Source organism: Microbacterium candidum, from assembly GCF_030315975.1.
Classification (GTDB): domain Bacteria; phylum Actinomycetota; class Actinomycetes; order Actinomycetales; family Microbacteriaceae; genus Microbacterium; species Microbacterium candidum.
In genome coordinates this window covers 55,873-112,669 of sequence record NZ_JASXSZ010000003.1, presented here as the reverse complement: position 1 = coordinate 112,669, position 56,797 = coordinate 55,873, and the positions used below count along the sequence as shown (strand labels likewise).

Annotated in this window: 53 protein-coding genes and 1 tRNA gene (2 of these 54 running past the window's edge); 19 read left to right on the top strand and 35 right to left on the bottom strand. The window is 70.3% G+C overall.

Annotated elements, in window-relative coordinates; genetic code table 11:
• The 8 genes in view from era to hrcA are tightly spaced (at most 55 nt apart) and all read right to left on the bottom strand, a layout consistent with a single transcriptional unit that may run on beyond the window.
• A protein-coding gene (gene era, locus QSV35_RS09945; RefSeq protein ID WP_286288588.1) for a GTPase Era crosses the window boundary here: on the bottom strand, positions 1-598 show its 5' portion. 299 nt of this gene lie to the left of the window's left edge; only the first 598 of its 897 coding nucleotides appear in the window; the start codon lies at positions 596-598; the stop codon falls past the left edge of the window.
• A complete protein-coding gene (locus QSV35_RS09940) occupies positions 591-1,886 on the bottom strand; it encodes a hemolysin family protein (RefSeq protein ID WP_286288587.1) in 1,296 nt (431 codons plus the stop codon). Before QSV35_RS09940 ends, era begins: the two co-directional genes overlap by 8 nt.
• The gene (gene ybeY, locus QSV35_RS09935) at positions 1,883-2,353 is read right to left on the bottom strand and encodes an rRNA maturation RNase YbeY (RefSeq protein ID WP_286288586.1); all 471 of its coding nucleotides are present in this window, start codon (positions 2,351-2,353) and stop codon (positions 1,883-1,885) included. Before ybeY ends, QSV35_RS09940 begins: the two co-directional genes overlap by 4 nt.
• Positions 2,350-3,378: a PhoH family protein gene (locus QSV35_RS09930; protein ID WP_286289090.1), complete on the bottom strand. Its 1,029-nt coding sequence runs from the start codon at positions 3,376-3,378 to the stop codon at positions 2,350-2,352. Before QSV35_RS09930 ends, ybeY begins: the two co-directional genes overlap by 4 nt.
• 55 nt (positions 3,379-3,433) lie before the next feature.
• Positions 3,434-3,781, bottom strand: coding sequence for an HIT domain-containing protein (locus QSV35_RS09925; RefSeq protein ID WP_286288585.1), 348 nt, complete (start codon positions 3,779-3,781; stop codon positions 3,434-3,436).
• A gap of 23 nt (positions 3,782-3,804) precedes the next feature.
• Entirely contained in the window at positions 3,805-4,539 is a 735-nt protein-coding gene (locus QSV35_RS09920; protein ID WP_286288584.1) for a 16S rRNA (uracil(1498)-N(3))-methyltransferase, read from the bottom strand.
• 3 nt (positions 4,540-4,542) lie between these two features.
• Positions 4,543-5,655, bottom strand: coding sequence for a molecular chaperone DnaJ (gene dnaJ / locus QSV35_RS09915; RefSeq protein WP_286288583.1), 1,113 nt, complete (start codon positions 5,653-5,655; stop codon positions 4,543-4,545).
• Positions 5,656-5,703: 48 nt separating this feature from the next.
• Positions 5,704-6,744, bottom strand: coding sequence for a heat-inducible transcriptional repressor HrcA (hrcA, locus tag QSV35_RS09910; RefSeq protein ID WP_286288582.1), 1,041 nt, complete (start codon positions 6,742-6,744; stop codon positions 5,704-5,706).
• A 108-nt stretch (positions 6,745-6,852) separates the two neighbouring features.
• Between hrcA and QSV35_RS09905 the strand changes: the two genes are divergently transcribed.
• On the top strand, positions 6,853-8,289 hold the full coding sequence (locus QSV35_RS09905; RefSeq protein WP_286288581.1) for a carboxylesterase/lipase family protein: 1,437 nt from the start codon (positions 6,853-6,855) through the stop codon (positions 8,287-8,289).
• Positions 8,290-8,389: 100 nt separating this feature from the next.
• On the opposite strand, the gene hemW is transcribed toward QSV35_RS09905, so the two are convergent.
• Complete coding sequence (gene hemW / locus QSV35_RS09900) at positions 8,390-9,607, bottom strand: radical SAM family heme chaperone HemW (RefSeq protein ID WP_286288580.1); 1,218 nt, start codon at positions 9,605-9,607, stop codon at positions 8,390-8,392.
• Positions 9,607-10,260 (bottom strand): DUF1990 family protein, encoded by a 654-nt coding sequence (locus tag QSV35_RS09895; RefSeq protein ID WP_286288579.1) that lies wholly within the window; start codon positions 10,258-10,260, stop codon positions 9,607-9,609. The genes hemW and QSV35_RS09895 overlap by 1 nt, the downstream gene beginning before the upstream one ends.
• 116 nt (positions 10,261-10,376) lie before the next feature.
• Here QSV35_RS09895 and QSV35_RS09890 point away from each other — a divergent pair, with 116 nt between their 5' ends.
• Positions 10,377-10,958, top strand: coding sequence for a DUF1269 domain-containing protein (locus QSV35_RS09890; RefSeq protein WP_286288578.1), 582 nt, complete (start codon positions 10,377-10,379; stop codon positions 10,956-10,958).
• A 46-nt stretch (positions 10,959-11,004) separates the two neighbouring features.
• On the opposite strand, the gene lepA is transcribed toward QSV35_RS09890, so the two are convergent.
• Positions 11,005-12,870, bottom strand: coding sequence for a translation elongation factor 4 (gene lepA / locus QSV35_RS09885; protein WP_286288577.1), 1,866 nt, complete (start codon positions 12,868-12,870; stop codon positions 11,005-11,007).
• A gap of 218 nt (positions 12,871-13,088) precedes the next feature.
• On the opposite strand from lepA, the gene QSV35_RS09880 reads away from it, so the two are divergent.
• The 3 genes from QSV35_RS09880 to rpsT all read left to right on the top strand — a co-directional run bounded on the left by QSV35_RS09880 (position 13,089) and on the right by rpsT (position 17,206).
• Entirely contained in the window at positions 13,089-15,932 is a 2,844-nt protein-coding gene (locus QSV35_RS09880; RefSeq protein WP_286288576.1) for an ExeM/NucH family extracellular endonuclease, read from the top strand.
• Between the two features lie 97 nt (positions 15,933-16,029).
• A complete protein-coding gene (locus QSV35_RS09875) occupies positions 16,030-16,830 on the top strand; it encodes an alpha/beta fold hydrolase (RefSeq protein WP_286288575.1) in 801 nt (266 codons plus the stop codon).
• A 115-nt stretch (positions 16,831-16,945) separates the two neighbouring features.
• Entirely contained in the window at positions 16,946-17,206 is a 261-nt protein-coding gene (gene rpsT / locus QSV35_RS09870) for a 30S ribosomal protein S20 (RefSeq protein ID WP_286288574.1), read from the top strand.
• Between the two features lie 63 nt (positions 17,207-17,269).
• Here rpsT and holA read toward each other — a convergent pair whose 3' ends face one another.
• The 5 genes from holA to QSV35_RS09845 all read right to left on the bottom strand — a co-directional run bounded on the left by holA (position 17,270) and on the right by QSV35_RS09845 (position 25,393).
• Entirely contained in the window at positions 17,270-18,328 is a 1,059-nt protein-coding gene (gene holA, locus QSV35_RS09865; protein WP_286288573.1) for a DNA polymerase III subunit delta, read from the bottom strand.
• Positions 18,329-18,377: 49 nt separating this feature from the next.
• Entirely contained in the window at positions 18,378-20,795 is a 2,418-nt protein-coding gene (locus QSV35_RS09860) for a ComEC/Rec2 family competence protein (RefSeq protein ID WP_286288572.1), read from the bottom strand.
• Position 20,796: 1 nt separating this feature from the next.
• Positions 20,797-21,402, bottom strand: a complete 606-nt coding sequence (locus QSV35_RS09855) for a ComEA family DNA-binding protein (protein ID WP_286288571.1) — start codon at positions 21,400-21,402, stop codon at positions 20,797-20,799.
• Positions 21,403-21,491: 89 nt separating this feature from the next.
• Positions 21,492-24,047 (bottom strand): leucine--tRNA ligase, encoded by a 2,556-nt coding sequence (leuS, locus tag QSV35_RS09850; RefSeq protein ID WP_286288570.1) that lies wholly within the window; start codon positions 24,045-24,047, stop codon positions 21,492-21,494.
• A gap of 71 nt (positions 24,048-24,118) precedes the next feature.
• The gene (locus QSV35_RS09845; RefSeq protein ID WP_419956832.1) at positions 24,119-25,393 is read right to left on the bottom strand and encodes an anthranilate synthase component I family protein; all 1,275 of its coding nucleotides are present in this window, start codon (positions 25,391-25,393) and stop codon (positions 24,119-24,121) included.
• A 74-nt stretch (positions 25,394-25,467) separates the two neighbouring features.
• Here QSV35_RS09845 and QSV35_RS09840 point away from each other — a divergent pair, with 74 nt between their 5' ends.
• Genes QSV35_RS09840 through QSV35_RS09830 form a run of 3 tightly spaced genes read left to right on the top strand, consistent with a single transcriptional unit; the run spans position 25,468 to position 28,115 of the window.
• Positions 25,468-26,526: an App1 family protein gene (locus tag QSV35_RS09840; RefSeq protein ID WP_286288569.1), complete on the top strand. Its 1,059-nt coding sequence runs from the start codon at positions 25,468-25,470 to the stop codon at positions 26,524-26,526.
• A 9-nt stretch (positions 26,527-26,535) separates the two neighbouring features.
• Positions 26,536-27,252, top strand: coding sequence for an SOS response-associated peptidase (locus QSV35_RS09835; protein WP_286288568.1), 717 nt, complete (start codon positions 26,536-26,538; stop codon positions 27,250-27,252).
• Positions 27,253-27,263: 11 nt separating this feature from the next.
• Positions 27,264-28,115: a 3-methyladenine DNA glycosylase gene (locus QSV35_RS09830; protein WP_353618973.1), complete on the top strand. Its 852-nt coding sequence runs from the start codon at positions 27,264-27,266 to the stop codon at positions 28,113-28,115.
• On the opposite strand, the gene QSV35_RS09825 is transcribed toward QSV35_RS09830, so the two are convergent.
• Positions 28,116-28,718 (bottom strand): TetR/AcrR family transcriptional regulator, encoded by a 603-nt coding sequence (locus tag QSV35_RS09825; protein WP_286288566.1) that lies wholly within the window; start codon positions 28,716-28,718, stop codon positions 28,116-28,118.
• An 80-nt stretch (positions 28,719-28,798) separates the two neighbouring features.
• Between QSV35_RS09825 and QSV35_RS09820 the strand changes: the two genes are divergently transcribed.
• On the top strand, positions 28,799-30,514 hold the full coding sequence (locus QSV35_RS09820; RefSeq protein WP_286288565.1) for an amidohydrolase: 1,716 nt from the start codon (positions 28,799-28,801) through the stop codon (positions 30,512-30,514).
• Positions 30,515-30,577: 63 nt separating this feature from the next.
• Here QSV35_RS09820 and QSV35_RS09815 read toward each other — a convergent pair whose 3' ends face one another.
• Complete coding sequence (locus QSV35_RS09815; protein ID WP_286289088.1) at positions 30,578-31,660, bottom strand: zinc-binding metallopeptidase family protein; 1,083 nt, start codon at positions 31,658-31,660, stop codon at positions 30,578-30,580.
• Positions 31,661-31,999: 339 nt separating this feature from the next.
• Between QSV35_RS09815 and QSV35_RS09810 the strand changes: the two genes are divergently transcribed.
• Positions 32,000-32,260: a DUF6458 family protein gene (locus QSV35_RS09810; RefSeq protein ID WP_286288563.1), complete on the top strand. Its 261-nt coding sequence runs from the start codon at positions 32,000-32,002 to the stop codon at positions 32,258-32,260.
• Positions 32,261-32,299: 39 nt separating this feature from the next.
• Here QSV35_RS09810 and proS read toward each other — a convergent pair whose 3' ends face one another.
• From proS to QSV35_RS09785, 5 genes are all read right to left on the bottom strand, one after another.
• Entirely contained in the window at positions 32,300-33,718 is a 1,419-nt protein-coding gene (gene proS / locus QSV35_RS09805; RefSeq protein WP_286288562.1) for a proline--tRNA ligase, read from the bottom strand.
• A gap of 22 nt (positions 33,719-33,740) precedes the next feature.
• Complete coding sequence (locus tag QSV35_RS09800) at positions 33,741-35,387, bottom strand: acyl-CoA dehydrogenase family protein (RefSeq protein WP_286288561.1); 1,647 nt, start codon at positions 35,385-35,387, stop codon at positions 33,741-33,743.
• Positions 35,388-35,421: 34 nt separating this feature from the next.
• Positions 35,422-37,590, bottom strand: a complete 2,169-nt coding sequence (locus QSV35_RS09795; protein ID WP_286288560.1) for a bifunctional polysaccharide deacetylase/glycosyltransferase family 2 protein — start codon at positions 37,588-37,590, stop codon at positions 35,422-35,424.
• The gene (locus tag QSV35_RS09790; RefSeq protein WP_286288559.1) at positions 37,587-38,081 is read right to left on the bottom strand and encodes a hypothetical protein; all 495 of its coding nucleotides are present in this window, start codon (positions 38,079-38,081) and stop codon (positions 37,587-37,589) included. Before QSV35_RS09790 ends, QSV35_RS09795 begins: the two co-directional genes overlap by 4 nt.
• Positions 38,082-38,198: 117 nt before the next feature.
• Positions 38,199-38,801, bottom strand: coding sequence for a dihydrofolate reductase family protein (locus QSV35_RS09785; protein ID WP_286288558.1), 603 nt, complete (start codon positions 38,799-38,801; stop codon positions 38,199-38,201).
• Between the two features lie 153 nt (positions 38,802-38,954).
• Between QSV35_RS09785 and QSV35_RS09780 the strand changes: the two genes are divergently transcribed.
• The 6 genes from QSV35_RS09780 to QSV35_RS09755 all read left to right on the top strand — a co-directional run bounded on the left by QSV35_RS09780 (position 38,955) and on the right by QSV35_RS09755 (position 45,407).
• Entirely contained in the window at positions 38,955-39,710 is a 756-nt protein-coding gene (locus QSV35_RS09780) for a metal-dependent hydrolase (protein WP_286288557.1), read from the top strand.
• Between the two features lie 66 nt (positions 39,711-39,776).
• Positions 39,777-40,418 (top strand): response regulator, encoded by a 642-nt coding sequence (locus QSV35_RS09775; RefSeq protein ID WP_286288556.1) that lies wholly within the window; start codon positions 39,777-39,779, stop codon positions 40,416-40,418.
• The gene (locus tag QSV35_RS09770) at positions 40,415-42,148 is read left to right on the top strand and encodes a hypothetical protein (RefSeq protein WP_286288555.1); all 1,734 of its coding nucleotides are present in this window, start codon (positions 40,415-40,417) and stop codon (positions 42,146-42,148) included. The genes QSV35_RS09775 and QSV35_RS09770 overlap by 4 nt, the downstream gene beginning before the upstream one ends.
• Positions 42,149-42,210: 62 nt before the next feature.
• Positions 42,211-42,879: a GAP family protein gene (locus QSV35_RS09765; protein WP_286288554.1), complete on the top strand. Its 669-nt coding sequence runs from the start codon at positions 42,211-42,213 to the stop codon at positions 42,877-42,879.
• A gap of 29 nt (positions 42,880-42,908) precedes the next feature.
• Positions 42,909-44,495: a carboxylesterase/lipase family protein gene (locus tag QSV35_RS09760; RefSeq protein ID WP_286288553.1), complete on the top strand. Its 1,587-nt coding sequence runs from the start codon at positions 42,909-42,911 to the stop codon at positions 44,493-44,495.
• A 48-nt stretch (positions 44,496-44,543) separates the two neighbouring features.
• Positions 44,544-45,407, top strand: coding sequence for a PhzF family phenazine biosynthesis protein (locus QSV35_RS09755; protein ID WP_286288552.1), 864 nt, complete (start codon positions 44,544-44,546; stop codon positions 45,405-45,407).
• Between the two features lie 147 nt (positions 45,408-45,554).
• Here the strand turns inward: QSV35_RS09755 and QSV35_RS09750 are convergent.
• Positions 45,555-45,627: transfer RNA gene (locus QSV35_RS09750), tRNA-Ala, on the bottom strand.
• Positions 45,628-45,749: 122 nt separating this feature from the next.
• Between QSV35_RS09750 and QSV35_RS09745 the strand changes: the two genes are divergently transcribed.
• The gene (locus QSV35_RS09745; protein ID WP_286288551.1) at positions 45,750-46,175 is read left to right on the top strand and encodes a VOC family protein; all 426 of its coding nucleotides are present in this window, start codon (positions 45,750-45,752) and stop codon (positions 46,173-46,175) included.
• 20 nt (positions 46,176-46,195) lie between these two features.
• Here QSV35_RS09745 and rsfS read toward each other — a convergent pair whose 3' ends face one another.
• From rsfS to rplU, 9 genes are all read right to left on the bottom strand, one after another.
• Positions 46,196-46,555 (bottom strand): ribosome silencing factor, encoded by a 360-nt coding sequence (rsfS, locus tag QSV35_RS09740; protein WP_419956839.1) that lies wholly within the window; start codon positions 46,553-46,555, stop codon positions 46,196-46,198.
• Positions 46,556-46,578: 23 nt separating this feature from the next.
• Entirely contained in the window at positions 46,579-47,772 is a 1,194-nt protein-coding gene (locus tag QSV35_RS09735; RefSeq protein ID WP_286288549.1) for a hypothetical protein, read from the bottom strand.
• Complete coding sequence (gene nadD, locus QSV35_RS09730) at positions 47,769-48,365, bottom strand: nicotinate-nucleotide adenylyltransferase (RefSeq protein WP_286288548.1); 597 nt, start codon at positions 48,363-48,365, stop codon at positions 47,769-47,771. The genes QSV35_RS09735 and nadD overlap by 4 nt, the downstream gene beginning before the upstream one ends.
• A gap of 9 nt (positions 48,366-48,374) precedes the next feature.
• A complete protein-coding gene (locus QSV35_RS09725; RefSeq protein ID WP_286288547.1) occupies positions 48,375-48,599 on the bottom strand; it encodes a hypothetical protein in 225 nt (74 codons plus the stop codon).
• Between the two features lie 53 nt (positions 48,600-48,652).
• On the bottom strand, positions 48,653-49,918 hold the full coding sequence (locus tag QSV35_RS09720; protein ID WP_286288546.1) for a glutamate-5-semialdehyde dehydrogenase: 1,266 nt from the start codon (positions 49,916-49,918) through the stop codon (positions 48,653-48,655).
• Positions 49,915-50,754, bottom strand: coding sequence for a glutamate 5-kinase (proB, locus tag QSV35_RS09715; RefSeq protein WP_286288545.1), 840 nt, complete (start codon positions 50,752-50,754; stop codon positions 49,915-49,917). The genes QSV35_RS09720 and proB overlap by 4 nt, the downstream gene beginning before the upstream one ends.
• A complete protein-coding gene (obgE, locus tag QSV35_RS09710) occupies positions 50,751-52,283 on the bottom strand; it encodes a GTPase ObgE (protein ID WP_286288544.1) in 1,533 nt (510 codons plus the stop codon). The genes proB and obgE overlap by 4 nt, the downstream gene beginning before the upstream one ends.
• 123 nt (positions 52,284-52,406) lie before the next feature.
• Entirely contained in the window at positions 52,407-52,664 is a 258-nt protein-coding gene (gene rpmA, locus QSV35_RS09705) for a 50S ribosomal protein L27 (RefSeq protein WP_286288542.1), read from the bottom strand.
• A gap of 19 nt (positions 52,665-52,683) precedes the next feature.
• A complete protein-coding gene (gene rplU, locus QSV35_RS09700; RefSeq protein ID WP_286288541.1) occupies positions 52,684-52,992 on the bottom strand; it encodes a 50S ribosomal protein L21 in 309 nt (102 codons plus the stop codon).
• A 250-nt stretch (positions 52,993-53,242) separates the two neighbouring features.
• On the opposite strand from rplU, the gene QSV35_RS09695 reads away from it, so the two are divergent.
• Together QSV35_RS09695 and QSV35_RS09690 are read left to right on the top strand one after the other, a co-directional pair.
• Complete coding sequence (locus tag QSV35_RS09695; protein ID WP_286288540.1) at positions 53,243-53,524, top strand: DUF4031 domain-containing protein; 282 nt, start codon at positions 53,243-53,245, stop codon at positions 53,522-53,524.
• Positions 53,521-54,120, top strand: a complete 600-nt coding sequence (locus tag QSV35_RS09690) for a TMEM175 family protein (RefSeq protein WP_286288539.1) — start codon at positions 53,521-53,523, stop codon at positions 54,118-54,120. The genes QSV35_RS09695 and QSV35_RS09690 overlap by 4 nt, the downstream gene beginning before the upstream one ends.
• 3 nt (positions 54,121-54,123) lie before the next feature.
• Here QSV35_RS09690 and QSV35_RS09685 read toward each other — a convergent pair whose 3' ends face one another.
• Positions 54,124-55,215, bottom strand: coding sequence for a glycosyltransferase (locus QSV35_RS09685; protein WP_286288538.1), 1,092 nt, complete (start codon positions 55,213-55,215; stop codon positions 54,124-54,126).
• A gap of 56 nt (positions 55,216-55,271) precedes the next feature.
• On the bottom strand, positions 55,272-56,797 hold the 3' portion of the coding sequence (locus QSV35_RS09680; RefSeq protein WP_286288537.1) for an Rne/Rng family ribonuclease. Its footprint extends 934 nt past the window's final position; 1,526 of the gene's 2,460 nt are visible here — the last part of the coding sequence; its start codon lies off the right edge, out of view; its stop codon occupies positions 55,272-55,274.

Here is a 56,797-nt window from a genome sequence, read left to right as displayed (position 1 = left end):
CGCGGATGATCTCGGCGATGCGGTCTTCGATGGACTCGTCGGTGACGATGCCCTCCGGATACAGCGCGGGGCCTTCGGGCATGAGCGAGAGCAGCTCGTCGGTGAGGACGTCGAGCTGATCGTTCGTGAGCGCAGAGAGCGGGATGACGGCCGCCCAGTCGTCGCGAAGCTGGTCGACCTCGATGAGTCTCTCCGTGATCTGGTCGCGGGCCGCGGCATCCGTCTTCGTCACGATCGCGACCTTCTTCCCCCGGTAGCCGTCGAGCGACTCGGCGATCCGCCGGTCGCCGGGACCGACCTTCTCGGTCGCCGGCGCGCAGAACGCGATGACGTCGACATCGCCGAGCACCTGTTCGACGAGGTCGTTGAGGCGCTGGCCGAGGAGCGTGCGCGGGCGATGCAGCCCGGGTGTGTCCACGATCACGAGCTGGCCGGTCGGGCGATTCAGGATGCCGCGGATGGCACGGCGCGTCGTCTGGGGCTTGTCGCTCGTGATGGCGACCTTCTCCCCCACGAGGGCGTTGGTGAGCGTCGACTTGCCCACGTTCGGGCGCCCCACGAACGTCACGAATCCGGATCGGAAGCTCTCGTCAGTCATGTGAGTCCACTTTCTTGATCTCCCCGGTCCGGGGGTGTGCGTCCGGTGCGCGTTCGACGAACACGGTGGCGATGCCGCGCCCGCGGCCGCGTGACGCGCCGCCGGTCAGCAGCAGTCCGTCTGCGCGCGCGGTCGCTCCCGGCTGCGGGACGGCGCCGAGCGCCTTGCCGAGGAGTCCGCCGATCGAGTCGACGTCCTCGTCCTCCAGGTCGAGGCCGAACAGCTCCCCGACCTCGTCGAGCGGAAGCCGCGCGCTCACCCGGTAGCGGCCGGGTTCGAGCTCGACGACCTCGCGCGCCCGCGCGTCGTACTCGTCCTCGATCTCGCCCACCAGCTCCTCGATGAGGTCCTCCAGCGTGACGAGGCCGGCGATCCCGCCGTACTCGTCCACGACGATGCACACGTGGACGGCTTCGCGCTTCATCTGCTGCAGCAGCGTCTCCGCGCGCATCGACTCCGGGACGAACAGCGGCGGCCGGGCGATCGGGGCGATGGAGGCATCACGCCACCCCGTCTCGTCGCGGAACCCGAACTGCACGAGGTCCTTCAGATACAGCACGCCCACGATGTCGTCGCCGTCGACGACGGGCATGCGCGAGACGCCGCGTTCGAGGAACTGCTCCATCGCCTGACGCGTGCGGGCCGAGGCATCCACTGTCACCATGTCGGTGCGCGGCACCATCACGGCGCGGACGTACGTATCGGTGAAGTCGAAGACCGAGTGGATGAGCTCGCGGTCGTCCTCCTCGATGAGGTCGTGCGACGCGGCCTCGTCGACCATGCTGAGCAGCTGCTCCTCCGACGCGAAGGACGCGGCACGCCCGTTCCCCGGCGACACCCGCGATCCGAGCGCGACGAGCGCGCCGGCGAGGGGGCCGAGGATGACGCGGACTGCGCGGATGACGGGTGCCGTCGCGCGCAGGAGGCCCTTCGCGTGCGTGCGGCCCGTCGCGCGGGGGCTCGCCCCGACGACGACGAACGACGTGCCGGTCATCAGGATGACGGCGGCGAGCATCGCCCACCAGATGCTGTCGAACAGCAGCGTGAACGCGACGGTGACGAGTACTGCCGCGGCCGTCTCCACGAAGACACGGATGAAGACGACGGCGTTGACGTGCTCGTCGGTGTCCTCCGCGATGCGCCGCAGCGCATCGGCGTTGCGGCCCTCGTCGGCGAGGTCGAGCAGGTCCTGGCGCGACGTGACCCCGAGGGCCGCGTCATCCGCCGCCATCAGGCCGCCGAAGGCGACCAGGATGAGCGCGGCGACGAGGAGGAGGACTGCGGTCATGCGCGCGGTCGATGGTGTTCCGCCGCCTGGAAGCCCGAGATGAGCTCCCCCTGCAGCGCGAACATCTCGCGCTTCTCCTCCGGCTCGGCGTGGTCGTAGCCGAGAAGGTGGAGAAGCCCGTGGGTCGTGAGGAGCACGAGCTCGTCGAGAGTCGTGTGCTTCGCCGCCGCGGCCTGGGTCTCGGCGACCTGCGGGCACAGCACGATGTCGCCCAGGAGTCCGGGCGGGGTCGGCATGTCCTCGGTCCCTGGGCGCAGCTCGTCCATCGGGAAGCTCAGGACATCGGTCGGGCCGGGCTCGTCCATCCACTGCACGTGCAGGGCCTCCATCGCGCCCTCGTCGACGAGGAGGATCGCGAGGTCGGCGTCGGCGCTCACGTGGAGCTGCGCGAGGTCGTACTCCATGAGGCGCAGCAGCACCGTCTCGTCGACGGCGTATCCCGACTCGTTGGTGATCTCGATCGTCATCGGCGTGGCCTTCCGGGGAGGTGATCGCGCGGACCCGCGCCGCGCTGGGCACCGCGCCGCTCGGCGCGGTTGGCGAACTCGCTGGCCTCGTCGCGTTCGCGGCGGGCGGCCAACCGGGTCTCGTCGTATTCGGTGTACGCGTCGACGATGCGGCCGACGAGGTTGTGCCGGACGACGTCCTGGCTCGTGAGGTACGAGAAGTGGATGTCGTCGATGTCCTTCAGCACGCGCGTCACGAGCCGCAGGCCCGACGCGCCCTGCGGGAGATCGATCTGTGTGATGTCGCCCGTGACGACCATGCGCGTGCCGAACCCGAGGCGCGTGAGGAACATCTTCATCTGCTCGGGCGTCGTGTTCTGCGCCTCGTCGAGCACGACGAAGGAATCGTTGAGCGTCCTTCCACGCATATACGCCAGAGGCGCGACCTCGATCGTGCCGGTCGCCATGAGCTTCGGGACGAGTTCGGGGTCCATCATCTCGTTGAGCGCGTCGTACAGCGGTCGCAGGTACGGGTCGATCTTGTCGGAGAGGGTGCCGGGCAGGAACCCGAGCCGCTCCCCCGCCTCGATCGCCGGACGACTGAGGATGATGCGGCTGACCTCCTTGCGCTGCAGCGCCTGGACAGCTTTCGCCATCGCGAGGTACGTCTTGCCGGTGCCGGCGGGGCCGATGCCGAAGACGATCGTGTTCTCCTCGATCGCGTCGACATAGGACTTCTGGCCCAGGGTCTTCGGCCGGATCACCTTGCCGCGGGAGGACAGGATCGCTTCGCCGAGGACGTCCGACGGGCGCGATCCGGTCTCGGACTGCAGGATGCGGCCCGCGGAGACGACGTCGACCGGATCGAGGCCCTGGCCCGCCCGCGTCATGGAGATGAGCTCCTCGACGAGGTTGCGCGCCGCGGCGACCGCCGGGGCCTCCCCGGTCAGCGTGATCTCGTTGCCGCGCACATGCACGTCGACATCCGGGTGCTCACGCTCCACCACCCGCAGCAGACGATCCTGCGGACCGAGCAGCTGCACCATGGCGATGCCGTCGGCATACACCTGCGCGGTCGTGCGGGTCGATTCGTCGGGGGTGTCAGGCACCGAGGCTCGCTTCGTCGAGGTCGCCCGCGAGGACGTGGGCGTGCACGTGGTAGATGGTCTGGCCGGCGCCGGCGCCCGTGTTGAAGACGAGTCGGAAGTCGCCGCGCGCGTGCTCCGCGGCTGCCTTGTTCGCCACGGAGACGACCTCCGCGAGCAGCGCCGGGTCTCCCGCGGCGAGCTCGACGACATCGCGGTACCGCGGGGTCTTCGGGATCACGAGGAGGTGCACCGGCGCTTTGGGTGCGATGTCGCGGATGACGAACACGTTGTCGGTCTGCGCGAGGATCTCCGACGGGATCTCGCCGGTGAGGATGCGCGTGAAGATCGACGGTTCGGTCATTCTGAAAGTCTATCGACGGCTCGTCACCAGCGGCCGAGGCGGGCGCTGACGACCGAGACCGCCGCCGGTCCCGCGGTGGAGGTGCGGAGCACGGTCGATCCGAGTCGCACGATGCGCGCCCCGGCATCCTCGAACGCCTCGAGCTCCTTGCCGGAGATCCCGCCCTCGGGGCCGACGACCAGGATGACGTCGGCGTCCGCCGGGAGTTCGGCGGCGGTGAGCGCGGAGTCGCCCGTCGGTTCGAGCACCAGCACCGTCGCGCCCGCACGCGCGAGCGCCGCGACGTCGGCGGTGGAGGCGATGGATGCCACGGTCGGCAGCCACGCGCGGTGCGCCTGCTTCGACGCCTCGCGCACGATCGTCTCCCAGCGCGCGCGCCCCTTGGCGGCCTTGGCCGCATCCCATCGCGACACGGAGCGCTCCGCCTGCCACGGCACGATCTCGTCGACGCCGAGCTCCGTGGCCGCTTGGATCGCGAGCTCGTCGCGATCGCCCTTCGCGAGCGCTTGGACGAGCAGGATGCGGGGTGCCGCGGCCAGCTCGTCACGACGTGCCATCACGGTCACCTCGACCGCCTTCGGCTGCACCGACGAGACGACACACGTGAGCCACATCCCCCGGCCGTCGCCGATCGTGACGTCCTCGCCGATCCGCACGCGGCGGACGGTGGCCGCATGGTGCGCCTCCGCGCCGATCAGCGTGACGGTGTCGCCGGAGCGCGCATCCGGGGCGTCCTCGAGCAGGAAGTGCAGCGCCACGGATCAGCCGTTCCGGAACCGGTCGCGCAGCTTCGCGAACAGCCCCTGGTGGAACTGGGCGAGCTGGGGACCAGGCGCCTTGGTGCGCTTCTTGAAGTCCTCGATGAGCGCGCGCTCCTTGGCGTCGAGGCGCGTCGGCGTGACGACGTGCACGCCGACCCGCAGGTCGCCGCGCTGCGAGCCGCGCAGCGGCGTGATGCCACGGCCCTTGATCGTCAGGACGTCGCCGCTCTGCACACCGGGGCGGATCTCGAGGTCGACCTTGCCGTCGAGGGAGTCGATCGTGGTCTGCGCGCCCAGGATCGCGTCGGGCATCGACACCTCGAGGGTGGCGAGCAGATCGTCGCCCTCGCGGCTGAACACCTCGTGGTTCGCGACGGAGACCTCGATGTAGAGGTCGCCGTTGGGTCCACCGCCGGGGCCGACCTCGCCGGAGCCGGGCAGCTGCAGACGCAGGCCCGTCTCGACGCCGGCGGGGATGTCGACCGAAACGGTGCGACGGGCGCGCACGCGACCCTGGCCCTGGCACGTCGCACACGGGTACGGGATGGTGGTGCCGTAGCCCTGGCACACCGAGCACGGCTGCGTCGTGACGACGTTGCCGAGGAGGCTCCGCACGGTCTGGCGGACGTGGCCGGTGCCCTGGCAGATGTCGCATGTGACGGGCGAGGTGCCGGGCTGGCAGCACGAGCCCTCACACGTGTCGCACAGGACCGCCGTGTCGACCTCGAGGTCGCGATGCGCACCGAAGACGACGTCGTCGAGCTGCAGCGTCACGCGCACGAGGGCGTCCTGTCCGCGCTCGCGCCGCGACCGCGGCCGCCCGCCGCGCCCGCCGCCTGCCGCCGCGCCGAAGAAGGTCTCGAAGATGTCGCCGAACCCGCCGAAGCCGCCCTGACCCCCGAACGGCTGGTCGCCGCCCATGTCGTAGCGGCGGCGCTGCTCGGGGTCGCTCAGCACGTCGTAGGCGTGCGTGACGAGCTTGAACCGCTCCTCCGCCTCCGCCCCGGGGTTGACGTCCGGGTGCAGCTCGCGCGCGAGCCTGCGGTACGCCTTCTTGATCTCCTCGGGCGTCGCATCGCGCGAGACGCCGAGGACCTCGTAGTGGTCAGCCACAATCGCCTTCCTGCCGCGCCGGGGCGCGGTTCGTTCGGTGGAGCGTGTTCAGCGGGCAAGCTCGTCGTCTTCGAGCAGCCGGCTGAGATAGCGCGCGACGGCGCGAACCGCCGCGAGGTTGGTGGGATAGTCCATGCGGGTGGGGCCGAGGAGTCCGACACGGGCGATTCCGGCCGCGTCGTACTCGCCGGGCGTGTAGTCGCTCGCGACGACGGATGCCTCGGCCAGCCCGAACGCCGCGTTCTCCCGGCCGATGCTCGCCGACAGTCCGTGCTCGTCGGCGACCATCTCGCTCATGAGACGCAGCAGGGTCACCTGTTCTTCGATGGCCTCGAGCAGCGGATAGATGCTGCCGCGGAAGTCCTCCTCGCGGCGGGCGAGGTTGGCGGCGCCGGCCATCACGAGCCTGTCCTGGCGGAACTCCTCGAGCTCTTCGCCGACGATGCGCAGGAGTGCTGCCGTCGTCGCGTCGACATCGGGAGCCGCCAGCGCATCTGCCACGCGCTGCGCCCCCTCCCGCACACCGCGGCCGGTGACGAGGGTGGCGAGGTGCGTGCGCAGGCGCGCCGCATCCGTCTCGGAGAGATCCGCTCGGAAGGCGGCCATGCGCTGCGACACGCGGCCGGTGTCCGTGACGAGGATGACCACGAGCCGCCCCCCGCCGAGTGCGACGAGCTCGACGTGCGAGACGCTGGCGCGAGCGAACGACGGATATTGCACGAGCGCGACCTGTCCGGTGAGTCGCGTCAGCGCACGCACGGTGCGCACGAGCACGTCGTCGAGGTCGTCGCCTGGACCGTCGAGGAAGTCGGCGATCGCGGAGCGCTGGGCCTGCGACAGCGGACGGAGCTCCGCCAGGTGGTCGACGAAGACGCGATAGCCCTTGTCCGTCGGCACGCGCCCGGACGATGTGTGCGGAGCCGCGATCAGCTCCTCGTCCTCCAGCAGGGCCATGTCGTTGCGGATGGTCGCCGCCGACACGCCGAAGGCATGCCGGTCGACGATGGTCTTGCTGCCCACCGGCTCACGCGTCTCGACGTAGTCCTCCACGATGGCGCGGAGCACCTGCAGCCCTCGCTCTGAGACCATGACACCTCCCGTCACGTCGGCCCACGGCTGGCACTCGGATCCGTCGAGTGCCAATTCTACCCCGGCCGCCTCCCCGCACGTCGTGCGGCGCGCTCTACGCTGGTGACCGTGAGCGACACACTGCCACAGGCGACGACGATCACGATCAGCACCGGAACGCTCCGCGGCACCGAGGCCGACGGCATCATGCGATTCCTCGGTGTCCCGTTCGCGCGCCCGCCGTTCGGCGACCTGCGATTCTCGAAACCCGTTCCCGTCGAACCGTGGGACGGCGAGCGGGATGCCACGGCCTTCGGCCCCACGGCCCCACAGGATCCGTACCGCGGACCGATCGGCGAGCTCCTCTCGACCGTGGAGATCCCCGGCGAGGACATCCTGACGGCGAACGTGTGGGCGCCCTCCGACGGGATCGGAATGGGGCTCCCGGTCATGGTGTGGTTCCACGGTGGAGCGCTCGAGCATGGGTCGCCTGCGCTTGCCGTCTACGACGGGACGTCGTTCGCACGCGAGGGCCTCGTCTTCGTCTCGCTCGCCTATCGCGTCGGCTCCGAGGGCTTCTCGATGCTCGAGGACGCCCCCCTCAACCTCGGACTGGAGGATGCGGCCGCCGGCCTCGCCTGGGTGCATCGCGAGATCGCCGCGTTCGGAGGGGATCCCGATCGCATCACGATCGCCGGCCAATCCGCGGGCGGATCGGTCGTCGCCGCGCTGCTCATGCGCAGCGAGAGTCGTGCAGTGGTCCGCGGCGCGATCGTGCAGTCCGGACCTCTGCGGGCGGAGACGCCGGAGCGCGCCGGGCGCGCCACGCGGGCGATCGCCCAGCGTCTCGGCGTGGAGCCGACGCGCGCCGCCTTCACCCGACTCACTCCGCGCGACCTCCTGGCTGCGCGCGCGGAGGTGTCGGCCGGATCGACCGCGATCTCGGGCGCACCGGGATTCGCGCTCGCCGTCGATCCGGATTCGCTCCCCGTGTCACCCGACATCGGCCTCGGCCGGATCGATACGCCCCTGCTCATCGGCAGCACGGCCGACGAGTACCGCCTGTGGTTCACACCCGAAGAGCTCGCGAAGATCGGGCGCTTCAAGGTCTTCGCCGCTCGCCTCGCGACACGCACGCCCGCATCCGTCGTCGCAGCATACCGACGCGCCTACCCCGGGGCACTGCCCGGCGAGATCCTCGGGCAGATCATCGGCGACCGCCTCGTGCGCGCACCCGCGATCCGGGCGGCGGAGACGCGGTCCGCGAGGACGTACGTGTACGAGTTCGCCTGGTCGAGCCCCGTGCGCGACCTCCGAGCGGCGCACGCGATGGACATCGGATTCGTGTTCCGGATCGGCTACACGCCGGACGCGCTCGCGATGGCGGGGCCGAACCCTCCTGCGGTGCTCGCGGACCGCATGCACACCGACTGGGCCCGGTTCGTCGAGACGCAGGATGCGGGCTGGCCGGTCTTCGACGAGAAGCGCGTGATCCGTCGATACGACACCGAGACGACGGAGGTCGTTCTTCCCCGCGCGGAAGCGCTCGACTCGCTGCCCCTCTGAGCGGTCGGCGGTGTCGAGAGGCGGGTGGTTTCGTGCGACACGCCGGGGAACGGATGTCGCCAGCGGCGTGTCACCAGTCTTTTGAATCCCGAGGGACGCGCTACGCGGTCAGGGCGCGCACGACGGCGTCGGCGAGGAGGCGTCCGCGCAGCGTGAGCACGATCGTGCCGCGCACCGCCGCGCCGCCGTCGATGAGGCCGTCGGCGATGAGCGAGGCCACCGCCTTCCGACCCTCCCCCTGGACCTCGGCGACCGGGAGTCCGTCGCTGATGCGGGAGCGCAGAAGCACCGATTCGAGCCTGCGGGCCGCCTCATCCGGTCGCTCCCTCCCCGCCGCCGGCGACTCGCCCGCCGCGAGGCGCTGCGCGTAGGCCGCAGGATGCTTGACGTTCCACCAGCGCAGGCCCGCGACGTGGCTGTGCGCGCCCGGGCCGAATCCCCACCAGTCGGTTCCCCGCCAATATGCGAGGTTGTGCCGGGACCGCGTGTCGACGGTGCGCGCCCAGTTCGACACCTCGTACCAGTCGAATCCTGCGCCTTCGAGCAGCTCGTCGGCGAGCTCGTACATGTCGGCCTGCAGATCGTCGTCAGGCGCGGCGACCTCGCCGCGCCGGATCTGGCGCGCGAGCTTCGTGCCGTCCTCGATGATGAGGGCGTACGCCGAGACGTGATCGGACTCGAGCGCGATCGCCGTCTCGAGCGAGGTGCGCCAGTCGTCCAGCGACTCCCCCGGTGTCCCGTAGATGAGGTCGACGCTGACCTGGAGACCTGCGCCCCGTGCGGCGGCCACGGCCGTGCGGACGTTCGCCGGATCATGGGTGCGATCGAGCGCGGCGAGGACATCCGGGACGGCGGACTGCATACCCACCGACAGCCGCGTGACGCCGGCCGCGGCGAGCTCGCGGGCGACCGCGTCCGTCACCGTGTCGGGGTTCGCCTCGACGGTCACCTCGGCACCTTCGGTCAGCCCGAACGTGTCGCGCACACCCGCGAGCATGCGGGCGAGATCGCCCGGCGGCAAGAGCGTCGGCGTTCCGCCGCCGAAGAAGACCGTGGATGCGGGGCGCAGGGGTCCGGCATCCGTCAGCACCCCGCGCGCGAGCGCCACCTCGCCGAGCAGGGTGTCGGCGTACTGATCCTGCCGCGCTCCGCGCAGCTCGTCCGACGTGTACGTGTTGAAATCGCAGTACCCGCACCGCACGCGGCAGAACGGGACGTGCAGATAGACGCCGAAGTCCGTCGCCGCATCGATCCGCAGGTCGTCGGGCAGCGCCCCGTCGGCCGGAGCCGGGTCGCCGATCGGCAGGGCGGAGCCCATCAGGTCGCGGACGTGTACAGCGGCGAGATCGCGCGCAGGTACCGCTGGAACAGAGCGCGGCGGCGCTTCTTCACGAGCCCGGGAAACACCTTGTAGAAGAAGGACGCGGGTGCGTCGAACGCGCGCACCGTGAACCACACCTCGTCGGTGTCGCTGCGCCAGTCCAGCATGAACGACTCCTCGCCGCTGACGACCGAGCCGTCGACGGTGCCGAGCGCGAAGCCGACGCGCCGCGGCTCCTCGACGACGAAGATGACGCGCAGCTCGCCGTCTGCCTTGAGCCCGTTCACGCGGCCGCGCACGTGGATCGTCTCCCCCGCGCTGACGTACGGCGTGCCGTCCGCGTCGAAGCGCTGATCCGCCTCGAATTTGGAGGCGCCGATCGGGTGACCCTCCGCGTCGAAGCTGACACCGGTGTACATGGGGCCGGACGCCGGCCGCACGTCCGAGACGGTCAGCCCGCCGTCACGCAGGGCCTTCCAGGACAGCAGTGCCTCACCCGCGCTGTGGAAGCGCGCTTCGCCGCTGCCGATGCGCCACGACTCCGCTGCCGGGACGCTCCGCTCCGGCGGATACTGCAGCAGGTCCGACGCCTGCGTCGCGCCCACCGCCGCATAGTCGACAGTCTCGTCTCGGAAAGTCCCGCGCCGCATGACCTCCACCCTACCCGGGCCCACTGAGCAGCACCTGGATCCGGAATGTCAGCCGGACACCCGCGGTCCCTATACTGACGACCGTCAGGCATTCGAAAAACGAAGGGGAACCCGACATGACAGATGAGACAACTGCTCCCGCGGACGACAACTCCGCAGACGACGCGGTCGCCGTTGAGGCCGCGGCCATCAGCGACGGCGCGTACACGCTGATCGCCGCCGACTTCGCCGACGCCGACGTCGCCATGGAGGCCTACGAGGCTCTCAAGCAGGTCGAAGACGGCGCAACCGTCAAGATCGAAGGTGTTCTCGTCGTCAAGCGCGGCGAGGATGGCAAGCTCGACGTGCAGAAGGTGACCGACCACAGCACCCGCGAGGGTCTCGGCTGGGGCGCCGTCGGCGGCGCCGTCGTCGGCATCCTGTTCCCGCCCTCGATCCTCGGCAGCGTCCTCGTCGTCGGCGCCGGTGGTGGCATCATCGGCAAGCTGCGCGAGCACCACCACAAGAAGGAGCTGGCGGAGGAGCTGCAGGATGCGATCGAGCCCGGCCACTCCGGCATCATCGCTCTGGTCTCCGACCCGGGCGAGGTGAAGATCCGCGAGGCGCTCGTGAAGGCCGACAAGATCGTCGAGAAGGCCGTCGACCAGGCCGTCGCCGCGGACGCCAAGGCCGCCGCGAAGGACGACGACAAGAAGTAATCCAGCGGTATCGAGAACGGCACGGTGCGACGCACCGTGCCGTTCTCTACTTCTTGCCCGTCTCGACGTCTCCGGAGAGCGCGGCGATGAACGCCTCCTGAGGGACCTCCACGCGACCGACCATCTTCATGCGCTTCTTGCCCTCCTTCTGCTTCTCGAGGAGCTTGCGCTTGCGGGTGATGTCGCCGCCGTAGCACTTGGCGAGGACGTCCTTGCGCATCGCGCGGATGTTCTCGCGCGCGATGATGCGGGCGCCGATCGCTGCCTGGATCGGGACCTCGAACTGCTGGCGCGGGATGAGCTTGCGCAGGCGCTCGGTCATCATCGTGCCGTAGCCGTACGCCTTGTCGCGGTGCACGATCGAGCTGAAGGCATCCACCTTGTCGCCCTGCAGCAGGATGTCGACCTTGACGAGGTCGGCCTCCTGCGAGCCGGCGGGCTCGTAGTCGAGGCTCGCGTAGCCCTGCGTGCGGCTCTTCAGCTGGTCGAAGAAGTCGAAGACGATCTCGCCGAGCGGCATGTTGTAGCGGAGCTCGACGCGCTCCTCGCTGAAGTACTCCATGCCGAGCAGCTGCCCGCGCCGCCCCTGACACAGCTCCATCACGGTGCCCACGTAGTCCTTCGGCAGAAGGATCGCGGCCTTCACGACCGGCTCGCTCACGGACGCGACGCGGCCGTCGGGATACTCGCTCGGGTTCGTCACCGTGACGTGCTCGCCCGTGTCGGTCGTGACTTCGTAGATGACGCTCGGCGCGGTGGTGATGAGGTCGAGACCGAACTCGCGCGACAGCCGCTCGGTGATGATCTCGAGGTGCAGGAGTCCGAGGAATCCGCAGCGGAAGCCGAAACCGAGCGCGACCGATGTCTCCGGCTCGTACTGGAGCGAAGCGTCCGAGAGCTTGAGCTTGTCGAGCGCTTCGCGGAGGTCGGCGTAGTCGCTGCCGTCGATCGGGTAGATGCCGGAGAAGACCATCGGCTTCGGGTCCGTGTAGCCGGGAAGCGGCTCCGTGGCGGGCTTGCGGAGATTCGTGATCGTGTCGCCGACCTTCGACTGGCGCACGTCCTTCACGCCCGTGATCAGGTATCCGACCTCGCCGACGCCCAGACCCTTGGTGGGGACCGGCTCGGGGCTCGACACGCCGATCTCGAGCAGCTCGTGCGTCGCCTTCGTGGACATCATCTGCACGCGCTCGCGCGGCGAGAGGTGCCCGTCGACCATCCGGACATAGGTGACGACACCGCGATACGCGTCGTACACGGAGTCGAAGATCATCGCGCGCGCGGGCGCGTCCGCATCCCCCTTCGGGGCGGGGATGTCGCGCACGATCCGGTCGAGGAGCTCTTCGACGCCCTGACCGGTCTTGCCCGACACGCGCAGCACATCGTCCGGGTCGCCCCCGATGAGATTCGCGAGCTCGAGCGCGAACTTCTCCGGGTCGGCGGCGGGCAGGTCGATCTTGTTCAGGACCGGGATGATCGTGAGGTCGTTCTCGAGCGCCAGATACAGGTTCGCGAGCGTCTGCGCCTCGATGCCCTGAGCGGCATCCACCAGGAGGATCGCTCCCTCGCACGCGGCGAGGCTGCGGCTCACCTCGTACGTGAAGTCGACGTGCCCGGGGGTGTCGATCATGTTCAGCGCGAACGCGGTCCCCGAGCCTGTCGAGGGGTCGGCGGAGGACCACGGCATGCGCACGGCCTGCGACTTGATCGTGATGCCGCGCTCGCGCTCGATGTCCATGCGGTCGAGGTACTGCGCGCGCATGTCGCGGTCGGAGACCACGCCGGTGATCTGCAGCATCCGGTCGGCCAGGGTCGACTTGCCGTGGTCGATGTGGGCGATGATGCAGAAATTGCGGATCAGCTCGGGCGGGGTGGCGGACGGCTCGAGGGGCTTCAGGGCGCGCGGTGACATGTCCAGAAGATTCTACGGGGCATCCGTGCCGTCGTCGGATGCGGCGCCCTGGAGGCGGTCGACCGCCCGATCCGGGGCGCCGGCCGTCGATTACAGAGAATTCATCAACTTTTCCCAGCAGATCCTTTTGATTGTCGGCTGTGCACGGCAGGGTAGGTCCATCGCCGCGTACTGCGCGGCCGTCCAACCGATCCCCAGAATCATGGAGGTGGGCCTCGATGCCCTCGATCCACAAGCGACGCGTCGCCGTCGCGGCAGCAGCCGCGACCGCGGCGTGTCTCCTCGGCGCCGGGCTGTCGGCGCCCGCATTCGCGAACACGGCGGGCACGGATCTCGTCATCAGCGAGGTGTACCTCAACGGCGGCTCTGCCAGCGCGTCCTACACGAACAAGTTCGTCGAGCTCTACAACCCGACGTCCTCCGCCATCAGCCTCGCCGGCGACACGCTCCAGTACCGCTCCGCCGGGAACACCGCTCCCCCGAACGCCGCCCAGATCTTCGGCCTGAGCGGGAGCGTGCCCGCCCACGGGCACTTCCTGATCCAGCTCACGAGCAACGGCACCAACGGGCTCCCCCTGCCCGCTCCCGATCTGACCGCGAGCGGCGGGGTGAACCCGTCGGGTACGAGCGGCACGTTCTACCTCGCCGCGAGCACCACACCCGTCGCACCGACGGATGCATCGATCATCGACAAGGTCGGCTGGGGCACCGGCGCGTCGCCCGAGGGGACGGCCGTGACCGGCAACTCGGTGACCCTGAGCTACCAGCGCACGGCTGCGGGACTCGACACCGACAACAACGCGGCCGACTTCACGAAGCTCGCCCCGACGCCCGAGGGCTCCGGCAGCAGCACCACGCCCCCGGACGGCGGCGACCCCATTCCGCTGACGATCGCCCAGATCCAGGGGGCGACCGACACATCGCCGTATGCCGGCAAGACGGTCACGACCGAAGGCGTCGTCACCGCCGATTACCGCACGGGCGGCTACAACGGCTTCTATCTCGAGACCGGCGGGGCCGGTGGCGCGGTCGACGCGACCCCCGGCGAGTCCGACGCCGTGTTCGTCTACGGCTCGATCTCGGCCGGCCAGGTGGAGATCGGCGACAGCGTCACCGTGACGGGCAAGGTCGAGGAATACCAGGGCACGACGGAGATCACGTCGCCGAAGGTCGCGAAGCTCGCGACGCCGCTTCCCGCGGTGACGCCTGCGGCGCTCACGTGGGACGACCTCAAGAGCGAGGCCCAGAAGGAGGCCCACGAAGGGGAGCTGATCGCACCGCTGGGCGACTTCACGGTCGCCGACAACTACAACGCGAACTTCTACGGTTCGTTCACGCTCGCGGCCGGTACCACGCCCCTGCGTCAGCCGACGGATGCCGGCACTCCCGGCTCCGCGGAGGCCAAGGCCGTCGTCGCCGACAACGCCGCGCGCATGATCACGCTCGATGACGGCGCCAACGTGAACTACTCCCAGGGCGCGAACACCGCGACCGCGCTGCCGTGGCTGAGCGACGCCAACCCGGTGCGCATCGGCTCGTCGGTCACCTTCCGCGGTCCGGTCGTGCTCGAGTACCGCAACAGCGTGTGGAACTTCCAGCCGACCGCGCAGGTGCAGGACGACGGTGCTGCCGTCGTCGCCTTCGGCGACACGCGCGCGCCGAACGAGCGGCCCGCCACGACGGGCGGCGACGCCCGTCTGGCGACGTTCAACGTCCAGAACTACTTCCCGACCACCGGTGAGAAGTTCGTCGGCGCCGGACTCGGCACCTGCACGTGGTACACCGACCGCGCAGGCGTCCGGATCACCGTCAAGTCCTGCACCACGAAGGACGGCAAGCCGGGCCCGCGCGGAGCGGCCGACGATGCGAGCTTCCAGCGCCAGCAGGAGAAGATCGTCACCGGCATCAACCGCCTCGGCGCGAGCATCGTCTCCCTCGAGGAGGTCGAGAACTCCGTCAAGTTCGGTCATGATCGCGACACCGCGCTCGCAGGTCTGGTCGACGCGCTGAACAAGGCGGCGGGGTCGCCGACGTGGGCCTACGCGCCGTCCCCTGCCGAGAGCGCGCTCCCGCCGCTCACCCAGCAGGATGTCATCCGCACGGCGTTCATCTACAAGCCCGCCGAGGTCGCACTCGTCGGCGCCTCGAAGGTGCTCGCCGACCAGTCCGGTCCCGGCCAGCCGTTCTCGATCGCTCGTCAGCCTCTGGCGCAGGGGTTCAAGCGGGCGAACGCCACGGATGCCGACGTCTTCGTCGTCGTCGCCAACCACTGGAAGTCGAAGGGAAGCGGCAACCCGCTGTATCCCGGTGATGAACAGGACACCTCCTCGCCGGCCCTCGACCAGGGGGCGTTCAACATGACCCGCGTCAAGGAGGCGCAGGCGACGGTCGCCTTCGCCGACTCGGTCGCCGCGGGGCTCCACACCGAGCGGATCGTTCTGCTCGGCGACTTCAACGCCTACACGCACGAGGATCCGATGACCGAGCTCTACAAGGCCGGTTACACGGACCTCGCGACCGCATTCGACGAGGGCGAGCACACCTACTCCTACAACGGCCTCCAGGGATCGCTCGACCACGTGCTGGCGAACCCGGCCGCGCTGAAGATGGTGACCGGTGCCGACATCTGGCAGATCAACGCCCAGGAGTCGGTCGCCTTCAACTACAGCCGCTTCAACTACAACGTGACCCGGCTGTTCGACGGCGGCGAGCCGTTCGCCGCCTCCGACCACAACCCGGAGGTCGTCGGCCTCAACCTGCCTGCACCGGCGGCGTGGGCGGCGGGCACCGCGTATGTCGCGGGCGACCTGGTCACCTACAAGGGGTCCATCTGGCGGGCGCAGTTCTACACGAAGGGCGAGGTGCCCGGCGCCTCCAAGAAGGTCGTGTGGGCGCAGCTGGCGACCGCGGGTGACGGCTCGGTGGAGTGGACCGCGACGCGGATCTTCAACACGGGTGACGTCGTCGACTACAACGGCGTGAAGTACGTCGCCCAGTGGTGGACGCAGGGCGATGTGCCGGGTGCGGCTGCCAAGAAGCAGCCCTGGAAGCCCATCAGCTGATCGGTTCCATCAGCGAGGGCCTCCGGATTCCTGCTCGGAATCCGGGGGCCTTCGCGCGCCAGGGATCCGGTGCGGCACGCGGCGATAGCCTGGTGAGGTGGTGATCCAGGTCGTGTTCGTGCACGGCATCCGCACGTCCGCAACCATGTGGCGACCGCAGGAGGAGCATCTCGCCGCACGCGGCAACCCCTTCACGACGGTCGACCTTCCCGGACACGGCACCCGCCGCGACGAGCAGTTCACTCTCGACGAGGCGTTCGCCACCATCGACCGCGCCGTCCGCGCCTCCGCGGCGCACGGACCCGTCCTGCTCGTCGCGCATTCGATGGGCGGACTCCTCTCCCTCGAGTACGCGGGCCGCGTCGATGCGCCGCCGATCGCGGGCCTCATCGCCGCAGGGTGCACCTCGCTCCCACGAGGACGTGCGCTCTTGACGTATCGGGCCCTGGTTCGCGGCCTCGACCGGTTCCCCGGGCGCGGCGAATGGATCTCCGACCGCTACCTGGAGCTGACTCTGCCGCTCGAGACCCGCGATGACTTCGCGGCGGGCGGCTACGCCTTCGACGCACAGGACCCGGCGCTGGAGAGCCTCGAGCACCTGGATCTGGAGGCGGCGCTCCCCCGCATCCATGTGCCGCTCTGGTTCATCAATGGGCAGTTCGACCAGCTGCGTCTCCATGAGCGGCTCTTCACGACGCTTCGACCCGATGCGGAACTCATCATCGTGCCGCGCACGACCCATCTGGTGACGGCCATGCGTCCGCGCGTCTTCAACGCGCTCCTGGATGTCGCGCTGGCGACCCTCGAGCGCGGCGACGGACCGGGTGAGCGCGATGTCGAAGGGGATGCCGAATCCGACACTCCCGCGTCCGCGGACGTGGCTGACAGCCCGACCTGATAGACTCTGCCTTTGGCTTGCGTGTGGGGTGTCCCAAACCCTCGCGACCGCCGTGCGACGCCCCTCTCGTGTTCGCCGGCAACAACCGATCAAATCCGAACGAAAGAGCGTCCACGTGGCGAACATCAAGTCGCAGATCAAGCGCAACAAGACCAACGAGAAGGCGCGCGAGCGCAACAAGTCCGTCAAGAGCGAGCTGAAGACCGAGGTGCGCCGCACCCGCGAGGCCGTCGCCGCGGGCGACAAGGCTGCCGCTGAGAAGGCGCTGCGCAAGGCGTCGAAGAAGCTCGACAAGGCCGTGAGCAAGGGCGTCATCCACGCCAACCAGGCCGCGAACCGCAAGTCGGCGATCGCGAAGCAGGTCAACGCTCTCTGAGCCGAGAACGTCCGAAGGCCCGTCCCGTGAGGGGCGGGCCTTCTGCATTCCGGTCGCGCGAAGTCAGCCGCCGTACGGCGCGCGTGTCGCGATGATCGTGATGAGGCGCTCGAGTGCGTAGACGGCATCTCGAGATGCTCCTTTCACGTCGGCGTCCGCCTGCGCCGTCGCCATGATCGCGAGCCCCAGGCTCTGCTCGTTCCAGCCCGAGAGGTCGCGCCGCGCATTGTTGACCTGCCAGTCCTTCATACCGAGGCGGGACGCGAGGACTCCGGCGGGCTCTCGGCTCCCGGCGACGCGCGCCATCGTCCGCAGCTTCATCGCGATCGCGGCGACGAGGGGAACCGGGTCGACTCCGGAGTCGAGCGACTGGCGCAGTGCGACGAGCGCGTCGCCGTAGCGGCCCGCGATGGCGGTGTCGGCGACGGTGAAGGCGGAGGTCTCGACGCGACCGCCGTAGTACCGCTCCACGATCTCGGGGGTGATGTCGCCGGGGACGTCGGAGATCAGCTGCTGGCAGGCCGCGGCGAGCTCGGTGAGATCGTCGGTGAAGGCCGAGACGAGGTTGCGCAGCGCGGCCGGGGCGATCCGCCGCCCGACGGAGGAGAACTCCGCGGCGGCGAAGTCGAACCGGTCGGAGTCGCGCTTGATCGCGGGACACGCGACCTCCACGCCGTGACCGGTGCCTGCGCGGATGGCGTCCAACAGCTTCTTGCCGCGCACGCTCGCCCCTGTATGCCGCAGGATGACGGTCGCACCCTCCTGCGGAGTCTCGAGGTACGCGAGCGCCTCGGTGAGGAACGCGTCGGACATCTTCTCGCCACCGGAGATGCGCACGAGCCGCGGCTCGCCGAAGAGGGAGGGCGCGGTCACGCCGAGCAGGGACCCGGATGCGTAGTCGTCGGCGCGCAGATCGGAGATCTCGAGGCTGTCGTCCTCGGCGCGCAGATAGTCGCGCACGGACGCGATCGCCCGTTCGGCGCAGACCTCCTCGGGGCCGGACACGAGCACGATCGGTGCCGGCTGCGGGCTGCGCCAGGACAGCTGCGGGATCACGGATCGCACGGTGCCGGCTCGCGCCCCCGACTTCGCTGCGGGAGTGCGTCGGGGTGCCGGGGCCATGCATCCAGCCTATCCGGCACCACCGACAGGGCCTCGGCCGGGACGCCCTTCAACGCCCGGGCGTCGGCGCCCCGGCACCGGACGGCGGAGCACGCTCGTGCCACACCCGCACCCCGCCGTCGGTGACGGAGACGAGGAGCATCCCTTCCTGGTCCGTGCGGTGGATGCGGGCACCCAGCGCCATGAGGAATGCGAGCGTCGGCGCGCGCGGATGGCCGTAGTCGTTGCCCGCTCCGACGGAGATGAGTGCGACCGGACCCCGCAGGGCCGCGTACAAGGCCTTCTCCTGGTCGGCGCTGCCGTGGTGCGCCACCTTCACGACCGCATACGGCGGCAGGACCGCTCGCGACGACAGCAGCGCGCGCTGCGCGACCGCGTCCGTGTCGCACAGGAAGATCGAGGGCGGGACCTCGCCCCCACGCACATCGAGCACGACGCACGCCTGGTTGCCCGACGTGAACGCCTTGCTGCGCGGTGGCGGCCATAGCACCGTCCACATGGCGGCGCCGAGCGAGCCGCTCATACCCGCGGACGCCGCCACCACGTGCGCGCCCGTGCGCTCGAGGCGGTCGAGGACACGTTGGTTCGCCGCCGTTGCGGGCGGGCCGTGCAGAACCGTGTCGACTCGGCCCGCCACGGCTTCCAGGCCGCCCGCGTGGTCCTTGTCGTAGTGGGTCACCACCAGCAGGTCGACCCGATCGATGCCCAGCTTCGCAAGACACGCGGCCACCGGAGCGGGATCCGGTCCCGTGTCGATCAACGCCGTTCGTCCGGCAGAACGCACGAGCAGCGCATCCCCTTGCCCGACGTCGCACGCTCCCACCGCCCACGCGGAGGGAACGCTCACTCCCGCGACCGCGGTCTGCGAGATCCCGATCCCGGAGACGATGCCGACGACGGCCGCAAGGAGCGCTGCGGCCGGAACCACCGCGCGTCGCACGCGAGCAGGGCGGATGACGACGAGCGCGACGGCGATGGATACCGTCCCGAAGGCCGCGACGCCTGCCAGCCCGGGAAGCCAGGGCACCAGGCGGGCCGGAAGGGATGCCACGGTCTCCGCCGTGCCCGCGATCCATGCGGCAGGGATCCAGGCGAGCGCGGCCAGCCCCGACTGCAGGGGCGGGACGGGCGCTGCGAGGCAGGCCGCGAGACCCAGGATCGTCGCAGGCCCGGCGGCCGGGTCGGCGAGGAGGTTCGCGACGATCCCGTACAGCGGCACGGCGGGATTGATCGTCATGAGCAACGGCCCGCAGACGAGCTCGGCGGAGAGGGGAACCGCCAATGCGAGCGCGAGGGCCCGCGGCATCCATCGCGACAGACCTCGTGCCAGCGGCCGAGCAAGGATGAGGAGAGCGCCCGTGGCTCCCGCGGACAGGGCGAAACCGAGGGAGAGCGCGAGGTGCGGGTCTGCGACGAGTGCGACGACGATCGCCGTTGCGAGGAGCGACACGCCGGCTCCCGTGCGACCGAGCAGAACTCCGAGCATCGCGATCGCCGCCATGACCGCTGCACGCACGACGCTCGGCTCCGGCGTCACGATGCCGACGAACAGCGCGAGCGCCGCGAGTCCTGCCGCGACGCGCACGCCGCGACGCGCACCGCACAGGGCGGCCACAGCGAATGCGATGCCGACCACGAGGGCGCAGTTCGCACCGGAGACGGCGGTCAGATGCGTCAAGGAGGTCATCTTCATCGCCGCCGCGAGCTCGGGATCGACGGTCGACGTGTCGCCGACGGCGAGTCCGGGCATGAGGCCGGCGCCCGGCTGCGGAAGTCCGCGCGCGGAGGCCACGAGCCCCCGGCGCAGATCCGACGCCGTCGCGAGAAGACCCTGCGGCGGCTCCTCGACCCGCACGCCGCGCGACGCCCGGACGACGAGCACCGCGCGCTCCCCCGCATCCGCGCGGAACGCCGTCCCTGACGCGGTGATGGTCGATCCGACATCGAATCGGGAGCCGGAGACGTCGCGGGGCGCGACCGCGATGCTCACCGGGATGTCAACGGCATGCCGGTCGCGTCCGCGGTCGATCCGGTCGGCTTGGGCGTCGAGCCGCAGCGTTCCGGTGGCATCCGGCTGCACTTTGCCGACGACGACCGCGTGGACCTCGATCGCGCGGCCGCCGTCGATCGCGAGAGCGGACGCCGCAGCGCGCGCCGGCTCGGCGAGCGCCACATGCGAGGCCGCCGCTGCGCCGAGCGCGCCCGCCGCGATCGCCAGCGCAGCCGCGGTCGAACGCCACCGCCTCGCATGACGGGCGCGCGCCACGGGGAGCGCCAGGTCGGAGACGACCGCAGCACGGGTCGAGCGCCGCGCCCTCATCGCTCGCACGATCAGCGGCGCCGCTGTGAGCGGGACGGCCGCCCACAGCCCGAGCGCGATCGTCCAGGCTTGCGTGGGCACGAGCAGTGCGGACAACGCTGCACCCCACACGATGGCGACGATCGGCACGAGCCTCAGATCGCGCACGTCACACCGTCACCAGGTCGCGGAGGCTCTCGAGCATCTTCTCGCCGATGCCCGGTACCGCCAGGAGGTCGTCGACGCTCGTGAACCGCCCGTTCTGGTCGCGCCATGCGACGATGCGGGCGGCGAGCGCCGGCCCGATGCGCGGAAGCGTGTCGAGGGCGGCCGCGTCTGCGGTGTTGAGGTTGACGCGGGAATCGCCGGCAGACGCGGCACCCGAGGCAGCCCCTCCTCCAGCCGGGGGCTCGGCGCCCACCACCGGCACGACGAGCTGCTCGCCGTCTGAGAGCGGGCGGGCGAGGTTCACCGCATCCTTCGCCGCACCGTCCGCGAACCCTCCGGCCGCGGCGATGCCGTCCATCACCCGCGCCCCGTCGTCGAGTCTGTACAGCCCGGGAGCCCGCACCGCACCCGAGACGTGGACGAAGAGCGCCGCGGCGCGGACGGCCGCACCCGTCGTCGACACGGCGAGCGGGACCTCGTCGACAGGCGCCGTCGCACCACGCAGGATGCCGATGCCGACGGTGACGGCGAGGGCCGCGAGGGCGACGACGATCGCGGCGCCGACCCCGAGTCGTCGCCGAGCACGGGGCGGTTCCTCGGTCGTCACGGCCCCACGCTAGAGACGGCCCGCATCCGACGCCCGCCGATTCGGCGAATGCGTGGATACGGGCCGTCCAAGCCCTCCTGTGGAGGGAACTACTTCGTGCTGAAGCTCACGACCTTCGGCGCGCGCACGACGGCGCGGACGATCTCCCGATCGCCGAGAGCGCGTCGCACACGCTCATCGGCCCGAGCGAGTCGCTCGAGCTCCGCCTGGTCGATGCGCGTCGCCACCTCGAGCGTCGCGCGAACCTTGCCGTCGATCTGGACGACCGCCGTCACCGACTCCTCCACGAGCAGTGTGGGGTCGGCGCTGCGCCACCCCACGAGACCGATGAACGGCTCGTAGCCGAGCATCTCCCACATCTCTTCGGCGGTGTGCGGCGCGAAGAGGTCGAGGATCATCGCGGTGACCTCGGCGGCCTCGCGGACGGCCGGGTCGGCGGGGCCGGCGCCGGTGTCGATCGCCTTGCGGGTCGCGTTCACGAGCTCCATGAGGCGTGCGACGACGACGTTGAACTTCGTCTGCTCGACAAGGCCCGGGGCGTCGGCGAGGAGGCGATGCGTCACACGTCGGAGGGATGCATCCCCCTCCGCCCACACGGCGTCCTTCGTGCTCGTGACGTCCTGCGCGACGCGCAGCGCGCGCGCCAGGAACTTCTGCGCGCCGGTGGTCGAGACGTCCTCCCAGTGGATGTCGTCCTCGACCGGCCCGGCGAACGCCATCGCGATGCGCACGACGTCGGCGCCCGGGTCGACCATGCTGGCGGCGAACTCGACGAGGTTGCCCTTCGACTTCGACATCTTCGATCCGCCCAGCAGCACCATGCCCTGGTTGATGAGGGTCGAGAAGGGCTCGGTGAAGTCGATCAGCCCCATGTCGTACAGCACCTTCGTGATGAAGCGCGCGTACAGCAGGTGCAGGATCGCGTGCTCGACGCCGCCGATGTAGGAGTCGACGGGCGCCCACCGGTCGGCCTCGCTCGTCGAGAAGGCCTCGTTCGGGTCACCGGGCGACAGGAAGCGGAGGAAGTACCACGAGCTGTCGACGAAGGTGTCCATCGTGTCCGCGTCGCGGAGCGCCGGCTCGCCTGTCTCGGGATCGGTCGTCTCCACCCACATGGTCGCGCCGCCGAGCGGCGACGTGCCCTTCGGCTTGAGGTCGAGCCCCTCGGCGTCCGGCAGACGGAGCGGCAGCTGGTCGTCCGGAACGGGAACGATGCGACCGTCCTGCGTGTGGATCATCGGGATGGGAGTGCCCCAGAACCGCTGACGCGAGATCAGCCAGTCGCGCAGTCGGAAGTTCTTCGCGGCACGGCCACGGCCGGCCTTCTCGAGCTCTTCGATGGCGCGCGCGATCGCGTTGCGCTTGGACAGCCCGTCGAGCGGACCGGAATTGATCATGCGGCCGTCGCCGGTGAGGGCGACGCCGGTCTTCGCCGGGTCCAGGTCGTCGAGGTCGATGCCGACGGGCACGCCGTCCTCATCCACCTCGATCACGGGGATGGCACCCGTGATGGGCGCGGTCGTGTCGACGACGACCTTCACGGGCAGGTCGAACGCGCGAGCGAAGTCGAGGTCGCGCTGGTCATGCGCAGGCACGGCCATGACTGCGCCGTGGCCGTAATCGGCCAGCACGTAGTCGGCCGCCCAGATCGGCAGACGGTCGCCGTTCACCGGGTTGATCGCGTACCGCTCGAGGAAGACGCCGGTCTTCGGCCGGTCGGTCGACTGCCGCTCGATCTCGGTCTCGCGCTGGACGCGCTCGAGGTAGTCCTGGAAGCGCATGCGCACGTCGGCTCCGGACTCCACGACGAGCTCCGCAGCGAGGTCGGAGTCCGGCGCCACGACGAAGAACGTCGCGCCGTGCAGCGTGTCGGGGCGCGTCGAGAAGACGGTCACCTTCTCGGCGCGTCCCTCGATCTCGAAGTCGATGTCGGCGCCGATCGAGCGGCCGATCCAGTTGCGCTGCATCTGGATGACCTTCTGCGGCCAGAAGCCCTCGAGCTGGTTCAGGTCGTCGAGCAGGCGATCGGCGTAGTCGGTGATGCGGAAGTACCACTGCGTCAGCTTCTTCTTGACGACGACGGCGCCGCAGCGCTCGCAGTGCCCGTCGACGACCTGCTCGTTGGCGAGCACCGTCTGGTCGTTCGGGCACCAGTTGACCGGGCTGTCCTTGCGGTATGCGAGGCCGCGCTCGTACAGGCGCTGGAACAGCCACTGGTTCCAGCGGTAGTACTCCGGGTCGCTCGTGTGGAGGATGCGGCTCCAGTCGTACGACGAGCCGTACTCGCGGAAGCTCTTCTTGTGCTGGGCGATGTTCGCGTAGGTCCACTCGCGCGGGTCCGCGCCACGCTGGATCGCCGCGTTCTCCGCGGGCAGGCCGAAGGAATCCCAGCCGATCGGGTTCAGGACGTTGTACCCGCGGTGGCGCCAGAAGCGGGCCACGATGTCGACGTAGAGGTAGCTCTCCGCGTGCCCCATGTGCAGGTCGCCGGACGGATACGGGAACATGCCGAGCACGTACTTGCGCGGACGCGTGTCCTCGTTCCCGCCGGCACGGAACGGGTTGTGCTCCGTCCAGAGCGCCTGCCACTTCTGCTGGATGGCATACGTGTCGAAACGGTCGTCGGACGGAGAAGTGTGGGACACGGAGGAGGCGCCAATCCTGTTCTGCGGGTTCACACGCGAAAGCGTGCCCTCCAGATTACCGGACGGCAGGTTCACCAGCCGGGCGGCAGGCTCGCCCCGAGCGCTGCGAGCGGCGCCCGCGCCTTCACACCGACCTCGGCGACCTCGTCCGCAGGGATCGACCCCCACGTGATGCCGCCGCCCGCGCCGACGTAGGCGCCGCGCCGGTGGACCACGATCGAGCGGATCACCATCGCGAGATCCATCCCCCCGTCGTCGCCGACCCATCCGAAGCAGCCGGCGAACACCCCGCGGGGCGCGCCTTCGAGTCTGTGCAGGATCGTCATGGCGGAGAGCTTGGGAGCGCCCGTCATGCTTCCCGCGGGGAACGCGGCATCCCAGAGCCGTCCGACGGTCGTCCCCGGCGCGATGCGCGCCGCCACCGCGCTCACGAGCTGATGCACGGCGGGGTACGACTCCACCTCGAGGAGATTCTCGACCACGACCGTCCCGGTGTCCGCCACACGTGCGAGGTCGTTGCGCATGAGGTCGACGATCATGACGTTCTCGGCGCGCTCCTTCGGGCTCGCGCGCAATTCGGCCTTCAGTGCCGCATCGGACGCCGCATCCGTCCCCCGCGGGCGCGTTCCCTTGATGGGGTGTGTGCGCACGACGCCGTCCTGGACCTCGAGGAACCGTTCGGGGCTGGCGCTTGCGAGCGCGACCCCGTCGATGCGGATGAAGCCGCCGTGGTGCGCCGGGGTCGCGCGACGGAGGTTCAGATAGGCGGAGACGTCGTCCACCACGCCGTCGACCTCGAACCGTGTCGTCAGGCACAGCTGATACGCATCGCCCTCGCGGATCGCGGCGCGGCATGCCGTGACGAGCTCGGCGTACTCCGCGGGCTCGTGACGGGCGCGCACCGCGCGCGACGGCGGGAGGGTCGCCGCCGGGTCGCGGTCCCACAGGTCGAGTTCGCGCGCGAAGGCCTCGGCGTCCTCGGCGAACACCCACGCGGTCCGGGTGGCGTGGTCGAACCCGACGAATCGGTCGGCCCGCAGCCACGCGCTCGAGGGGATGCCGGCATCCGGTTCCGCGATCGGCGCGCCGGCGCGCTCCGCGCCGTCCTCATAGCCGAGCCAGCCGACGTAGCCGCCGTGGAACGGCCCGGCCTCAGCGGCCGCACCACCGCACCGCACGGCGCGGACATCGTCGGTCGCGGCCGGGGAGCCGACGCCCAGCCAGCTCCAGCCCGACACGGCGGCTGGTCCGGCATCCAGCCAGAAGAGATCCGGATGCAGCGTCGCCGCGCCCGCGAACAGCCGTTCGGGGTCGCGCCACGGCGCACGCACCGGCCTCGGATCCACACGTTCAGGCTAGGGCCAGCGCACCTCCAGGCAGAGACCAGGGATCACCGGGCTGGCATGGGAGACTGGAGGGGATGCCCCGAGACGCCGCAGAGCACACGCGCGCCCGCGTGCTGTGGCTGGCGCGCCTCGAATACCGCTTCCATGCGTGGCGAGAACGCCGTGCGCGGCACCGCGGGCTGACCCCGACGGTGATGACCTTCCCCGGCTACGGCGGCGAGGGATGGGTGCGCGTGCTCGGGCGGGTCATGATCGTGCCGCTGCTGCCCGCCCGCAAACGTCGCGAGGTCACGGCCTCGGTACGCGGCTGGCGCAGCTTCGCGGCCGTGCCGATCGGATTCGCGCAGGTGCGCGTGACGATCGCCGGCGTCGACCACGACGTCGTCGCCGACCGCGGCGGCGTGGTCGACGTCACTCTGCCCGCCGATCTGGAGCCGGGCTGGCACTCCTTCACCGTCTCCGTCGAGGGTGGGGAGCCCGTGGAGTCGCGGTGCCTCGTCGTCGCCCCGGACACGAGGTTCGGCATCGTGTCCGACGTGGACGACACGGTCATGGTGACCGCCCTCCCGCGCCCCTTCGTCGCCGCCTGGAACACGTTCGTCGTCGACGAGCACGCACGGCAGCCGGTTCCGGGCATGTCCGTGCTGCTGGAGCGGATCGTGCGGGAGAAGCCCGGTGCGCCGGTCGTCTATCTCTCCACCGGTGCGTGGAACACCGCACCGACGCTCATGCGGTTCCTCACGCGGCACCTCTTCCCTTCGGGCGCGCTCCTCCTCACCGACTGGGGCCCGACGCACGACCGCTGGTTCCGCAGCGGCCGCACCCACAAGCTCCAGAATCTGCGGCGGCTCGCGACGGAGTTCCCGCACATCCGCTGGCTGCTGATCGGAGACGACGGCCAGCACGACGACGACATCTACACGACGTTCGCCGGCGAGAGCCCGGACAGCGTGGCGGCCGTCGCGATCCGCCGCCTGTCCCCCGCGGAGGCCGTCCTCGCCGGCGGCCGCACGGTCGTGGACGACCACTCCGCCGCCGACGTCCCCTGGGTCAGCGGCCCGGACGGCGCGGCCCTTCTCGACCGTCTCTCCGAGGTCGGGATCCTCGACAGCGACGTCCGACCCTCCGCGTAGGCTGACGGCATGTGCGGTCGATTCGTGGTTGCCAACGTCGGTTCCGAGCTCGTCGGCGTGCTCCGCGTCGACGTCGAGGGCGACGATCTGCCCGCGCCCTCCTACAATGTGGCGCCGACCGCGCGCGTGGCGATCGTGCTCGACTCCGCGAAGACCGAGCCGCCGACGCGGCGGCTGGAGCCTGCGCGCTGGGGGCTCGTGCCGGCGTGGGCGAAAGACCCGTCGATCGGCGTCAAGGCGTTCAACGCGCGCGCCGAAGAGGTCGAAGACAAGCCGATGTTCCGCAACGCCCTCATCAAGCGGCGCGCGGTTGTGCCGGCATCCGGTTATTACGAGTGGAAGACGACGGATACGGGCAAGGTTCCGCACTACATCCACCCCGCCGGCGACGAGCCGCTGTTCTTCGCCGGTCTCTACGAGTGGTGGCGCAACCCGGCGGCCGCCGACGACGACCCGAACCGATGGCTGCTGAGCTTCACGATCCTCACGCGCGACTCCATCGGAGCGCTCGGGTCGATCCATGACCGCATGCCGCTGTTCCTCGACGCCGACTTCGCCGATGCCTGGCTCGACCCCACCGTCGACAACGTCGGCGACGTCCTCGATGCGGCGATCGATGCGGCCCCGGCCCTGGCCGACACGCTCGACAACCACGTCGTGTCGAAGGCCGTCGGCAACGTGCGCAACGACTCCCCCGAGCTGATCGATCCGGTCGAGGCCGCGTGACGGTTCTCGCCGTGGCCGACTGGCGCGCGCGGGAGGCCCGCCACGCCGAGCGCGCCGACGCCCTCACGGCCGATCATCGCGGCCGCGCAGCCCGGGGCGAGAAGCATCCGATCGACGACTTCCTGTTCAGCTACTACTCGTACAAGCCCGCGGTGCTCCGGCGGTGGCACCCGGGTGCCGGAGTCGAGCTCGAGGATGCGGCGGACCGCGCCGCATGGCGGTGGTACGAGCTGTGCGGCGACATGGTTCGGGTGGATGCAGCCGCCTTCCTCGCCGAGAAGGCCGTGCTCGTCGACGCCGTGGAGCGGATCGTGCGCGGCGCCCTCAACCGGCCGGCGGGGTTCGGATGCTTCGGCCTCCACGAGTGGGCGATGGTGTATCGCCAGGACGAACACCGGCACACGGCTCCCCTTCGGCTCGGGCAGACGGGAACCGATGCGGTCGTAGAAGGGCATGATCTCCGCTGCACGCACTTCGACGCGTTCCGTTTCTTCACACCGGACGCGGTGCCGCGCAACCGCGTCCCGCTGACTCGCGACGACCAGCCGGCGCTCGAACAGCCCGGGTGCCTGCACGCCGGCATGGACGTCTACAAGTGGTCGATCAAGCTCGGCCCGCTCGTGCCGGGCGAGCTGCTGCTCGATGCGTTCACGCTGGCGCGCGACATCCGACGACTCGACATGGAGGCCTCTCCGTACGACCTGCGCGCGTGGGGCGCCGAGCCCGTCGCGATCGAGACGCCGGAGGGCAAGGCCGAATACGTGCGCCGTCAGCGCGGGTTCACCGATCGCGGGCAGGCACTGCGACAGCGCCTCCTCGATGCGATCGAGACCGCGCGCGCGGTCGCATCCGTCGCCGCCTGATCAGTCCGCGGGACGGCAGCCGAGATCACCTGCCACCGCCCGCATCGCGTCGCGGGCCGCATCGACCGTCATGAGCGCGTTGCCGCCGACGATATGAAGGCCGTACGCATCCTCGAGCGCGACGAACGTCATCGCGAGCTGCTCGTCGTCCAGGCGCGGCGAGAACGCTCCCGACTCCCGGCCGGCGGCGATCACGCGGCGGTAGGTGTCCAGCTGGCGGAGGTACAGCTTCTGCACGAGCTCGTCGTGGAGCGCAGAGCCGCCGGCGAGGACGTCGAACTCGTAGAGCAGGCTCATCAGCGCGTCGTCCGGGCCCGAGGGAAGCCCTGCGTCGATCGCCACCCCCAGCTGCTCCCGAGGATCGTCGAGCTGTGCGATCCGCGCGTCGCGCTCGTCGCAGAAGCGGGCGACGCCGGCGGAATGCGCTTCGACAAGGAGCGCGTCGAGGTCCTCGTAGTAGTACAGGATCGCCCCGCGTGTGAGCCCCGCCTTCTCGGCGACGTCGGTGAGCGACAGCGCGCGCAGGCCGCGCTCCGCGCCGGCGAGATAGGTCGCTTCGATGAGCGCTGCGCGGCGCTCCTCCTGACGCTTCGGACGGGCCATCCGTTGACACTAGCTGAGGATCGTGCAACCCTGGAAGCATTCTTTGACACTTGAGTCAAAGAATTTTCCCCGAGGACGACATGCCCGCTATCGACACACTCATCACCGGCGCCCGCGTGCGCACGTTCGACCCGGCCGAGCCGTGGGCGGAGGCCGTCGGCGTCGACGGCGACCGCATCGTCTACGTCGGACCGGCCGCCGACGCACCCGCCGCCCGCCGTACCGTCGAGGCCGACGGGCGCCTCGTCACCCCGGGCATGATCGACAGCCACAACCACCTCCTCCTCGGCTTCGACGAGGACGCGGTGAGCCTGGAGGGCGCGCACGACCTGGACGAGGTGCGCCGCCGCATCGGCGGGTTCGCCGCATCCCGCCCCGATCTCGACTGGATCTGTGCGGAGAACGCCGTCTACTCGATCGTCGAGAACCGGCGCCCGGACGCCTCGGACCTTGCCGGGCTCACCGATCGCCCGATCTTCGTCACGACGTACGACCAGCACTCGGTGTGGCTGAGCCGTGCGGCGCTGCAGGCCCTCGGGATCCTGGACGGCGGCGACATCGCGTGGGGACGTCCGGAACGCGACGCGGTCACCGGCGAGCCGACCGGCTGGGTCACCGACTTCTACACGAGCGCGATGACGGAGGCCGGGCTCGCGCAGCTGCAGCGCGACATCCCGATGTACTCCCCCGCTCAACGGTATCGGAAGCTGCAGTCGAGCATGCGGATGGCGACGGCCCTGGGCGTCACGACGGTCGTCGAGCCGCAGGTCCCCCTCGCCGAGCTGCCGCTGTTCGAGCGCGCGCTCGCCGAGGGCGTGCTCACATCCCGCGTGATCGCGGCCCTCTTCCACCCGGTCGGCGCGGACGGCGGATTCCGCCGCCGCCTGCGCGACACGATCGACGGCTTCACGACCGATCCGCTCCTGCAGGTCGGTCCGGTGAAGCTCTACTCCGACGATGTCATCGAGCCGCACACCGCGCTCATGCTCGAGGACTACGCGAACCGTCCCGGACGGCGCGGGCGACCGAGCTACGCCGGGAACGGCGGCCGCGAGCTCGTCGACGTCATCACCGAGCTCGACCGGCTGGGCCTGCAGACCCACACCCACGCGACCGGCGACGCCGGCATCCGTCTCGCCCTCGACGCCATCGAGAACGCGCAGCGCGTGAACGGCACCGTCGACCGTCGTCACGGCATCGTGCACGTCGAGTGCCTGCATCCCGACGACCTGTCCCGCTTCCGGGAGCTCGGAGTGACGGCGGCGATGCAGCCGCGCCACTGCTCACCCGACCTCGTCGCGGGGACCTGGATGGAGAACGTCGGCGAAGAGCGCTGGGACCGCGCGTGGCGGTTCAAGAGCCTTCTGGATTCCGGCGCCACCGTCGCCTTCTCGAGCGACTGGCAGGTCGGCGAGATGGATCCGCTCGTCGGGGTGTACTCCGCGGCCACCCGCGCAGCCCTGGACGGAACGGATGCCTGGACCGAGGCGGAACGCGTCGGCATCGACCGCTCGCTCGAGGCGTACACGGTTCACGGTGCGCGCGCCTGGCACGCCGAAGCCGATCGTGGCACACTGCGTGCCGGAATGCTCGCGGACCTCGTCGTGTGGTCCGGAGACCTCTACACGCATGAAGGCGACCCGGCGGGCCTGCTCGCCGAGCACGCCGAGGTCACGATGGTGGGTGGCCGGGTCGCGCACTCGCGCGGCGCGGTGACGGATGCCGTCGGCACGGCGCCCGCCACCGATCCTGCGGCCGGGGCCGGAGCCGAAGACCCGCACGGCCACGAGCACTGAGGGACTCGCCGTGGGCGGGTCGCCGCAGCCTCGCCCGCGACGATGGCGTCCCCGAATGAGGCGCTAAGCGCTCCCTGCCGCGGGCGCCGTCACGAGCGCCTCCTGTTCGTCCTCGTTGATCGGCGCGCGCGTGACGATGTCATGCATGAAGGCGAGCTTGTGGCGCACGGGGGCGACGATCGTGAACGGATAGAGGTCGCCGAACCCCATCGAGCGGTTGATGCGGTTGAAGGCCTGCGACATCCATTCCCAGTCGGTGAGGAGGCGCTGGATCGGCTCGTAGCGGTACGACGCGAGCGGCACGACGTCCGTGTCGCGCAGGTTGGTCACCGACGCGTCGAGATGGATGCCGATGACAGCCGCCGTCTGGAGGGTGCCGGTGATGTGCAGATAGTGCGCGAAGGTCTCCGCGAAGTCCTCCCACGGGTGCATCGTCGCGTACTCGGAGATGAATGACTCGTGCCAGCCGGTCGGCGCGCCGAACTTGTAGTGGCGCTTGATGGCGTCGCGGTAACTCGTACGCTCATCGCCGAAGAGTTCGCGGCAGCGATCCCACAGTGCGTCGTCGCCGAGAAGGACGTTCTGGTAGTAGTGACCGATTTCGTGACGGAGGTGCCCGAGCATCGTGCGGTACGGCTCGCCGAGCTTCACGCGCAGCGCCTCGCGGCGGTCGTCGAGGTTCTCCGCGAGGTCGATCGTGATGATCCCGTTGGCGTGACCGATCGTGACGTGCTTGCCTTCGGACAAGCTGGAGATGAGGTCGAACCCGAGTCCGCCCTTCCTCTGTTCCCACCCGACGATCGGGAGGCCGAGATCGGCGAGCTGGAGGAGGAGCCGGCGCTTCGCCTCCTCCGTCTTCGCGAGCTTCTCGAGCGCGACCGTGTCGTTCAGCTCCGGCCGTCTGCGCGTCAGGCGGCACGAGAAGCAGCGGCCGGCGGACGCGTTCTCCCAGACGAGCCAGTTGCAGCCCCAGTCACGGTTCGAGCACGTGTACCAGTTCTCGCCGTCGACGACCGCCTGGCCCTTGCGGATGCCGACGAACGCACGCGTGGGCACGTGGTACGCGAGCTCGGCCTCGCAGCCCGGGCAGACGAGGGTGTCGAGGTAGACGAAGCTCCGGCAGTGCGGGCAGCGCGCTTGGGACATCACGCTCTCACGGTAGCGCGGCGGCGGCGTGCTCCCGACGTCGGTGACGCTCCGTCGGGGTTCCAGCAGCAACGCGTGCCGCCCTCGAGGGGACGGTCAGTCGGGGCCGGCTCCGGCACCGGGGAGCCGACATCCACGAGCTCGCCTGAACGGGCGCTGTACGCCTACGCCGGGCCGTACGCCGAGCCTGACACTCCGCTCCGAGGTCCGGGGAACCACCTGTATTCCGCCCACCGCATCCGCCTCGCGTGACAGCGTGGAATGCGTCGGCTCGCGATCCCGACGGGGATTGCATGGCCACGGACGCGCGAACCGCTCGCGCGCATCAGGAGGTGCACCATGAGCATCGGAACAGGAATCGTCCTCTTCGTCATCGGCGCGATCCTCGAATTCGCCCTCAACATCTCGGTCTCGTGGATCGACCTGCATCTGGTGGGTTACATCCTGATGATCGCGGGCGCGGTCGTCTTCGTGCTCGGTCTGATCTTCTCGCTGCGGCGGAAGCGGACCGTGACGACGAATCGCACGATGGTCGACCCCGAGTCGCAGGTCCAGACCACCCGGCGGAGCACGTCCGCCAGTGGTGACGAGCAGATCTGACCCATCCGGGTCTCCGCGAACGCGGAGACCCGGATGCGCTCAATAGCTGCGGCCCACGATCGCCACGAGTTCGCCGGCATCGCTTCCGGACGGGATGCGGCCGTCCGGAGTCTGCAGGCAGCGCACGGTGACGGCGCCCTCGTTGAGCTCCCGCTCCCCGTCTTCGCCGAGCACGCTCCAGGGGATGCGGGCGAAGCCCGTGGCCGCGGCGGCTCGCGCGTCGGACAGCGTCTCGACGTCGACGATCCGTTCGTCGAGGCGCCTGCGGGCGCTCGCCGCGAACTCCACCTGCAGGGCCGAGAGGGTCTCGACGATCGCGGCGACCACCCCGTCCGCGGCCACCACCGCCTTCTCGCGGCGGTCCCGGCGCACGACGGTGACGGTGCCCGCGGCGACGTCGCGCGGCCCGACCTCGATCCGCACCGGAACGCCCTTCAGCTCCCAGTCGGTCGCGCGGCGGCCGAAGCCCTGGTTCGTGCGCTCGTCGACCCGCACCCGGACACCCGCCTCCGTGAGCGCCGCCGCGATGCGGGCGGTGGCCGCTGCCACATCCGGATCGTCCTTGACGGCCAGCACGACCACCTGGATCGGCGCGATGCGCGGGGGCACCTGCAGGCCGCGGTCGTCGCCGTGCGACATGATGAGTCCGCCCATCATCCGGGTGCTGGAGCCCCACGACGTCGTCCAGCAGGTCTGCTCGACGCCGTCGGCATCCGAATAGGTGATGCCGAAGGCACGCGCGAAGTTCTGTCCGAGCTCGTGGCTCGTCGCCATCTGCAGGGCCTTGCCGTCGCCCATCATCGCCTCGCACGTCAGGGTGTCGATCGCGCCGGCGAAGCGCTCCCGTCGCGTCTTGACGCCGACGAGGGCCGGGATCGCGAGGACCTCCTGCAGGAAGTCGCGATAGACGCCGAGATGGATGCGCCGGGCGTAGGCCGCCGCATCCTCCCTGCTCGCGTGCGCCGTGTGCCCCTCTTGCCACAGGAACTCGCTCGTGCGGAGGAACAGGCGGGGCCGCAGCTCCCAGCGGACGACGTTCGCCCATTGGTTGAGCAGCAGCGGCAGATCGCGGTGCGACTGGACCCACTTCGCCATGACCTCGCCGAACACCGTCTCGCTCGTCGGGCGCACGACGACCGGCTCGGTCAGCTCCTTGCCGCCGGCGTGCGTCACGACCGCGAGCTCGGGGCTGAACCCTTCGACGTGCTCGGCCTCACGCTCGAGGTACGACTGCGGGATGAACAGCGGAAGGTAGACGTTCTCCGCGCCCGCGGCCTTGATCCGGGCATCGACCTCGGCCTGCATCCGCTCCCAGATCGCGTAGGCGTACGGTCGGATCACCATCGTCCCGCGCACCGGCCCGTTGTCGGCGAGCTCGGCCTTCTCGAGAACGTCCTGGTACCAGCGGGGGAAGTCGTCGCGCACAGACGCGAGCACTCCCGGGCGATCCGTCGTCATCCACCCACGGTAGCGGGGCGGTTCAGTGGCGGGCGAGGATGGCGGCCGCATCCGTCCCGCGTGGCAGCACGCCGTACTGCGCACCCCGATCCTCGCCGAGCCGCGCGGCGAGGAAGGTCTCCGCGTCGTGCGCGGGCGCGTGCCGCACCATGAGCGACCCCTGGAGCGCGAGCGCCAGCGACTCGGTGAGCCGGCGCGCCTGCGCCTGGGCGCCATCCATGTCCCCCGCCACCTCACCGAGCAGCCGCAGCGTGCGGCCGACGTGCGCATCCAGGAGCGCGTGCGCTCCCCTGGTCGTCTCCAGTTCGTCGCGGAGGGCCTCGGCGGACTCCGCGTCGCGCGCGAGAGCCCGCAGCACGTCGAGGGCGATGACGTTCCCGGATCCCTCCCAGATGGCCATCACCGGCTGCTCGCGGTAGCGCCGGGCGAGCGGGAACGACTCGGTGTATCCGTTGCCGCCGAGGCATTCCATCGCCTCGTAGGCATGGTGGGGCCCGCGCTTGCACACCCAGTACTTGAGCGCGGGGGTCGCGAGCCGCCGCAGGGCCCCGTCGCGGTCGGAGGCACTCTGCTCGAACGTCTGCGCCAGTCGGAGACCGGCGAGCATCGCGGCCTCCGATTCGAGCGCGAGGTCGGCGAGGACCGCCGCCATCGCCGGCTGCTCCACCAGGAGCGCGCCGAATGCGGCCCGGTGACGGGCATGCCACACGGCCTCGGCGACGGACTGCCGCATCCCGGCCGCCGACCCGAGGACGCAGTCGAGCCGCGTGCGCTGGACCATTTCGATGATCGCGCGCACTCCGCGGCCAGGCTCGCCGACGAGAGTGGCGATCGTGCCGTCGAACTCGATCTCGCTCGAGGCGTTGGAGACGTTGCCGAGCTTGTCCTTCAGCCGCTGGATGCGGAAGGTGTTGCGTGTGCCGTCGTCGAGCACCCGCGGCACGACGAGGCATGAGAGCCCCTCGTCCGTTCCGCCGCGGCGCGTCTGGGCGAGCACGAGGAACGCGTCCGACATCGGGGCCGAGCAGAACCACTTGTGCCCGTCGACCTGATAGCTGCGGCCGCCCAGGTGCACGCCCTCGGTCCGATTCGCCCGCACGTCGGAACCGCCCTGCTTCTCGGTCATCGCCATGCCGACCAGGGCACTGCGCTTCTCCGCCGGCGGGAGCAGCCGCGGCTCGTACGAGCGCGAGAGGAGCCGCGGCATCCACTCGTCTGCGATCCACGGCGACCCCTCGAGGGATGCGACCGCGGCGTGCGTCATCGAAACGGGACACGCGTGCCCCGGCTCGACCTGCGCGAACAGCATGAAGGTCGCCGCCCGCGCAACGCCCGATCCCGGCCGCGGGTCTGCCCAGCCGGACGTGTGCGCGCCGTGCGCGATCGCGTGGCCGATGACCCGGTGGTACGACTCGTCGTACTCCACCTCGTCGATGCGGGCGCCGTAGCGGTCCCAGATCCGCGCGACCGGCCGATTGACGTTCGCCTTCTCCGCATCGCGCTGGAACTCGGCGGAACCGACGAGCCGGCCGACCTCATGGAGGGAGTGGACAGCCCATTCGGCGCCGAACGCGGACACCGCGTCGACGAGCGGCTCGTCGGCCGCGAACTCGTCGAGGCCGACGCGCGGCGGCGCCTGATTGACCGGGATCGTGAGGCCGGCGGCCATGACGGCTCCTCTCGACCGCCGCGGCGCGGCGGGCTCAGCTGGACGGCACCCGCTGTCCGGCGGGAGCTCGCAGCGTTCCGTATCGCTCCATCCGGTGCCATCTCAGGCGACGTCCCGCGAAAGCGGTGAACACCGACTGGATGACCACGAGGTACATCAGCTGACGGTACACGACCTGCTGCAGCGGGAGCGTCCACAACGGCCCCGGGGATTCACCGTCGAGGAAGAACGCGTAGGCGGCCACGAGCGTCTGGATGACGAGGAAGGCGAGCCAGAAGCCGATGATCTTCACGGGATCGAGGAAGAACAGCCCGTACAGCGCGAAGAGGTCGACGATCGGCGCCAGCAGCGGCAGCATCACCTGGATCACGAGGAGGTACACGAGCCCGCGGCGGCCGAGCTTTCCGGCCGCCCCCGTCTGCACGACGGCGCCGCGGTGCTTGAACATCGACTGGAGCGTGCCGTAGCACCAGCGGTACCGCTGCTTCCACAGCGAGCCGAGGGATGCCGGCACCTCCGTCCAGGCGCGCGCGTCCTCGCGGTAGACCACGCGCCAGCCATCGCGCAGGAGCGACATCGTGAGGTCGGTGTCCTCGGCGAGCGTGTCGTCGCTCACACCGCCGACCGCCGCGAGCGCCGAACGCCGGAAGCCCCCGATCGCTCCGGGAACGGTCGGCATGCACTCGGCGACGTCGAACAGGCGCCGGTCGAGATTGAATCCGACGACGTACTCGATGTGCTGCCATCGGCCGAGGATCCCGCGTCGGTTGGCGACCTTCGTGTTGCCGGAGACGGCGCCCACGGCCGGGTCGGCGAACGGCTGGACCAGGCGCGAGACGGTCTCCGGCTCGAACACCGTGTCACCGTCCACCATGACGACGAGCTCGTGGGATGCGGCCAGCAGGCCCGTGTTGAGGGCCGCAGGCTTGCCCGCGTTCTGCTGGCGGATGACACGCACTCCGGGGATCCGCATCCGCTCGACGATGTCGGCCGTGCCGTCGGTCGACCCGTCGTCGACGACGATGATCTCGACGCGGTGGGTCGAGGCGGCGATCGACCGGATCGATGCCTCGATGCCTGCGGCCTCGTTGTACGCGGGGACGATCACGGAGACGGGGTCGGTGACGACTCCCGGCACCACCGACGAGCTCCTCGCCGCGCCCGGCGCGCGGGCTGAGGCGGCACGTCGCGCGCGGCGGGTCGTGTGCGCATGCCGGGCGGCGACCACCACGACGAGGGCGGAGCGCACGAGCATCACGATTCCGCTCAAAAGCAGCAGCCATCCGACGATGCCCATCACGGCGTCGCTGATGCGCACCGTCCAGGCGAAGGCGCCGGCCGTCACCCGCTCCGAGATCGAGGCCGGGTGCATCGTCTGGGTGAGGCCGACGGCGTCGCTCACCGTCGTCACCCGATACCCCTGCGCCTTGAGCTCAGGCAGCAGCCGCGCGAGCGCCGCGACCGTCTCGCTGCGGTTCCCGCCGCCGTCGTGCATGAGCAGGATCTGCCCGCTCGATCCGGTGGGCGTCGCGTTGTGGAGGATGCGGGCAGCACCCGGTCGCCGCCAGTCCTCGCTGTCCAGCGTGCTGAGGACGGTGACATAGCCGTCGCCCCCGGCATCCTCGATCGCCGCCCACGTGTCGTTCGTGACCGCCGCGTTCTCCGAGCTGTACGGCGGCCGCAAGAGCGACGTCGACGAGCCCGTCGCATCCACGATCGCCTGCTGACCTCCGACGATCTCCAGCTGCCTGCGCCACGCGGGCGCCGAGCCGAGGTCGGTGTGCGTCAGCGTGTGGACGCCCAGTTCGCTCCCGTCGGCGAGGATGCGGCGCGCGAGGTCGGGGTGCGAGATCACGGCCTCGCCGACGGCGAAGAACGTCGCATGCACGCCGTTCGCCTTCAGGACGTCGAGGATCTTGGGCGTCCACACGCGGTCGGGGCCGTCGTCGAACGTCAGGGCGATCGTCTTCGGTCCGGGCGTCAATGTCCGGACGTCGCCGCGGGCCGAGATCACCGGACCGCCCTGCGAGACGGAGGCGGGAACGGCCGACGCCGATCCGCCGACTGTCGCTCCGTCGTCGCTGACGCCGGCGAGGTGGTGCATGTACCCCTGCACGGTGAGTGTCAGCGCGAGGAAGGCGAGGAGCGCGGCGAGCGCGACCCAGTGCGCGCGGGGCCGCGCGGCGTGACCGGCCCGGCTCACGGCTTACCGGTCGGCTTCGGCTTGGGCGTGTGGCTGGGAGCCGACCCGCTCCGGCCAGGAGCGGTCGCCGACGGGCTCGGCGCCGGCGTGGGCGACGCGACGGGAACAGAGGTCGGCGCGGTCGACGGATGCGTCGCGGCTCCCGTGCCGATGAGATGGAGTATGGCGCTCTCCGACGGCAGCGGCACGGGGTCTTCGGCGATCGCGGTCGGCAACGGGGTGGCGGAGTGGGACGGATTCGTCTCCGACCCCGCGGCTGGTGCGGGCGGATGCGGCAGCAGCGGCGACTCGACACCGGACTGCCCGAGGATCGCCACGGCGATGAAGACGACGTAGAGCAGGACCCCGCCGACGACGCCGGCCACCACGCCGCGCGCGCGACGCGACCGACGCCCGGAGGGGTCGACGAAGACGGCCTGGTCCGCGGGCGCGGAAGCCTGCGCCTCTGCGGCAAGGCGTGCTTCGCGCCGGGTGGTCGGGGGGTTCGTCATCCGGTCGGGTCCTTACGGGTTTCGGACCCCACGACAGTAGTCGGGCTGGCTGAATCGATGCTGAATCGTGAGATTTCTCTCACGCAGCGCCGTCTCACGCGGCCCCCGGGGAGCGGGTCATCCGTCGCGCACGACGCGGTAGCGGAAGTGCGTGACGAGCGACTTGGGCTCGACGGCGAGCTGATCGAGGCGCAGAGGTCCGACACCGTCGAACAGGCGCAGGCCGCGGCCCGCCACCACCGGATTGACATTGAGATACAGCTCGTCGACGAGACCTGCGGCGAGATAGGCGTTGGTCGTCGACGGCCCGCCCGCGATGTGCACCGGTCGTTCGCCGGCGGCATCCTTCGCCCGCTCGAGTGCCGAGACGATGCCGTCGGTGACGAAATGGAAGACGGTGCCGCCTTCCATCACCACCGATGCGCGCGGGTGATGGGTGAGGACGAAGACGGGCGCGTGGTACGGCGGGTTCGGCCCCCACCAGCCGTTCCATTCCACGGTCCAGGGCCCGGTGATCGGGCCGAACATGTTGCGCCCCATGATGTAGGCGCCGCCGGCGACGATCGCGTCGAAGGCGGCACGGTTCTCTTCGGGCGTCTCATCCATCCACCGGAAGAACGTCTCCTGCGGCAGGTCGCCGAACGGATGCTCTTCGGTGACGTGACCGCCGGCGGCGACGCCGTCGAGGGTGATGGACATGGTGGCGACGACGGATGACATGGCGATCGGCTTCCTGTCGGGGGTGCGACGGCGCTGGAATGCTATCCGATCGGTCGGCGCGCGACCAGAGCGTCATCGGCTGTCCGAGGTCGCGGCCATGATGGATGCGGGGCCGACTCCACGTCCCGCATCCATACGGGAGGAGCCGGAGCCATGATGGGTGGCCACCACGCCGCGACGGGAGCGGCCGCCTGGGTCGCCGTCACCGCGACCGCCCCCGGGCTCGCGGCCCTCCACGTCCTTCCGCTCGCCCCGGGCGAGACGGCGCTGGGGGCGGTCCTGTGCGCGGGCGCGGCGCTCCTGCCGGACGCCGACCACCGCCAGGCGACGGCAGCCCGGTCGGCCGGCCCGATCTCGGAGGCGGCCGCATCGCTCGTCAGCACGATCTCCGGCGGCCATCGGCACGGAACGCACTCCCCGCTCGCCGCCGCGGTCGTCATCGCCCTGGCCTGGGCGGCGTGGCATCTGTCGTGGATCACGACCGATCGGTACTCGATCTCGTGGTGGGTGTGCGGGGCGACGATCGCCGTGCTCGCGGCGTTCGCGCTGCGGGTGCTGAAGATCGTGAGCTCGTGGACCCTCGCCTGGCTCGCCGGCGTCGGCGCGGCAGCGGCCATCTGCCTGCTGTGGCCGTCCTTCCTGCCCTTGCTCCCGGCCATCGTGGTGATCGGGATCGTCGTCCACCTCGCCGGCGACTTCCTCACGACGGGTGGCCTGCCCGTCTTCTGGCCGCTGAAGGTGCCCGGCCCCCCGCTCGTGCCGCACTGGCTGTGGAGCCGCGGCGGCTACATCGCGCTGCCGGTGCTCGGGGATGCCGGCTCCTGGCGCGAGTGGCTCCTCCTGGTGCCCATCTCGCTGTACGCGCTGTGGGGCGTCGGGGCGAGCCTTCTCCTGCTGATCACCCGATAGCGCCGGTGACGTCGCCCGCGCACGTCACAACGCCGGGGGCGGGCGCCCTCTCGATATCGTGATGCGATGGGTTCCGGGTGGGTGCGACGTGTACTGGTGGTCGAAGATCAGGCGGCGCTGCGGCTGCTCGTGTGCGACATGCTCACCCGGCACGGGTGGGAGACGGCCGGCGCGGCCGACGCCGCCGAGGCGATGAGACTCTTCACGGAGTTCGACCCCGACGCGCTGCTGACCGACATCGATCTCGGTTCGCGACCTTCCGGCGCCGAACTCGCGGCGATGCTGTCCGAACTGGCACCGCACCTCGGCATCGTCTTCCTCAGCAGCTACCCGCGCGCCGCCGCGGGCGCCAAGGCGATGGGGGTCGAGCGCGCGGTGTTCGTGTCGAAGCAGGATCTCGCTTCGCCGGATGACCTCATCGCCGCTCTTGAGACGGCCTTGTCGACCCACCCGATACCGGCACCCCCTGTCGTCGCGGCCGGTGAAGGGCTCGACGGCCTCACCCGACATCAGCTGGAGGTGCTCGGGATGATCTCCCGCGGGTGGTCCAATGAGCAGATCGCGCAGGAGTCGAGCTCATCAGTGCGCGCCGTGGAGCGCTCGATCAGCCGCATCTTCGACCGACTGGGGCTCACCGGCGAGACGAGTGTGAGCCCGCGTGTCGCGGCCGCATCCACCTACCTCGCGGCCTTCGGTCCGACCCGGTGAATCGACTGGCCGCCGCCGTGCGCGCGGCCGCCGGGAGCGGGCACTTCGTCTCCGGCTGGTCGGCAGCCGTCTCGCTCGCGCTGTCGCTCTCGGTGATGGCTCCGGCCGCCGGCGGATCGTGGGCGGCGCTCGCGTTGGCGGGGCTCGCAACGTGGGCATGCTTCGCCGCAGCGCTGATCGTCGTCGGGATCGTCGAACGATGGATGCCCCGCCCGCGCGGGCGGGCGGTCTTCGTGGCCATCGCGATCGTCGCCACGGCCGCATCCCGTCCGATGATCCAGGATGCCTGGCTGCACCTGTTCGGCGCGCAGCCTCCGCCCGCGTGGCAGCTGCCCTTCCGTATCGCCACGAATGCGGCGGTGTGGGCGATCGTTCTCTGCGCGATCGCGATCATCGTCGACACCCTGAGATCGCTGCGGGAGACGAACATCCTCCTCGGCGCCGCCGTGGCCCGGCTCGATGAGGCCGGACGGGGAGCCGACGCCTTCGCGGTGCGGGCGCGGGCGACGATCCTGGAGGCTGTCGCCGACCTCCGACACGGCGTCGAAAGACTGCCGAGCAGTCGCGATGCTGCCGCCGAGGTCCGGCTTCTCGCCATGGAGCGCGTCCGCCCGTGGAGCCACCGACTCGTACGGCTGGTCGAATCCGATCCCGCTCCGTCCGCGATCGCCGCTCCGGTTGTGCCCGCGCCCCCGGCAGGCGTCCGCTTCGCGGGCATACGGCTCCCTCCGTTCCGCCTGCCGCCCGTCGGTGTGGCGACGGTCCTGTACGCGGCATGCCTACTGCCTTACGCCACCCGCGCCGCGTCGCCGATCGCCCTCCTCCTGGGCGTGGTGACCGCCGTGCTCGGCGGGCTCTTGGCGGATACGCTCCCCCGGCGCCGCTCGATCAGCAGGATCGGGCGGGCACCTGCACTCTTCGGGATCCTGGCCGTCTGTGTCGGCACCGCTCTCACCGTGCTCGCCTCCGCCGCCGGGGCACCACCGGCTCTGGCCATCGTGCCGGTCCTGGTCTATCCCGCGCTGGCCCTCGCGGCCGGGCTGTGCACGGGGGCCGTCCATGCGCTGCGCGTCGAGCAGCGCCGCCTGTCGGCCGCGATAAAGGCAGCGCAGCGGGCATCGCGGGCGGGAACCCGGCCGGCCCGGGACGCACTCGGCGCGGCCGCCGAGCTCCTGCACCGCGACGGTCAGAGCCGATGCACGTTGTTCGTGCTGGAGCATCCGGATCCCTCCGACCACGAGCTGGCTGCCCTGGTCCGTGAGCTCCGCGAACTCGTCGAGAGCGTCGCCACGGTGTTCGATCGCCCGCCGTCGGCGGGGACGGCATCCATCGCCGCGCTCGTCTCGACGTGGGGCCGGGTGATCGATCTGCAGGTGTCCGTCGCACCCGATGCCCAGGTCGTTCTCGATGCGGGATCGGGCGAGGCGCAGGACGTGTACGACATCGTCGCGGAAGGTGTGCTCAATGCGGTCAAGCACACCAGTGCGCACCGCGCTGAGGCGGCCGTCGACGTCATCCGCACAGGCGCCGGGCCGCACCTGCGGGTGCGCGTGAAGTCGTTCGGGCCGCTGCGGCCGGGCGCCGAGCTTCGCCCGGCCTCTCATGTCCGCTCGCTCGGCGCACATGTCCGCCCGGCCCCTGGCGGCGCTGTTCTCGAGGCGGCTCTTCCCGTCCCGGCCGCTGTCGTGTCAGCCGAACATCCGGTCGACGGTCACATCGGGCGGTCATAGCGTCTCGTCGTGGCAGCGAGGATCCCTCCTCGCATCGCCAGGACTCGAAACGGATGACCGTCATGAACGCGCTGAACCAGCTGCTCCCTCTCGCCGTCGGGATCGCGGTGTCCCCTCTGCCGATCGTCGCGGTCGTGGCGATCCTGCTGTCGGCGCGCGGCCGCACGGCGGCGCCCGCCTACACGGGGGCGTTCGCTCTCGTCACACTCGGGTTCGTCGCCATCGGGGCGGCGTCTGGCGGGAGCGCCTCAGCGGCCGCGGGACGGACGACCGTGATGCTGGTCCTCGCCAGCCTGCTCACGGCAGGGTTCGCGGTGCTGTCGGTGCTGAGCTGGCACGCCCGGCCGCGAGCGGGAGCAGTCCCGAAGACTCCCGGCTGGCTCGCCGCCGTCGACACCATCACGCCCGTGCGCGCCGCTGGCCTGGGCCTCCTGATGGCCGTCACGAACGCCAAGAACATCCCGCTCGAGTTGAAGGGTGGCGCGCTGATCGGTTCCGCGCACACGCAGCCTCTCATCGCCGCCGCGGTCTGCGTGGCCCTCGCCGTCGTCGGGTCGATCGGACTCATCGTCCCCACCGTCCTCGCGGGCACGGGGTCGGCGCGGATGACGCGGGCGCTCGGACACGTGAAGGTCGGCTTGATCACGCACAACGCCGCGATCATGACGGTCCTCTTCGCGATCCTCGCGATCAACGAGGGAGCGCACGTCGTCCAGCAGGTCGCCGCCTGACGAAGCCCACGAGAAACGAAAGAAGCACCATGTCGCACGCGATCTCGTCCGCAGTCCCCGCCGACACCTGTCTGGCACCCGCACCCGCGGGCACCTTCCGCGGCACCGTCACCGGCGGCGTTCGCGTGTGGCGAGGCATCCGGTTCGCGCAGGCTCCCGCCGGACCGTTGCGCTGGCGCGATCCGGTGCCCGCGATCGCAGCCGATCGCGAGGTCGATGCGACGGCCTTCGGACCGGTCTGCCCGCAGCGCCTCAACCCCGCCGTCCCGCTCGGCGAAGACGCATCCATGAACGAGGACTGCCTCTCCTTGAACGTCTGGGCTCCCGACACGCCCGCTGAGTCGCCGCTGCCGGTCATGGTCTGGCTCCACGGCGGAGCCTATACATTCGGCTCATCCAGCCAGCCGCTCTTCGACGCGACCTCCCTCGTCACGAGGGGCGATGTCGTCGTCGTCACGATCAACTACCGGCTGGGAGCGTTCGGGTTCCTCGACCTCGCCGGTCTGCTGCCGGATGCCGGCTTCGACCGCAACCTCGCTCTGAAGGATGTGCTGCTGGCGCTGGCCTGGGTGCGTGACAACGTGAGCGCGTTCGGCGGCGATCCGAATCGCGTCACCGTCTTCGGCGAGTCCGCGGGCGGCGGCCTGGTCACGACTCTCCTCGCCACTCCCGCCGCGGAGGGCTTGTTCCACCGCGCCATCGCTCAGTCGTCGCCCGCTTCGAGCGTGTACGGCATCGGCCGGGCCCAGGAGGTCGCCGCGCGCTTCGTCCGTCAACTCGCCATCGATCTGTCCGACGGTGCTGCCGCCGCAGACATGTTGCGCGCGGCACCCGCAGGCGATGTCGTCGAGGCTGCGATGGCTGTCTACGCCGACATCCCCGCATCCGCTCCCGGCACTCTCGCCTTCGCTCCCGTCGTCGATGGCGACTTTCTCCCCGAACCGCCCGCGCTCGTGCTGCGCGAAGGACGCGGACTGCCCGTCCCGATCATGATCGGCACCAACAGGGATGAGGCGTCCCTGTTCCGGTTCATGAAGTCGCCGCTGATCCCGATCACCGACGACCGCATCCAGCAGATGTTCGGCGACATGGCCGCCGACAACCCGGCGCTCACGCCTCCGAGCCTCGCGCAGGTGCAGGCCGCCTACGAGAACGCCCGGCACCGCAGCATCGGTCTCGGCATCGCTCGCGACATCGGCTTCCGCATGCCTACCGTGTGGGTCGCAGAAGGACACAGCACGATCGCCGACGTGTGGCTGTACCGCTTCGACCACGCCGCGCCGTTCCTGCGACTCATCGGCCTCGGCGCGACGCACGCGACCGAGCTGCCCTACCTGTGGGGCAACCTCGACGGCGGGCCGAAAGACCCGACGTTCCGCCTCGGCGGGCGCCGTACCGCCAAGATGATCTCGGAGCGCATGCAGAGCCGCTGGACGGCGTTCGCCCACGGGAAGGCACCGGACGCTCCCGGCGCACCGACCTGGGACCGGTACGACACGACACGGACCGACCTTCCCCGTCAGACGCTGGTCATCGACCGTGAGGACACGATGGTGTCCGACCTGGATGCCCCGCTCCGCACGGCATACGGCGACGAGGTGCTCGCCTTCCGGTGATCCCGCCGATCGGGAACCGGCAGGGCGCACCGCGGACAGAATGGAGGTGTGTCGACCGAGATCCCGATCCTGCACATGACCGCGTTCGCCGACGGGCCGACCGGCGGGAACCCCGCCGGCGTGGTCCCGGATGCCTCGGCGCTCACGGAGTCCGGGATGCAGACGATCGCTGCCCGACTGGGCTACCCCGAGTCCGCGTTCATCGTCGATCCGGCCGTCGACGAGGATCGGCGACACCTTCGGATCCGCTATTTCTCGCCGGGCGCCGAGGTCCCGTTCTGCGGACACGCGACGATCGCTGCTGCGGTGCTCCTCGCGACCGACAGGGGCGTCGGAGAATTCACGTTCGAGACGGCGGTGGGACCGATCGTCATCGACACCCAGATGACCACGGGAGGAGAGGTCACGGCATCCTTCACCAGCGTCTCCCCCCTCATCCGGGAGCTCCAGCCCGACGTGGCCGAGGAACTGCTGGGACTCCTGGGGCTCACCCCGGCGGATCTCGACGACGATCTGCCGCTGCGCGAGTCGTTCGCAGGCAACTGGCACCCGATCGTCGCCATCCGCGAGCAGGGCACCTTCGACGCGTTCACGTTCGATCCGGCGCGCGTTCGCTTGCTCATGGATGCGCAGGGCTGGACGGGCACCGTCACCGTCGTCCACGCGATCACGGATGCCTTCGACGACTTCGAGGCACGGAACCCGTTTCCCGTCGGTGCGATCACCGAGGATCCTGCGACCGGATCAGCGGCGGCATCTCTGGGCGCGTATCTGCGCGCGATGAACAAGGTCGCTCCGCCGGCCCGTCTGACGATCCATCAGGGCCGGCACGTCGGACGCCCGAGCATTCTGAAGGTGGACATCCCCGCAGACGGCGGTATCACCGTGACGGGCACCGCGGACATCGTCTGACCCGCCGCAGGGCGCACGGCGGCGCGGTCGTTCGCTCGCCTGATCTGCGCTCTTCCCACGAGGGTCGGCCGCGGTGCGGCCGGCTTCGACCGCCCGTCCCGTGCACAGAAGAACCCCCGTAGTTCCACGGAACTACGGGGGTATCGGTGGACCTGAGGGGACTCGAACCCCTGACCCCCTGCATGCCATGCAGGTGCGCTACCAGCTGCGCCACAGGCCCGGATGCTGCTCCAGATCGCTCCGGACAACTCATTCAGCTTACTGCATGCGCCGCCCGGAAACGAAATCGAGCGGATGTCGGTGCCCATACGTACGCTCGGGAACCGACACCCGGGAGGCAGCATGGCAGGGCTCGGCAACATCACGTTCTACGCGAACGATCCTCAGGCTCTCGCCCGCTTCTGGTCCGGCGTCTTCGCCTACCCGGAGCAGGTGTTCGACGGCGAGCTGAAGGAGACGCTCCTCGCCTCTGGACTCACCGAGGAAGACCTCGCGAAAGTCGCCCTCGCGGAGGATCCGGCGCATGTCGGTCTGCGACTGTTCTTCCATCATGCCGATCGCCCCAAGGACGGCCGAAACCGCATCCACCTCGATGTCTCCGCGACACCGGGACGTCGTCCGACGCCGGCGGAACTGGATGCCGAGTGCGAACGGCTCGTGGCCCTCGGCGCCGAGGTTGTCCGGCTGGTCGACCAGATGTGGGGCCCGTGGCCCGAGCACTACTACCAGATGCGCGATCCCGAGGGGAACGAGTTCTGCCTGCAGTGAGCTGCCGGCAGGAAGTGACGTTACTCGGCAGTCCCGGCCACCGCAGGGGCGGGCAGGTCGAGCGGCACCGTCGGGCAGTCCTTCCACAGGCGCTCGAGCCCGTAGTAGACGCGCTCCTGCTCGTGGAAGACGTGCACGACGAGGTCGCCGAAGTCGAGGAGCACCCAGCGGGCCTCGTTGCGGCCCTCACGGCGGACCCGCTTGTAGCCCGCGAGGAGCAGCTGCTCCTCCACCTCGTCGGCGATCGCGGCGACGTTGCGCTCGCTGCGGCCGGTGACCAGGAGGAACACGTCGACGAGCGGCAGCGGCTCGCTGACGTCCAGTGCGAGGAGGTCCTCGCCGCCCTTACCGTCGGCGGCGCGCGCCGCGATCTGCGCCATCTCGACGCCCTGCTTCGTGGCGGTCACTGCGAGAACACCCCCGTGGCGAACGCGACGATGAGAACGCCCACGAGCGCGAGCGCCAGCGCGCCGGCCGTGATGGCGAGGGTCAGCATGAGTTTGCTGCCCTTCTCCGGTGCCGGAGGGCGGATGAGCTCGTCCTGCCCCTTCGCCGTGCTGACGGCGGCACTCGCCGCGATCGGCGTGGGCGACGAATGGACCGGCAGCTCGCCGTCGACGAGAGTCGCGTCGACCTCCTTGCCGTCGGCAGCGCCGGGAACGTGACCGAGCGAGCCGAGTCCGTCGGGCAGCGCGTAGGTGCCCGTCACGAGCACCTCGCCGGTGCCCGACAGCGGCGCCGAGATCGGACCCGCGGTCGGGTTCTGCGAGACGATCAAAGTGTGCGGAGATGCCCCCGTGCTGCCGCTCGAGGTGTCCCGCGAGAGGACTCTCTCGAACGGGTCGTCCGCCTGGTCGGCAGCGGGCTCGGAAGCGCGCACCGCCGGCGTCGAGGCGGGCGACGGAGCGGGAGGCGTCGGCGTGGGCGCCTTGGGCGCGGGGGCGACCGGTGCCGACGCAACGGCAGGTGCCGGGTCGGCCGCCGGTGCCGAAGGGGCAGGCGCGCCTCCGATGAGCGCCGCGCCGAAAGCGCTGCCCACCGTGGGACGGTCGCCCGTCGGAGCCGGCGGCGGGGTGATGCCTCCCCCCAGTGACGAGAAGGGATCGGCGGAGTCGGTGCGCGGCGCTTCGGGAGCCGCGACCGGGGCGTGCTCGTCCGTCGTGTCGAACAGCGACCGGAGCGACGATGCCGCCGTGAGCGTATCGGGCTCGCTCGCCGGCGCGGTCGGCGTCGTGATGGGCGCGAATGCCGACTGCGGGGCGGCGGCCGCCGCGGACGCCGCCATGGCGGCGGTGTGGGCGGCGGCGACCTCGGGGGTGATCACGGGGACCGAGGCGGTGCGGATCCGCTCCTGCTGACGGGCCTGACGGCGGGTCAGCGGGGACACGCCGAGGTCGACGCTCGCGTCCGGGACGGGTGCGGGCGGAAGAACTGCCGGCTCGGCCGGTCGCGGCAGCGGAGGCACGGGCGGATACGCGACGGGCGCCGCGGCCGCGTTCTGCGGCACGGCGATGGGCACGGCACCGGTCTCGCGCTGCTGCTCGCGCATCTGCTTCCGCGTGAGCTGAGAGGTGTCCGACTGGTCGGGTGTGCTCATGCTGGGCTCCGATAGAGATGATGCTTCGCGATGTACTGGACGACACCGTCGGGGACGAGATACCACACGGGGTGGCCTCGGCCGACGCGATCCCGGCAGTCCGTGGACGAGATCGCGAGGGCGGGAACTTCGAGCTGACTCACGCCGTCAGCGGGCAGACCATCCGTGCTCAGCACGTGACCGGGCCGCGAGACGGCGACGAAGTGCGCCAGCTCCCACAGTTCATGATGGTCCCTCCAGCTGAGAATCTGCGCTACGGCGTCTGCGCCGGTGATGAAGAAGAGCTCTGCACCAGGGCGCTGCGCCCGCAGATCGCGGAGAGTGTCGATCGTGTACGTGGGACCCGGGCGGTCGATGTCGACGCGGCTCACCGTGAAGCGCGGATTGGATGCGGTGGCCACCACCGTCATCAGATAGCGGTGCTCGCTGTCGGTCACCTTCGTCTTCTGCCACGGTTCGCCCGTGGGTACGAAGACGACTTCGTCGAGGTCGAAGGACTGCGCGACCTCGCTGGCCGCGACGAGGTGTCCATTGTGGATGGGATCGAACGTCCCACCCATGACCCCGATGCGCCGGGTCCGCGTCACCGTCATTCGGTCGCCTTAGTGCCCGTGCCCCGTCTGCTGCAGGTCGTCGGCGTGCGCCTTGGCGTAGGCCTCGGCCTTGTGGGCGTGACGGTTGGAGACATTGCGGTAGGACATCGTGACGAGCGCAAGGAACACGAACGACGAGATCGCGATGATCGGGAAGATGATCGTCTCGAGAGCAGCGTTTCCGGAGTGCTCGGCCTCAGCGGCTGCGAAGGCGATCAGCGTGGCGATGGACATCGGGGCTCCGTTTCGGTTTCGGATGCGCGGGGCGCATCTCTCAGTCTATGTCGTCAGGCCCGGACTTGTCCGGAGCCGCGCGCGAGCCACTTCGTGCTCGTCAATTCGGCGAGGCCCATCGGGCCTCTGGCATGCAGCTTCTGCGTAGAGATGCCGACCTCGGCGCCGAACCCGAACTCCCCGCCATCCGTGAAGCGCGTCGAGGCGTTCGCCATGACCACGGCCGAGTCCACCTCGGCGAGGAACCGTTCGGCGTTCGCGTCGTCCGCGGTGATGATCGATTCGGTGTGGTGCGTCGAATAGCGGCGGATGTGCTCGAGCGCCTCGTCGAGGTCGGCGACGGCGTGCATCGCGAGATCGAGGCTCATGTACTCGGTCTCCCAGTCGGCCTCCGTCGCGGGGACGATACCGGGGGCGAGAGCGGCGACGGCGGCATCGCCGTGCACCGTGACACCCGCATCCTGCAGCGCCTCGACGACCGGTCCGACCAACCGGGATGCCTCGCCCACGACGAGGACCGTCTCGACCGCGTTGCACACACTCGGCCGCTGGACCTTGGCGTTCACGACGATGTCGCGCGCCCATTCCAGCGGCGCCGACTCGTCGAGGACGATGTGGACGACGCCGGCACCGGTCTCGATGACCGGGACCGACGACTCGGTCACGACCGTCTCGATGAGCTGCGCGCTCCCGCGCGGCACGAGGACGTCCACGATCCCTCGGGCGTTCATGAGCTCGTGCGCGCCCTCGCGGCCGAAGTCGTCGACCGTCTGAATGGCTTCCGGGTCGATGCCCTGCGCCGCCAGGCCGTCTCGCATCACTGCGACGAGGGCGGCGTTCGACCTCTCGGCCGCCGTTCCGCCGCGCAGCACGACGGCGTTGCCCGAGCGCAGTGCGAGCGCCGCGATGTCGACCGTGACGTTCGGGCGCGCCTCGTAGATCGAGCCGACGACGCCGAACGGCACCGAGACCTTCTGCAGCCGTACGCCACTCGGGAGGACTCGCTCGTCGAGCACACGGCCGACGGGGTCGGGCAGGGCGGCGACGTCGCGCACGGCGGCGGCCAGGGCGGCCACACGCACGTCGTCGAGGCGCAGTCGGTCGAGGAGGCCGTCGGACAGGCCGTTGGCCCGGCCCCGCCGGAGATCTTCGTCGTTGGCCGAGACGATGGCCGCGGCCGCGGTTTCGAGGGCGCCCGCGATGCCCAGTAGCGCGTCGCGCTTGCGCTCGTCGGAGAGGAGTCCGATCTGGCGCGCGGCATCCTTCGCGAGCAGCATCCGCTCGCGCGCAGAAGTCGCCGTCGTTGCGGTCGGGATCATCCGGCCAGTTTATCGGCGGTGTGCACGGGCCCGGTCGCCACGAGCATGACCGCCTCAGCATCCGGCACGAACCAGGTGCCCACATCCGCACCGGACAGCGCGTCGTCGACCAGATCGGCGCTCGTGACGAGCGTGCCGACCCCGGAGGCCGCCGCCATCCGCGCCGCGGAGGCCTTCGTCGCCGCTCCCCCGGTGCCCACGCTGTTGACGACCGTCGAACCGAACTCGAACCCGCCGAGATCGGCCGCGAACGGCACCGTCGGGATCGGCTCGGCGCCCGGCTCCTCCGGCGGCTTCGTGTAGAGGCAGTCGATGTCGCTCAGCAGCACCAGTCCGTCGGCCCCTACGAGCTGCGCGACGAGCGCGGCGAGCCGGTCGTTGTCGCCGAAGCGGATCTCGTGGGTCGCGACGGTGTCGTTCTCGTTCACGATCGGCAGGATGCGGAGTCCGAGCAGGCGCTCCATCGCGCGCCGCGCGTTCGAACGGTGCGTCGGATCCTCGAAGTCGCCGGCGGTCAGGAGCACCTGTCCGGCCACGATCCCGAACTCGCGCAGAGCCTTCTGATACCGGTAGATGAGGACGTTCTGTCCGACCGCCGCCGCCGCCTGCTGCGTCGCGAGGTCAGTAGGCCGGGATTCGAGCGCCAGGAACGGCATCCCCGTCGCGATCGCACCGGACGACACGAGGACGACTTCGGTGCCGCGCGCATGCGCCGCAGCGAGGGCGCGCACGATCGGATCGATCTTCGCCGCGTTCTCGCCGCTGATCGACGACGATCCGACCTTGACGACGACGCGCCGCGCGCCGTTCAGCTCCGCGCGATCGCGCAGCGTCACTCCGCGTCCTCCGCGTCGTGCCCGAGGCGCTCGGACTCGAGCTCCGCCGTCGTCATGAGCCGCTCGGCCTCGAGCTCGGCGCGCGCGGCGGCCTTGGCATCCATCATCTCGTGGTACCGCTCGCGGCGCTGCGACGTCGTGCGCCGCGTGCTCTGGTCGAGGCGGGGATCCGTGCCGCGCGGCGCGGTCATGAGCTCGGCCGCCGAGGACAGCGCCGGCTGCCAGTCGAAGACGATGCCGTCGCCGCCGCCGATCACGACCGTCGCCCCCGGCGTCGCACCGGCGCGGAACAGGCCGTCCTCGACGCCCAGCTTCTCCAGGCGGTCGGCCAGGAAGCCCACGGCCTCCTCGTTCTGGAAGTCCGTCTGCTGCACCCAGCGCACCGGCTTGTCACCGAGGACGCGGTAGAGCGGTCCGTACGTCCCGCCCTCGACGCGGATCTGGAACTCCTTGTCCGCGCCCTTCGGACGGATGACGACGCGCGGGGCCGCGGGCTTCTCGGCCTCCTCCGCGCGGTGGCGGGAGATGATGTCGCCGAGGGCGAAGCTCAACTGACGCAGGCCTTCGTGGCTGACGGTCGAGATCTCGAACACGCGGTATCCGCGCTCCTCGAGATCGGGTCGCACGAGGTCGGCGAGATCCTTCGCCTCGGGCACGTCCACCTTGTTCAGCGCGATCAGCTGCGGACGCTCGAGCAGCGGGATCTGGCCCTCGGGGACCGGGTAGGCCGCGAGCTCGGCGAGGATGACGTCGAGGTCTGTCAGCGGGTCGCGGCCGGGCTCGAGCGTCGCGCAGTCGAGCACGTGCACGAGAGCCGTGCAGCGCTCGACGTGACGGAGGAACTCGAGGCCGAGCCCCTTGCCCTCGCTCGCGCCCTCGATGAGCCCCGGCACGTCGGCGACGGTGAAGCGCACGTCTCCGGCCTGGACGACGCCGAGATTCGGGTGCAGGGTCGTGAACGGGTAGTCCGCGATCTTCGGCCGCGCCGCGGAGATCGCGGCGATGAGGCTCGACTTGCCGGCGGACGGGAAGCCGACGAGGGCTACATCCGCGACCGTCTTGAGCTCGAGGACGACGTCGCCCTCCCAGCCCGGGGTGCCCAGGAGCGCGAAGCCGGGGGCTTTGCGCTTGGGGGTCGCAAGAGCGGCGTTGCCGAGTCCGCCGCGGCCGCCGGGAGCGACCACGAAGCGCATCCCCGGCTCGACCATGTCGACGAGGGTGTCGCCCTCGGGGTCTTTGACCACGGTGCCGATCGGGACCGCGAGCTCCACATCCTCGCCCTCGGCGCCCGACCGGTTGTCGCCCATGCCGAACCCGCCGTTGCCGGCGGACCGGTGCGGCGAGTGGTGATACGACAGGAGCGTCGTCACCTGCGGGTCGGCCACGAGGACGATCTCGCCGCCGTCACCGCCGTTGCCGCCGTCGGGGCCGGCTAGCGGCTTGAACTTCTCGCGGCGCACCGAGACGCAGCCGTTCCCGCCCTTGCCCGCACGCAGATGCAGCGTGACGCGGTCGACGAAGGTGACCATGCCGCTCCTCGAGTTGTCGTGGCGTGAGATCCTTCTCGGATTCTGCCGGAAAAGAGCGAGGGGCGGACCGAAGCCCGCCCCTCGCGAAGACTGTGCCCAGCCGGTGGCCGGGCGCGTCGAAGCCTACTCTGCGGCCGCGACGATGTTGACGACCTTGCGGCCGCCCTTGTTGCCGAACTCGACCGAGCCGGCAGCCAGCGCGAACAGCGTGTCGTCGCCACCGCGGCCGACGTTCGCGCCCGGGTGGAAGTGCGTGCCGCGCTGACGGACGAGGATCTCGCCGGCGTTGACGGTCTGGCCGCCGAAGCGCTTCACGCCCAGTCGCTGGGCGTTGGAGTCGCGACCGTTACGGGTGGAGCTTGCGCCCTTTTTGTGTGCCATCTCTGCGTCTCTCCCTGGCTTACTTGATGCCGGTGACCTTGACGCGCGTGAGGTCCTGGCGGTGGCCCTGGCGCTTCTTGTAGCCGGTCTTGTTCTTGAACTTCTGGATCACGATCTTCGGGCCGCGCTCCTCACCGAGCACCTCCGCGGTGACGGACACCTTCGCGAGCGCGTCGGCGTCGGTCGTGACGGCCTCGCCGTCGACGAGGAGGACGGCCGGAAGCTCGATCGTCTCGCCGATCTTGGCCTGCTGGCGGTCGAGCACGACGATCGTGCCGACCGACACCTTCTCCTGGCGGCCGCCGGCGCGCACAACTGCGTAAACCACTTCACACCTGTTTCGTCTGGGAGCCCGCGGCTCCGGATTGTCTGGGAAGACGGGAAGTCTTGGTGCGGACCACGTGCTGGCCGCGGGGCGACTCACTCGGGGACGGGCGTCGGCCACGGTCCCGGGGACGCAACGCACCAAAGGAATACTTTACCGGATGCCCGCCTCCCAGGCAAAAGCGCCGGGCTCGCGGCGCGTCGGGCACGCCGATCGGCCCTCGCACGGGCGGCACCGTCCTAGTATCTTGCGCGTGGCGATCCTGATCGACGACCCGCGCTGGCCTGCGCACGGACGGCTGTGGGCGCATCTGGTCAGCGACAGGAGCACCGACGAGCTGCACGTGTTCGCGCAGGCCAACGGCATCCCCCGTCGGGGATTCGACCTCGACCACTACGACGTACCCGAGGAGGCGCACGCGCGCCTCATCGCGGCGGGGGCGGAGCACGTCGACGGCCACGAACTCGTCCGCAGGCTCATCGCATCCGGTCTGCGCGTCACCGCCCGCGAACGACGCGAAAGGGATCTCCGATGACCTCGTCCCGGCTGGAGGCGTTCAGCGACGGCGTGCTCGCCATCATCATCACGGTCATGGTGCTCGGACTCGCCGTTCCGAAAGGGACCGGATGGGGCGACCTCATCCACACCTCCGGGCTGGGGCTCCTCACTTATCTCCTGAGCTTCGTCTACATCGGCATCTACTGGAACAACCACCACCACCTGTTCCAGCTGCACCCGCAGATCAGCGGCGGCGTGCTGTGGGCGAACCTCCATCTGCTGTTCTGGCTCTCGCTGTATCCGTTCACGACCGCCTGGCTCACCGAGACGCACGTCGCACAGATTCCCACCGTCGTGTACGGCGTCAACCTCCTCGGCGCCGCGATCGCCTACTTCATCCTTCAGCGCGCCATCACCCGGCAGCCGGGCGGCGACCGCATCCGGGACGTGTTCGCGCGGGACTGGAAGGGATGGCTCTCCCCCGTGCTCTACATGCTCGGGATCGTGCTCTCCTACGTCGTCCCCTGGCTCGGGCTCCTGCCCTACGTCGCCGTCGCGGTCATCTGGCTCGTTCCGGACCGCCGCGTGGAGCGCTACCTGCGCGCCCAGGCGGCCGAGAACGACACCGCGTAGCCCTCACCCGACGGGGCGGGCGACCGCCTCGACGGCATGCGCGCCCCGCGCGGGACCGTTCATGGTGCGGATGGATGCCCCGAGCCGCTGCGCCGCATCGTGAACGCCCTCGTCGACGAGGAGCCGGTCGATCGCGCCGCGGATCTCGGACGCGGAGGACCGTCGCGGCAGACGCCGGCCGAGACCCGCACGCTGGATCTCCGCCCCGACCTTGGGCTGATCGCTCATGCCGTCGAGCGGCAGGATCAGGAGCGGCACCCCGTGCGCGAGGGCCGCCAGCGTCGTTCCGTGGCCGCCATGGCCGACGACGAGACTCGCGTCGCGCAGCAGCTCCTCGTGCGGCATCCAGTCGTGGAGCTCGACGGATGCAGGCACCCGCAGCTCCCCCGGAGCAATCGCCGGTCCGAGCGTCGCCACGACGCGCGCGGGGAGTCCGTCCACCGCATCCAGCACCTGCTGCCACGTCGCGACGAGCGCCGGGAAACGGTACGTGCTGAGACTGACGACGACCGTCGGCGAAGGTGGCGCGGCGGCGACAGCGGGGATCATCGCACCCGTGAAGACGACTTCCCCGGGACGCGGGTCGTTCGGCACGGCGGCGGCCGTGAACGGGAGGAGCGAGGGGATAGATGCCGCAACGATCGGCCGCGCGTCGGCCCGCAGCCGACCGACGCCGTACCTCGGCCACAGCACGAGGCCGAGCGTACGGAAGGCCTTCACCATGACGTCGTGCAGCGAGTGCTCGAGGATCGCGAACGGGATTCCGCGCTTGTCGAGCGCGTCCTGCACCGAGATCAGCATGCAGTCCACCACGACGGCGTCCGCCGGCTGGATCGTCAGGAGCGCGATCGTGTCCTCCGCCATCCGGCGGTTGGTGAACAGGCGGTACAGCCCCGTTCCGGACGCGTCGAGGCGGAATCCGGGCAGGCTCGGATATGGGACGAACGTGACGCGGATGCCCTGATAGTCCCCGGCCTGAGAGTCGTGGCCGAGCACCCGCACATCATGTCCGCGCCGTCCCAGTTCACGCGCGATCGCCGACGTGGGAACGCGGTTGCCGCCGCCGTCCCATGTCACGAAGAGGATCTTCCCCATGATCCCTCCTGCCGACACGATAGCGCCGGGTCTGGAGGAATGTCAGGGGGTCGTCGTCACTCCGCGTCGGGGGCGTGCACGACGGGCGTGCCCGGAAGGCTCGCCGTGGTCACCCGGCGACGGCTGCGGCCCTGCCCGGGAGCCTTCGGCTCGGGAAGGGCGTTCAGCACCGAGTCGAGGAGGAGCTCCTTCTCGGTCATCGGCGCCTTGCGCGACGAATCCGACTTCTTCCGGCGCTTCTTGGGACGCTCCGGGGCCGGCTCGACGGCGTCTGCGGCCGGGACCTCCGCGTGCCCCGCTTCGGCGTGCACCTCGTCGTGGTGGATCGTCGAGGCCGCGATCTGCGCGAGCGCCGACTTCACGCCCTCGGTGATCACGTGCGTGCCCGTCGTCGGGGCCGGGGCCGCCGCGGCGGCGGCGGGAGTGCGCGCCGGACGACGGCTGCTGTTGCCGCCGCCGTTGCCGTTTCCGCTGCCGGTCGACTGCGCGCGGTGCTTGACGACCGGGTCGTGGTGGACGATGACGCCGCGGCCCGCGCAGACCTCGCACGGCTCGCTGAAGGTCTCCAGGAGCCCGAGGCCGAGCTTCTTGCGCGTCATCTGAACGAGGCCGAGCGAGGTGACCTCGGCCACCTGGTGCTTCGTGCGGTCCCGGCTCAAGCACTCGACGAGACGGCGGAGCACGAGGTCGCGGTTGGACTCGAGCACCATGTCGATGAAGTCGACGACGATGATGCCGCCGATGTCGCGCAGGCGCAGCTGGCGGACGATCTCTTCCGCGGCCTCGAGGTTGTTCTTGGTGACCGTCTCCTCGAGGTTTCCGCCGGAGCCGACGAACTTGCCCGTGTTGACGTCGACGACCGTCATGGCCTCCGTGCGGTCGATGACGAGCGAGCCGCCCGACGGGAGCCACACCTTGCGGTCGAGCGCCTTCTCGATCTGCTCCGTGACACGGAACTGGTCGAACGGGTCGGCATCGCCCTCGTAGCGCTCGACGCGCTCGAGGAGGTCGGGAGCGACGCTGGCGAGGTAGTTCTCGATGGTGCGCTGCGCGTCCTCGCCCTGGATGAGCATCTTCGAGAAGTCCTCGTTGAAGACGTCACGGACGATCTTGACGAGGAGGTCGGGCTCGGAGTGCAGGAGTGCGGGGGCCTGGATCGTCTCGACCTGCTTGCTGATGTGCTCCCACTGGTTGGTGAGGCGCTGCACGTCGCGGGTCAGCTGGTCCTCGGTGGCGCCCTCGGCGGCGGTGCGGACGATGACGCCCGACGACTCGGGCAGCACCTCCTTGAGGATCTTCTTCAGACGCGCCCGCTCAGTGTCGGGGAGCTTGCGCGAGATGCCGTTCATGGCACCGCCCGGCACGTACACGAGGTAGCGCCCCGGGAGGGAGATCTGGCTGGTCAGGCGCGCGCCCTTGTGGCCGACCGGGTCCTTCGTGACCTGCACGAGCACCTTGTCGCCCGACTTCAGCGCGAGCTCGATACGGCGCGGCTGGTTGCCGGTCTCGACGCCGTCCCAGTCCACCTCGCCCGAGTACAGCACGGCGTTGCGGCCGCGGCCGATGTCGACGAACGCGGCCT

What these genes read in the sequence shown, in the direction of transcription:
- QSV35_RS09940 (WP_286288587.1), bottom strand. Translation starts at nt 1,886, where the DNA reads ATGACCGCAGTCCTCCTCCTCGTCGCCGCGCTCATCCTGGTCGCCTTC.
- ybeY (WP_286288586.1), bottom strand. Translation starts at nt 2,353, where the DNA reads ATGACGATCGAGATCACCAACGAGTCGGGATACGCCGTCGACGAGACG.
- QSV35_RS09930 (WP_286289090.1), bottom strand. Translation starts at nt 3,378, where the DNA reads ATGGTGCAGCTGCTCGGTCCGCAGGATCGTCTGCTGCGGGTGGTGGAG.
- QSV35_RS09925 (WP_286288585.1), bottom strand. Translation starts at nt 3,781, where the DNA reads ATGACCGAACCGTCGATCTTCACGCGCATCCTCACCGGCGAGATCCCG.
- hrcA (WP_286288582.1), bottom strand. Translation starts at nt 6,744, where the DNA reads ATGGTCTCAGAGCGAGGGCTGCAGGTGCTCCGCGCCATCGTGGAGGAC.
- hemW (WP_286288580.1), bottom strand. Translation starts at nt 9,607, where the DNA reads ATGGGCTCCGCCCTGCCGATCGGCGACCCGGCTCCGGCCGACGGGGCG.
- QSV35_RS09895 (WP_286288579.1), bottom strand. Translation starts at nt 10,260, where the DNA reads ATGCGGCGCGGGACTTTCCGAGACGAGACTGTCGACTATGCGGCGGTG.
- QSV35_RS09890 (WP_286288578.1), top strand. Translation starts at nt 10,377, where the DNA reads ATGACAGATGAGACAACTGCTCCCGCGGACGACAACTCCGCAGACGAC.
- lepA (WP_286288577.1), bottom strand. Translation starts at nt 12,870, where the DNA reads ATGTCACCGCGCGCCCTGAAGCCCCTCGAGCCGTCCGCCACCCCGCCC.
- QSV35_RS09880 (WP_286288576.1), top strand. Translation starts at nt 13,089, where the DNA reads ATGCCCTCGATCCACAAGCGACGCGTCGCCGTCGCGGCAGCAGCCGCG.
- holA (WP_286288573.1), bottom strand. Translation starts at nt 18,328, where the DNA reads ATGGCCCCGGCACCCCGACGCACTCCCGCAGCGAAGTCGGGGGCGCGA.
- QSV35_RS09840 (WP_286288569.1), top strand. Translation starts at nt 25,468, where the DNA reads ATGCCCCGAGACGCCGCAGAGCACACGCGCGCCCGCGTGCTGTGGCTG.
- QSV35_RS09835 (WP_286288568.1), top strand. Translation starts at nt 26,536, where the DNA reads ATGTGCGGTCGATTCGTGGTTGCCAACGTCGGTTCCGAGCTCGTCGGC.
- QSV35_RS09825 (WP_286288566.1), bottom strand. Translation starts at nt 28,718, where the DNA reads ATGGCCCGTCCGAAGCGTCAGGAGGAGCGCCGCGCAGCGCTCATCGAA.
- QSV35_RS09820 (WP_286288565.1), top strand. Translation starts at nt 28,799, where the DNA reads ATGCCCGCTATCGACACACTCATCACCGGCGCCCGCGTGCGCACGTTC.
- QSV35_RS09815 (WP_286289088.1), bottom strand. Translation starts at nt 31,660, where the DNA reads ATGTCCCAAGCGCGCTGCCCGCACTGCCGGAGCTTCGTCTACCTCGAC.
- QSV35_RS09810 (WP_286288563.1), top strand. Translation starts at nt 32,000, where the DNA reads ATGAGCATCGGAACAGGAATCGTCCTCTTCGTCATCGGCGCGATCCTC.
- proS (WP_286288562.1), bottom strand. Translation starts at nt 33,718, where the DNA reads ATGACGACGGATCGCCCGGGAGTGCTCGCGTCTGTGCGCGACGACTTC.
- QSV35_RS09800 (WP_286288561.1), bottom strand. Translation starts at nt 35,387, where the DNA reads ATGGCCGCCGGCCTCACGATCCCGGTCAATCAGGCGCCGCCGCGCGTC.
- QSV35_RS09790 (WP_286288559.1), bottom strand. Translation starts at nt 38,081, where the DNA reads ATGACGAACCCCCCGACCACCCGGCGCGAAGCACGCCTTGCCGCAGAG.
- QSV35_RS09785 (WP_286288558.1), bottom strand. Translation starts at nt 38,801, where the DNA reads ATGTCATCCGTCGTCGCCACCATGTCCATCACCCTCGACGGCGTCGCC.
- QSV35_RS09780 (WP_286288557.1), top strand. Translation starts at nt 38,955, where the DNA reads ATGATGGGTGGCCACCACGCCGCGACGGGAGCGGCCGCCTGGGTCGCC.
- QSV35_RS09775 (WP_286288556.1), top strand. Translation starts at nt 39,777, where the DNA reads ATGGGTTCCGGGTGGGTGCGACGTGTACTGGTGGTCGAAGATCAGGCG.
- QSV35_RS09765 (WP_286288554.1), top strand. Translation starts at nt 42,211, where the DNA reads ATGAACGCGCTGAACCAGCTGCTCCCTCTCGCCGTCGGGATCGCGGTG.
- QSV35_RS09760 (WP_286288553.1), top strand. Translation starts at nt 42,909, where the DNA reads ATGTCGCACGCGATCTCGTCCGCAGTCCCCGCCGACACCTGTCTGGCA.
- QSV35_RS09745 (WP_286288551.1), top strand. Translation starts at nt 45,750, where the DNA reads ATGGCAGGGCTCGGCAACATCACGTTCTACGCGAACGATCCTCAGGCT.
- rsfS (WP_419956839.1), bottom strand. Translation starts at nt 46,555, where the DNA reads ATGGCGCAGATCGCGGCGCGCGCCGCCGACGGTAAGGGCGGCGAGGAC.
- QSV35_RS09735 (WP_286288549.1), bottom strand. Translation starts at nt 47,772, where the DNA reads ATGAGCACACCCGACCAGTCGGACACCTCTCAGCTCACGCGGAAGCAG.
- nadD (WP_286288548.1), bottom strand. Translation starts at nt 48,365, where the DNA reads ATGACGGTGACGCGGACCCGGCGCATCGGGGTCATGGGTGGGACGTTC.
- QSV35_RS09725 (WP_286288547.1), bottom strand. Translation starts at nt 48,599, where the DNA reads ATGTCCATCGCCACGCTGATCGCCTTCGCAGCCGCTGAGGCCGAGCAC.
- QSV35_RS09720 (WP_286288546.1), bottom strand. Translation starts at nt 49,918, where the DNA reads ATGATCCCGACCGCAACGACGGCGACTTCTGCGCGCGAGCGGATGCTG.
- obgE (WP_286288544.1), bottom strand. Translation starts at nt 52,283, where the DNA reads ATGGTCACCTTCGTCGACCGCGTCACGCTGCATCTGCGTGCGGGCAAG.
- rpmA (WP_286288542.1), bottom strand. Translation starts at nt 52,664, where the DNA reads ATGGCACACAAAAAGGGCGCAAGCTCCACCCGTAACGGTCGCGACTCC.
- QSV35_RS09690 (WP_286288539.1), top strand. Translation starts at nt 53,521, where the DNA reads ATGACCTCGTCCCGGCTGGAGGCGTTCAGCGACGGCGTGCTCGCCATC.
- QSV35_RS09685 (WP_286288538.1), bottom strand. Translation starts at nt 55,215, where the DNA reads ATGGGGAAGATCCTCTTCGTGACATGGGACGGCGGCGGCAACCGCGTT.